General features: G+C 37.2%; 63 protein-coding genes (1 of these 63 running past the window's edge). 25 read left to right on the plus strand and 38 right to left on the minus strand.

Going from position 1 to position 57,671, the window contains the following annotated elements; all coding sequences use genetic code 11:
* Together AC6HVZ_RS04930 and trpS are read left to right on the plus strand one after the other, a co-directional pair.
* On the plus strand, nt 1-833 hold an 833-nt coding region (locus AC6HVZ_RS04930; RefSeq protein WP_497557033.1), incomplete at its 5' end, for a hypothetical protein.
* 58 nt (nt 834-891) lie between these two features.
* Nucleotides 892-1,887 (plus strand): tryptophan--tRNA ligase, encoded by a 996-nt coding sequence (trpS, locus tag AC6HVZ_RS04935; protein ID WP_497557034.1) that lies wholly within the window; start codon nt 892-894, stop codon nt 1,885-1,887.
* Between the two features lie 202 nt (nt 1,888-2,089).
* On the opposite strand, the gene AC6HVZ_RS04940 is transcribed toward trpS, so the two are convergent.
* The 6 genes from AC6HVZ_RS04940 to AC6HVZ_RS04965 form a co-directional block, all read right to left on the minus strand.
* Nucleotides 2,090-2,845: a YjbA family protein gene (locus tag AC6HVZ_RS04940; RefSeq protein WP_497557035.1), complete on the minus strand. Its 756-nt coding sequence runs from the start codon at nt 2,843-2,845 to the stop codon at nt 2,090-2,092.
* A 79-nt stretch (nt 2,846-2,924) separates the two neighbouring features.
* The gene (locus tag AC6HVZ_RS04945) at nt 2,925-3,131 is read right to left on the minus strand and encodes a YuzI family membrane protein (RefSeq protein WP_497557036.1); all 207 of its coding nucleotides are present in this window, start codon (nt 3,129-3,131) and stop codon (nt 2,925-2,927) included.
* A 313-nt stretch (nt 3,132-3,444) separates the two neighbouring features.
* The gene (gene fabF / locus AC6HVZ_RS04950) at nt 3,445-4,686 is read right to left on the minus strand and encodes a beta-ketoacyl-ACP synthase II (RefSeq protein WP_497557037.1); all 1,242 of its coding nucleotides are present in this window, start codon (nt 4,684-4,686) and stop codon (nt 3,445-3,447) included.
* A 43-nt stretch (nt 4,687-4,729) separates the two neighbouring features.
* Nucleotides 4,730-5,668, minus strand: coding sequence for a beta-ketoacyl-ACP synthase III (locus AC6HVZ_RS04955; protein WP_497557038.1), 939 nt, complete (start codon nt 5,666-5,668; stop codon nt 4,730-4,732).
* A gap of 118 nt (nt 5,669-5,786) precedes the next feature.
* A complete protein-coding gene (locus AC6HVZ_RS04960) occupies nt 5,787-6,755 on the minus strand; it encodes a BMP family ABC transporter substrate-binding protein (protein WP_497557205.1) in 969 nt (322 codons plus the stop codon).
* A gap of 79 nt (nt 6,756-6,834) precedes the next feature.
* Nucleotides 6,835-7,446 carry a hypothetical protein gene (locus tag AC6HVZ_RS04965; RefSeq protein ID WP_497557039.1) on the minus strand — a complete coding sequence of 204 codons (612 nt, stop codon included), beginning with the start codon at nt 7,444-7,446 and terminating at the stop codon, nt 6,835-6,837.
* A 145-nt stretch (nt 7,447-7,591) separates the two neighbouring features.
* Between AC6HVZ_RS04965 and AC6HVZ_RS04970 the strand changes: the two genes are divergently transcribed.
* A complete protein-coding gene (locus AC6HVZ_RS04970) occupies nt 7,592-7,774 on the plus strand; it encodes a DUF2929 family protein (protein WP_497557040.1) in 183 nt (60 codons plus the stop codon).
* Between the two features lie 178 nt (nt 7,775-7,952).
* Here AC6HVZ_RS04970 and AC6HVZ_RS04975 read toward each other — a convergent pair whose 3' ends face one another.
* The gene (locus AC6HVZ_RS04975) at nt 7,953-8,288 is read right to left on the minus strand and encodes a hypothetical protein (protein WP_497557041.1); all 336 of its coding nucleotides are present in this window, start codon (nt 8,286-8,288) and stop codon (nt 7,953-7,955) included.
* 98 nt (nt 8,289-8,386) lie between these two features.
* Here AC6HVZ_RS04975 and AC6HVZ_RS04980 point away from each other — a divergent pair, with 98 nt between their 5' ends.
* Nucleotides 8,387-9,208 carry an undecaprenyl-diphosphate phosphatase gene (locus tag AC6HVZ_RS04980; RefSeq protein WP_497557042.1) on the plus strand — a complete coding sequence of 274 codons (822 nt, stop codon included), beginning with the start codon at nt 8,387-8,389 and terminating at the stop codon, nt 9,206-9,208.
* A gap of 50 nt (nt 9,209-9,258) precedes the next feature.
* On the opposite strand, the gene AC6HVZ_RS04985 is transcribed toward AC6HVZ_RS04980, so the two are convergent.
* Together AC6HVZ_RS04985 and AC6HVZ_RS04990 are read right to left on the minus strand one after the other, a co-directional pair.
* On the minus strand, nt 9,259-10,401 hold the full coding sequence (locus tag AC6HVZ_RS04985) for a TIGR04053 family radical SAM/SPASM domain-containing protein (RefSeq protein ID WP_497557043.1): 1,143 nt from the start codon (nt 10,399-10,401) through the stop codon (nt 9,259-9,261).
* 181 nt (nt 10,402-10,582) lie between these two features.
* Complete coding sequence (locus AC6HVZ_RS04990; RefSeq protein ID WP_497557044.1) at nt 10,583-10,822, minus strand: DUF2249 domain-containing protein; 240 nt, start codon at nt 10,820-10,822, stop codon at nt 10,583-10,585.
* Between the two features lie 220 nt (nt 10,823-11,042).
* On the opposite strand from AC6HVZ_RS04990, the gene AC6HVZ_RS04995 reads away from it, so the two are divergent.
* A complete protein-coding gene (locus AC6HVZ_RS04995) occupies nt 11,043-11,735 on the plus strand; it encodes a Crp/Fnr family transcriptional regulator (protein WP_497557045.1) in 693 nt (230 codons plus the stop codon).
* Nucleotides 11,736-12,045: 310 nt separating this feature from the next.
* Here the strand turns inward: AC6HVZ_RS04995 and moaD are convergent, their stop codons facing one another.
* The 5 genes from moaD to yjfP form a co-directional block, all read right to left on the minus strand.
* On the minus strand, nt 12,046-12,279 hold the full coding sequence (gene moaD, locus AC6HVZ_RS05000) for a molybdopterin converting factor subunit 1 (RefSeq protein WP_497557046.1): 234 nt from the start codon (nt 12,277-12,279) through the stop codon (nt 12,046-12,048).
* Nucleotides 12,272-12,745, minus strand: coding sequence for a molybdenum cofactor biosynthesis protein MoaE (locus tag AC6HVZ_RS05005; protein WP_497557047.1), 474 nt, complete (start codon nt 12,743-12,745; stop codon nt 12,272-12,274). Before AC6HVZ_RS05005 ends, moaD begins: the two co-directional genes overlap by 8 nt.
* Before the next feature lie 59 nt (nt 12,746-12,804).
* Nucleotides 12,805-13,338 carry a molybdopterin-guanine dinucleotide biosynthesis protein B gene (gene mobB / locus AC6HVZ_RS05010; RefSeq protein ID WP_497557048.1) on the minus strand — a complete coding sequence of 178 codons (534 nt, stop codon included), beginning with the start codon at nt 13,336-13,338 and terminating at the stop codon, nt 12,805-12,807.
* An 81-nt stretch (nt 13,339-13,419) separates the two neighbouring features.
* Nucleotides 13,420-13,731 (minus strand): metal-sulfur cluster assembly factor, encoded by a 312-nt coding sequence (locus tag AC6HVZ_RS05015; RefSeq protein WP_497557049.1) that lies wholly within the window; start codon nt 13,729-13,731, stop codon nt 13,420-13,422.
* Nucleotides 13,732-13,912: 181 nt separating this feature from the next.
* Nucleotides 13,913-14,674: an esterase gene (gene yjfP / locus AC6HVZ_RS05020; RefSeq protein ID WP_497557050.1), complete on the minus strand. Its 762-nt coding sequence runs from the start codon at nt 14,672-14,674 to the stop codon at nt 13,913-13,915.
* A gap of 371 nt (nt 14,675-15,045) precedes the next feature.
* Between yjfP and AC6HVZ_RS05025 the strand changes: the two genes are divergently transcribed.
* From AC6HVZ_RS05025 to AC6HVZ_RS05040, 4 genes are all read left to right on the plus strand, one after another.
* Nucleotides 15,046-15,879 (plus strand): Cof-type HAD-IIB family hydrolase, encoded by an 834-nt coding sequence (locus tag AC6HVZ_RS05025; RefSeq protein ID WP_497557051.1) that lies wholly within the window; start codon nt 15,046-15,048, stop codon nt 15,877-15,879.
* A 121-nt stretch (nt 15,880-16,000) separates the two neighbouring features.
* On the plus strand, nt 16,001-16,150 hold the full coding sequence (locus tag AC6HVZ_RS05030; protein WP_497557052.1) for a hypothetical protein: 150 nt from the start codon (nt 16,001-16,003) through the stop codon (nt 16,148-16,150).
* On the plus strand, nt 16,151-16,357 hold the full coding sequence (locus tag AC6HVZ_RS05035; RefSeq protein WP_497557053.1) for a DUF3813 family protein: 207 nt from the start codon (nt 16,151-16,153) through the stop codon (nt 16,355-16,357).
* A 351-nt stretch (nt 16,358-16,708) separates the two neighbouring features.
* Entirely contained in the window at nt 16,709-16,972 is a 264-nt protein-coding gene (locus AC6HVZ_RS05040) for a NifU N-terminal domain-containing protein (RefSeq protein WP_497557054.1), read from the plus strand.
* A gap of 49 nt (nt 16,973-17,021) precedes the next feature.
* Here AC6HVZ_RS05040 and AC6HVZ_RS05045 read toward each other — a convergent pair whose 3' ends face one another.
* Both AC6HVZ_RS05045 and AC6HVZ_RS05050 read right to left on the minus strand, forming a co-directional pair.
* On the minus strand, nt 17,022-17,417 hold the full coding sequence (locus AC6HVZ_RS05045; protein WP_497557055.1) for a hypothetical protein: 396 nt from the start codon (nt 17,415-17,417) through the stop codon (nt 17,022-17,024).
* Between the two features lie 24 nt (nt 17,418-17,441).
* Nucleotides 17,442-18,284, minus strand: coding sequence for a YitT family protein (locus AC6HVZ_RS05050; RefSeq protein ID WP_497557056.1), 843 nt, complete (start codon nt 18,282-18,284; stop codon nt 17,442-17,444).
* A 127-nt stretch (nt 18,285-18,411) separates the two neighbouring features.
* On the opposite strand from AC6HVZ_RS05050, the gene AC6HVZ_RS05055 reads away from it, so the two are divergent.
* The 5 genes from AC6HVZ_RS05055 (at nt 18,412) to AC6HVZ_RS05075 (ending at nt 25,022) form a co-directional block, all read left to right on the plus strand.
* On the plus strand, nt 18,412-19,287 hold the full coding sequence (locus AC6HVZ_RS05055) for a DegV family protein (RefSeq protein WP_497557206.1): 876 nt from the start codon (nt 18,412-18,414) through the stop codon (nt 19,285-19,287).
* A 448-nt stretch (nt 19,288-19,735) separates the two neighbouring features.
* Entirely contained in the window at nt 19,736-21,976 is a 2,241-nt protein-coding gene (locus AC6HVZ_RS05060) for a beta-propeller domain-containing protein (protein ID WP_497557057.1), read from the plus strand.
* 496 nt (nt 21,977-22,472) lie between these two features.
* Nucleotides 22,473-23,696, plus strand: coding sequence for a hypothetical protein (locus AC6HVZ_RS05065; RefSeq protein WP_497557058.1), 1,224 nt, complete (start codon nt 22,473-22,475; stop codon nt 23,694-23,696).
* A gap of 61 nt (nt 23,697-23,757) precedes the next feature.
* Nucleotides 23,758-23,943 (plus strand): YppF family protein, encoded by a 186-nt coding sequence (gene yppF / locus AC6HVZ_RS05070; protein WP_497557059.1) that lies wholly within the window; start codon nt 23,758-23,760, stop codon nt 23,941-23,943.
* A gap of 206 nt (nt 23,944-24,149) precedes the next feature.
* Nucleotides 24,150-25,022 (plus strand): SDR family oxidoreductase, encoded by an 873-nt coding sequence (locus tag AC6HVZ_RS05075; RefSeq protein ID WP_497557060.1) that lies wholly within the window; start codon nt 24,150-24,152, stop codon nt 25,020-25,022.
* Nucleotides 25,023-25,033: 11 nt separating this feature from the next.
* Here AC6HVZ_RS05075 and AC6HVZ_RS05080 read toward each other — a convergent pair whose 3' ends face one another.
* Nucleotides 25,034-26,533, minus strand: a complete 1,500-nt coding sequence (locus AC6HVZ_RS05080) for an alpha-amylase family glycosyl hydrolase (protein ID WP_497557061.1) — start codon at nt 26,531-26,533, stop codon at nt 25,034-25,036.
* Between the two features lie 221 nt (nt 26,534-26,754).
* The gene (locus AC6HVZ_RS05085) at nt 26,755-27,108 is read right to left on the minus strand and encodes a YisL family protein (RefSeq protein ID WP_497557062.1); all 354 of its coding nucleotides are present in this window, start codon (nt 27,106-27,108) and stop codon (nt 26,755-26,757) included.
* A gap of 273 nt (nt 27,109-27,381) precedes the next feature.
* Between AC6HVZ_RS05085 and AC6HVZ_RS05090 the strand changes: the two genes are divergently transcribed.
* Nucleotides 27,382-28,578 (plus strand): ornithine--oxo-acid transaminase, encoded by a 1,197-nt coding sequence (locus tag AC6HVZ_RS05090; protein ID WP_497557063.1) that lies wholly within the window; start codon nt 27,382-27,384, stop codon nt 28,576-28,578.
* A gap of 22 nt (nt 28,579-28,600) precedes the next feature.
* Here the strand turns inward: AC6HVZ_RS05090 and AC6HVZ_RS05095 are convergent, their stop codons facing one another.
* From AC6HVZ_RS05095 to AC6HVZ_RS05105, 3 genes are all read right to left on the minus strand, one after another.
* The gene (locus AC6HVZ_RS05095) at nt 28,601-28,831 is read right to left on the minus strand and encodes a hypothetical protein (protein ID WP_497557064.1); all 231 of its coding nucleotides are present in this window, start codon (nt 28,829-28,831) and stop codon (nt 28,601-28,603) included.
* Nucleotides 28,773-29,000 carry a hypothetical protein gene (locus AC6HVZ_RS05100; RefSeq protein WP_497557065.1) on the minus strand — a complete coding sequence of 76 codons (228 nt, stop codon included), beginning with the start codon at nt 28,998-29,000 and terminating at the stop codon, nt 28,773-28,775. Before AC6HVZ_RS05100 ends, AC6HVZ_RS05095 begins: the two co-directional genes overlap by 59 nt.
* Nucleotides 29,001-29,067: 67 nt before the next feature.
* Nucleotides 29,068-30,246, minus strand: a complete 1,179-nt coding sequence (locus tag AC6HVZ_RS05105; protein WP_497557066.1) for a DUF418 domain-containing protein — start codon at nt 30,244-30,246, stop codon at nt 29,068-29,070.
* 134 nt (nt 30,247-30,380) lie between these two features.
* Between AC6HVZ_RS05105 and AC6HVZ_RS05110 the strand changes: the two genes are divergently transcribed.
* The 6 genes from AC6HVZ_RS05110 to AC6HVZ_RS05135 all read left to right on the plus strand — a co-directional run bounded on the left by AC6HVZ_RS05110 (nt 30,381) and on the right by AC6HVZ_RS05135 (nt 32,313).
* A complete protein-coding gene (locus AC6HVZ_RS05110) occupies nt 30,381-30,593 on the plus strand; it encodes a spore germination protein (RefSeq protein WP_497557067.1) in 213 nt (70 codons plus the stop codon).
* Between the two features lie 17 nt (nt 30,594-30,610).
* Complete coding sequence (locus AC6HVZ_RS05115) at nt 30,611-30,820, plus strand: spore germination protein GerPB (RefSeq protein WP_497557068.1); 210 nt, start codon at nt 30,611-30,613, stop codon at nt 30,818-30,820.
* A 70-nt stretch (nt 30,821-30,890) separates the two neighbouring features.
* Nucleotides 30,891-31,472 carry a spore germination protein GerPC gene (gene gerPC, locus AC6HVZ_RS05120; protein ID WP_497557069.1) on the plus strand — a complete coding sequence of 194 codons (582 nt, stop codon included), beginning with the start codon at nt 30,891-30,893 and terminating at the stop codon, nt 31,470-31,472.
* Nucleotides 31,472-31,645 (plus strand): spore germination protein GerPD, encoded by a 174-nt coding sequence (locus AC6HVZ_RS05125; protein WP_497557070.1) that lies wholly within the window; start codon nt 31,472-31,474, stop codon nt 31,643-31,645. The genes gerPC and AC6HVZ_RS05125 overlap by 1 nt, the downstream gene beginning before the upstream one ends.
* 16 nt (nt 31,646-31,661) lie before the next feature.
* Nucleotides 31,662-32,030, plus strand: a complete 369-nt coding sequence (locus AC6HVZ_RS05130; protein ID WP_497557071.1) for a spore germination protein GerPE — start codon at nt 31,662-31,664, stop codon at nt 32,028-32,030.
* 64 nt (nt 32,031-32,094) lie between these two features.
* Nucleotides 32,095-32,313 carry a spore germination protein gene (locus AC6HVZ_RS05135; protein WP_497557072.1) on the plus strand — a complete coding sequence of 73 codons (219 nt, stop codon included), beginning with the start codon at nt 32,095-32,097 and terminating at the stop codon, nt 32,311-32,313.
* A 309-nt stretch (nt 32,314-32,622) separates the two neighbouring features.
* Here the strand turns inward: AC6HVZ_RS05135 and AC6HVZ_RS05140 are convergent, their stop codons facing one another.
* The 9 genes from AC6HVZ_RS05140 to AC6HVZ_RS05180 form a co-directional block, all read right to left on the minus strand.
* Entirely contained in the window at nt 32,623-33,180 is a 558-nt protein-coding gene (locus AC6HVZ_RS05140; protein ID WP_497557073.1) for a hypothetical protein, read from the minus strand.
* Nucleotides 33,181-33,183: 3 nt separating this feature from the next.
* A complete protein-coding gene (locus tag AC6HVZ_RS05145; protein WP_497557074.1) occupies nt 33,184-33,816 on the minus strand; it encodes an SCO family protein in 633 nt (210 codons plus the stop codon).
* A 150-nt stretch (nt 33,817-33,966) separates the two neighbouring features.
* Nucleotides 33,967-35,649 (minus strand): cbb3-type cytochrome c oxidase subunit I, encoded by a 1,683-nt coding sequence (locus tag AC6HVZ_RS05150; RefSeq protein ID WP_497557075.1) that lies wholly within the window; start codon nt 35,647-35,649, stop codon nt 33,967-33,969.
* Between the two features lie 17 nt (nt 35,650-35,666).
* Complete coding sequence (locus tag AC6HVZ_RS05155; RefSeq protein WP_497557076.1) at nt 35,667-36,134, minus strand: cytochrome c oxidase subunit II; 468 nt, start codon at nt 36,132-36,134, stop codon at nt 35,667-35,669.
* 18 nt (nt 36,135-36,152) lie between these two features.
* Nucleotides 36,153-36,299: a hypothetical protein gene (locus AC6HVZ_RS05160; RefSeq protein WP_497557077.1), complete on the minus strand. Its 147-nt coding sequence runs from the start codon at nt 36,297-36,299 to the stop codon at nt 36,153-36,155.
* A 380-nt stretch (nt 36,300-36,679) separates the two neighbouring features.
* Nucleotides 36,680-40,408, minus strand: a complete 3,729-nt coding sequence (addA, locus tag AC6HVZ_RS05165; protein ID WP_497557078.1) for a helicase-exonuclease AddAB subunit AddA — start codon at nt 40,406-40,408, stop codon at nt 36,680-36,682.
* Nucleotides 40,401-43,895, minus strand: a complete 3,495-nt coding sequence (gene addB, locus AC6HVZ_RS05170; protein WP_497557079.1) for a helicase-exonuclease AddAB subunit AddB — start codon at nt 43,893-43,895, stop codon at nt 40,401-40,403. Before addB ends, addA begins: the two co-directional genes overlap by 8 nt.
* 244 nt (nt 43,896-44,139) lie before the next feature.
* Nucleotides 44,140-44,691 carry a signal peptidase I gene (lepB, locus tag AC6HVZ_RS05175; RefSeq protein ID WP_497557080.1) on the minus strand — a complete coding sequence of 184 codons (552 nt, stop codon included), beginning with the start codon at nt 44,689-44,691 and terminating at the stop codon, nt 44,140-44,142.
* A 57-nt stretch (nt 44,692-44,748) separates the two neighbouring features.
* Nucleotides 44,749-45,396 carry a TVP38/TMEM64 family protein gene (locus AC6HVZ_RS05180; protein WP_497557081.1) on the minus strand — a complete coding sequence of 216 codons (648 nt, stop codon included), beginning with the start codon at nt 45,394-45,396 and terminating at the stop codon, nt 44,749-44,751.
* 216 nt (nt 45,397-45,612) lie between these two features.
* Here AC6HVZ_RS05180 and AC6HVZ_RS05185 point away from each other — a divergent pair, with 216 nt between their 5' ends.
* Nucleotides 45,613-46,002 (plus strand): YhjD family protein, encoded by a 390-nt coding sequence (locus tag AC6HVZ_RS05185; RefSeq protein ID WP_497557082.1) that lies wholly within the window; start codon nt 45,613-45,615, stop codon nt 46,000-46,002.
* Here the strand turns inward: AC6HVZ_RS05185 and AC6HVZ_RS05190 are convergent.
* The 4 genes from AC6HVZ_RS05190 to AC6HVZ_RS05205 form a co-directional block, all read right to left on the minus strand.
* Nucleotides 45,905-46,471 (minus strand): competence protein ComK, encoded by a 567-nt coding sequence (locus AC6HVZ_RS05190; RefSeq protein ID WP_497557083.1) that lies wholly within the window; start codon nt 46,469-46,471, stop codon nt 45,905-45,907. The two genes, AC6HVZ_RS05185 and AC6HVZ_RS05190, sit on opposite strands and share 98 nt — an antisense overlap.
* 111 nt (nt 46,472-46,582) lie before the next feature.
* Nucleotides 46,583-46,726, minus strand: a complete 144-nt coding sequence (locus tag AC6HVZ_RS05195) for a hypothetical protein (protein WP_497557084.1) — start codon at nt 46,724-46,726, stop codon at nt 46,583-46,585.
* 255 nt (nt 46,727-46,981) lie between these two features.
* On the minus strand, nt 46,982-48,535 hold the full coding sequence (locus AC6HVZ_RS05200) for a fatty acid--CoA ligase family protein (RefSeq protein ID WP_497557085.1): 1,554 nt from the start codon (nt 48,533-48,535) through the stop codon (nt 46,982-46,984).
* A gap of 270 nt (nt 48,536-48,805) precedes the next feature.
* Nucleotides 48,806-49,681, minus strand: a complete 876-nt coding sequence (locus AC6HVZ_RS05205; RefSeq protein WP_497557086.1) for a LysR family transcriptional regulator — start codon at nt 49,679-49,681, stop codon at nt 48,806-48,808.
* 338 nt (nt 49,682-50,019) lie between these two features.
* On the opposite strand from AC6HVZ_RS05205, the gene AC6HVZ_RS05210 reads away from it, so the two are divergent.
* Complete coding sequence (locus AC6HVZ_RS05210) at nt 50,020-51,066, plus strand: YeiH family protein (RefSeq protein WP_497557087.1); 1,047 nt, start codon at nt 50,020-50,022, stop codon at nt 51,064-51,066.
* Nucleotides 51,067-51,122: 56 nt separating this feature from the next.
* Here the strand turns inward: AC6HVZ_RS05210 and lplA are convergent, their stop codons facing one another.
* Together lplA and AC6HVZ_RS05220 are read right to left on the minus strand one after the other, a co-directional pair.
* Nucleotides 51,123-52,118, minus strand: a complete 996-nt coding sequence (gene lplA / locus AC6HVZ_RS05215) for a lipoate--protein ligase (RefSeq protein WP_497557088.1) — start codon at nt 52,116-52,118, stop codon at nt 51,123-51,125.
* 75 nt (nt 52,119-52,193) lie between these two features.
* On the minus strand, nt 52,194-52,928 hold the full coding sequence (locus tag AC6HVZ_RS05220; RefSeq protein WP_497557089.1) for an MBL fold metallo-hydrolase: 735 nt from the start codon (nt 52,926-52,928) through the stop codon (nt 52,194-52,196).
* A 99-nt stretch (nt 52,929-53,027) separates the two neighbouring features.
* On the opposite strand from AC6HVZ_RS05220, the gene yhfH reads away from it, so the two are divergent.
* Nucleotides 53,028-53,156, plus strand: a complete 129-nt coding sequence (yhfH, locus tag AC6HVZ_RS05225; RefSeq protein ID WP_497557090.1) for a protein YhfH — start codon at nt 53,028-53,030, stop codon at nt 53,154-53,156.
* Between the two features lie 206 nt (nt 53,157-53,362).
* The gene (gene pepF / locus AC6HVZ_RS05230) at nt 53,363-55,177 is read left to right on the plus strand and encodes an oligoendopeptidase F (protein WP_497557091.1); all 1,815 of its coding nucleotides are present in this window, start codon (nt 53,363-53,365) and stop codon (nt 55,175-55,177) included.
* Nucleotides 55,178-55,402: 225 nt separating this feature from the next.
* Here pepF and hemY read toward each other — a convergent pair whose 3' ends face one another.
* Both hemY and hemH read right to left on the minus strand, forming a co-directional pair.
* Nucleotides 55,403-56,806 carry a protoporphyrinogen oxidase gene (gene hemY / locus AC6HVZ_RS05235; RefSeq protein WP_497557092.1) on the minus strand — a complete coding sequence of 468 codons (1,404 nt, stop codon included), beginning with the start codon at nt 56,804-56,806 and terminating at the stop codon, nt 55,403-55,405.
* Nucleotides 56,803-57,671: the 3' portion of a ferrochelatase gene (hemH, locus tag AC6HVZ_RS05240; RefSeq protein ID WP_497557093.1), read on the minus strand. The gene runs 70 nt beyond the window's last position; only the last 869 of its 939 coding nucleotides appear in the window; the start codon falls outside the window, past its right edge — the gene reads right to left on this strand; it ends in the stop codon at nt 56,803-56,805. Before hemH ends, hemY begins: the two co-directional genes overlap by 4 nt.

Below are 57,671 nucleotides of genomic sequence, written 5' to 3' on the forward strand. Positions count from 1 at the left end.
TCAAAAAAAATAAAACCTTTATTTTTTTGCTCGTAAAACTAAAAAAGTGGCACATCGCAAAAAGCTCTGATAATATAGTTCTTGACATATTTGGTAATGCAACTGTATTGCTTAATGTACTGAAAACATTATATAGTTATCAAAAAGATGCGTTAGAAAATAATACTGCCTACCTTGAGAAGATAAATGGCCTAGATAACAAAATTAAAAAAGCAGAAGAGTCTAAGCAAGGAATTATCTCTAGCATTGGTCAAGTAACTGATCCGGAGTTTAAAATGGATTTAATAAAACAAGGTGAGGAATTAACTAAAGAGATTAGGACATTAAGAAAGCAAAAAAACCAATTAAATGAAGAACAAGAAGAACAAAGTATGAAAAAAGTTGAATTGCAGGAAGTTGTAGGATTATTACTTCAGCCTGAAACCTTTTATAAAAATCAAACAACTAAGCAAGTAAGAAATTATTTAAAACATGTGATAGAATCAATTGAGTATAAGCCAAATAAGGAAATGGTAATTAATTTAAAGTTTGCTAAAAAGGCAATGAGTATCACCACCGTACCTACCGAAAAATTTAATCATTTAAAAGAAGAACTCAAAACTGAAAAAGGCAGAGTAAGTAAAAAGAAAGTAAAAGAACAAAATCAAATAGTCCTATTTAGCCTATTATCTACCTTGTGGGATAAAGATCCTAATAAAATTGGGAAAGATGAGGCTAGCATAATAAAGTTTATAATTGAGGCTTTAGAGGAATTTAACGGGACGAATGAGGAATGGGCATACCCAAAGTTTAGTGGTACGGTGGCACACGGGGGTTCATTCGTCCCTGTTTAAGTGGATAAATGGGCTTTTTTTAATGCTTAAAATTATAAAATAGATGGAGTGAAGTTAGATGAAGACAATTTTTTCCGGAATACAGCCAAGTGGTACATTGACAATTGGAAACTATTTAGGAGCACTGAAGCAGTTTACCGAGCTGCAAGAGGAGTTTGACTGTTATTTTTGTATCGTAGATGAACATGCCATCACTGTTCCCCAAGACCGCTTAAAACTAAGAAATAACATTCGTTCACTTGCTGCACTGTATCTTGCATCTGGTATCAATCCTGATCGTTCCACGTTATTTGTACAATCAGAAGTACCTGCACATACACAGCTTGGCTGGATCCTGCAATCAATCAGTTATGTCGGTGAACTGGAGCGGATGACACAGTACAAGGATAAATCGGCAGGAAAAGAAGGTGTTTCTTCGGCGTTGTTAACATATCCTTCCCTAATGGCTGCAGATATATTACTTTATAACACGGATCTTGTTCCTGTTGGGGAAGATCAAAAGCAGCATTTGGAGCTGACAAGAAACTTGGCACAGCGCTTCAATAACAAATTCAATGATATTTTTACCGTTCCGGAAGTGCGGATACCGAAAGTTGGCGCACGTATTATGTCACTGCAGGAGCCAACAAAGAAAATGAGTAAGTCCGACGAAAATGAAAAAGGATTCATCTCCATGCTTGATGAACCAAAGAAAATTGAGAAGAAAATTAAGAGTGCAGTTACAGATTCTGAAGGTATAGTAAAATTTGACAAGGAAAATAAACCGGGGATATCCAACTTATTAACGATCTATTCCAGCTGCAGTGGTGAGTCCATTGAAGAACTGGAAGCAAAGTATAAAGGTAAAGGATACGGAGATTTCAAGCAAGGCGTGGCAAATGCTGTGATTGAAGTATTAAAACCAGTTCAGGATGAATATTATGCTTTACTCGAATCCGATCAATTGGATGAAATTTTGGATAATGGTGCTGAAAAGGCTTCTTTTACTGCGAATAAAACAGTAGCAAAAGCTAAGAAGGCGATGGGGCTTGGCAGAGTTAAGAAGAAAAGGTAAAATAAAGGGCGTCCCGAATATCGGAAGCGCCCTTTTGATTTGCAAATCATAAATTGTGAACTTTAGCCATTTTGCTGTGAACTTCTGACCATTCCACGGTGAACTTCTGACCAACTCATTGTGAACTTCTAACCATTTTATTGTGAACTTCCGCTTTAAAATTTTTTTCAATAAAAACAGACCCACACAATGTAATGAAATCCTATTTCGAAGCATTCTGCTCCTGACCATTTTCAATCTCCCACATTTTTTCAAGGAATGGCTGGCCTTTAATTAACTTCGTACATAGTTCTTCATGGGCCTTACTCCATCCCTGCTGCACTCCATTGTACAATGACTCCCATACCTGATCTTCATGCAGAACACGGTTAAATGGGTAGCTTTTTGGATCCCATTCTGTCAGCCAGTACCGTATTTCTTTCGGATTATTGGTGGTCTTAAGCTGATCCAGTCCCATCATGAGCAGTTGCTTCAACTGCCTTTCTCTTCGGGTTAAACCGAAAATCAATTCAGGTCGCATAGAAAGCATGTGATATTCCTTCTGATAATCTTTGCCATCATATTGGTATGACTGGGGTTTTGTATTTTGAATCATGTCATAAACGAGCTGTTCCTGCCTAGGGATTAATCTGCTTTTTCGAATCGGTATCTGATAACCAATTGTATCCATTGCTAATATATCGTTACCATCAGTAATCACACACGCATAATCCAATACAGATCTCTCCTGCCCTTTTCGCATATAGGCTCGTTTGTAAATTGTATCAAGCATAGCTCTCGGCAAATCATGCATGTCATTTTCAATGTAGTCGTATAGCTCTTGTGTTATGTACAATAATGGAACCTGATCTAATAATTCAATTGCGTCTTCTTTTCGCCATTCATGAAAATAACAGATACTATACCCATTTTCTTCCCCTTCAAACCAATTCACCCACACATCATGCAAATATAACATAAACAACCCTCACTTTTATAACTCAACTTAGAATACATTATGACCAATCAGTGGAAAAAATATTCGAGATTAGTTGAGATTAGAGATTGTTTGGATAACGAAAAATCACAAATGCCATTAATAAAATTCCAGCAGGCAGAAAATAACACTCCATTCTGCCTTTAATAAAAATAAAGTAATCCACCCACCCTAGTCCTGCAGGCAAGAAATTCATATACGCAATTATAGTTACCCCGCCAGCGACAGCAAGTCCGAATCCAATTAAAAATAAAAATATATATCCCATCTATTATCACCCAAGCCTGTCCCATAGTTTTTATTAATTTATGCTTGGATAAGTGAATAAATGAATATTAATTACCTAAGTTGTTTTGGAGTGTGGGAAGGTTTTGGTGAGAAATTTAAGAGATATGAGTGTAACGTTGAGAGATAATCTGCCAAACTTGAGAGATCACTAAAGAAAGTTGAGAGATAAGTAAGGATTTCTTCTTTTCTCTCAACTTTAAGCCTGTCTCTCTCATCTTAAAAGTAGAACCATCTACCCCACCATCGAAAAAGCTGACCAATACACATTATTGGTCAGCTAACATATAAACTTACTATTTATGATATTTTTTAAACACCAATGCTACATTATGACCGCCAAATCCAAGGGAATTACTTACAACTACATTAACGCTCTGTCTTCTGGCTTCATTTGGTACATAGTCAAGATCACAGTCATCATCAGGAGTTTCATAGTTTGTTGTTGCTGGTAATACGTTATCTTCAATTGCCTTCATCGAGATAACTGCTTCCACTCCACCAGCTGCACCAAGTAAATGACCTGTCATTGATTTCGTTGAGGATACTGCTAATTTGTATGCATGGTCTCCAAAAACAGTTTTTATCGCAGCTGTTTCAAACTTATCATTAAGTGCGGTACTCGTACCATGTGCATTAATATAATCTACTTCTTCAGCAGAAATCCCAGCATCATCCAGTGCATGCTGCATTGCTCTTGCTGCCCCTTCCCCATTTTTCGCAGGGGCTGTAATGTGATAGGCATCTCCTGTAGCACCATACCCAGCAATTTCTCCATAAATATGTGCTCCACGCTCGAGCGCTGATTCCAATGTTTCAAGTATTAAAATTCCTGCCCCTTCCCCCATTACAAAGCCATCACGATTTTTATCAAATGGACGGCTCGCTCTTTCAGGATCTTCATTCAGTGATAATGCTTTTGCGGAAGAAAAGCCTGCGAAAGCCATATTTGAAATAGGAGCTTCCGTTCCTCCGGCAATAATATAATCCACATCGCCGCGTTGAACCGCCTTGAATGCATCACCAATAGAATTTGCACCAGATGCACATGCAGTAACCGAACAGGAATTAATCCCTTTCGCACCTAATTGAATCGACACTTGTCCTGCCGCCATATCAGGAATCATCATTGGAACGAAAAACGGACTTACACGCTTCGCTCCTTTTTCCAAAAACTTCGTATGTTGATCCTCCCATGTATTCATTCCGCCAATACCCGAGCCTATCCAAACACCAACACGGTGTGCGTTACTGTCGTCAATGCTCAGCTTTGCATCTTCAACAGCCATCTTTGCTGCCGCTACAGCATATTGAGTAAAGGGATCCATTTTTCTTGCATCCTTTTTTTCCATATATTCCGTTGGATCAAAATCTGTCACTTCTGCAGCAACCTTAGCTGGAAAGTTCTCTTTATTGACTTTTGTCACAAAGTCAATTCCTGATTTCCCTTCCAAAATATTTGCCCACATTGTTTCAACACTGTTTCCTACAGGTGTAACTGCCCCAAGTCCTGTTATGACAACTCTTCTTTCTTCCATTAAGGTTTCCTCCTATAGAACGTTTACGAAATATTCTTATTGCTTATCTTCCCCAGCGCATGGCGACTGCGCCCCATGTCAATCCCCCACCAAATCCAACTAAAACGATTAAATCATCATCTTTAATTTTACCACCTTTTACAGATTCCGATAAGGCCATTGGAATGGAAGCTGAGGAATTATTTCCAAATTTCCTGATGGTTTTTGCCATTTTATCTTCAGAAATCCCCAGACGCTCACGTGCAGCATCCATGATTCTGATATTTGCCTGATGTGGTATCAAATAATCCACATCCTCTTTATTAAAACCGATTTTCTCAACAACGTTTACTGTTGATTGAGGCATTTGTCTTACAGCAAATTTAAAAACTTCACGACCATTCATAATCAAATGATCATTTTCATCCTGGTAAAGTTCCTTGCCTCCTGCCCCGTTTGCACCAAGCTCAAAGGATAAAATCCCCCTACCTTCTGAAACTTCACCAATGACTGCGGCACCCGCACCATCTCCCAGCAGCACACACGTACTACGATCTTCCCAGTTTGTAATTTTAGATAGTTTTTCAGATCCAACAACTAATATCTGCTTATAGACTCCAGTTTCAATAAACTGCTTTGCCGTTATCATTCCATACATAAATCCGGAGCATGCTGCACTAACATCCATTGCTGCTGCCTTTACTGCACCTAATCTATCTTGAATCATACATGCTACAGATGGAAAAGGTGTATCAGGTGTAACGGTTGCTACCAGAATTAAATCAATTTCCTCCACTGCTACATTTGCTTCTTCCAAAGCCTCCAGTGCAGCATAATATGCCATGTCAGATGTGTTCACGTCATCCTCCGCAAATCTTCTTTCTTCAATTCCAGTTCTAGTCCTAATCCATTCATCATTTGTATCCACTATTTTTTCCATATCATGATTTGTAACCACTCTTGTTGGAAGGTAATGTCCAGTGCCTAATACACCTGCATTCATTAATTCCATCTCCTTATATACTGAATGTTAATATCAATTATTATGACTTGGTACTAATTTTAATGTATATTTTTCTAACTTGCAAGAAAAAGTGATAACCTACCTACACCATGGCAACCTATTTTTCATTAGGCAGTAAGTCTGTCTTCATATATTCTTCAACAATATCTGCCATGTATGCCTGGAAACTTTCAGGAATACTTGGACTAAATTCACCTAATGAAATGACTTTATCCTGAAAATCGAAAGTCATAATACTTCCTTCTAGTTCTCCTGCATTAAATTGCTCAGCTGTTAATTCATACAGCTTGTCCACAGATTGAACAGTACTTGTTAATACAGTAGTTTCATTTATTTCAGATTGATCTTCAACATATCCAATTGCATAAATACCATCTGCATGTGAGTGCTTTATGATTTCCCTGCTGTAAACATCTCCAGTAGGATAAAAAACATCTACCCCGTTATTCCGCATCTTTTCATACAGTTCTACTGCGGTTTCATTGTCATTCCAATTATTAACGAACTCAATCGTTACATTCGCTTTTGGATTTTGAAATTTTACCCCTTCAAAAAATCCTTCTATTTCTGGCTGCCATTGATAGGCGGAAATCATTCCTACATGATTAGACTGTGTCATTTCTGCCGCTATCATACCAGCAAAGAAACCCATCGCATGTGCATTGAAGTTTAAACTTGTTACATTTTCATCATAGTAACCGCCATTAAAATAGACAAATTGAACATCTGGATAACTTTCGGCTAGATTAATGAAATAATTTCCATAAGTACTGCTATGACCGAAGATAAGATTTACTCCATTTTGGACAAATTCATCAACAGCACTTGCAATTTCTTGCTCTGTAACTATATTTTCCTTGTAAAACACATTGACATCATACTCTTCACCAATTTGTAATAAACCCTGATAGCCTTTTTCATTCCATGCTTGATTTTCAATAGTGCCATCAACCAGCATACCTACATTTTGAATATGATCTTGACTATTTAAACTGCTACAACCTGTAATGATTATTAAAGTAAACATGAATAGTAGGAAAATATGTATTTTTTTCAATGGAGGCACTCCTGTCTGCAACTCGTTGGCTTTCTTCATTGTATCTGTTTGACTATCATTCGTAAATAAATCACGTATCAAGCATCCACTAATCAGTATAATTTTTCATTTTTTTATAATGAGTTAATACTGCTTTTAGCTTTTCCCCTGTAGGTCTATTGTCCCGAAGATAGATGGTATTTTCAAGTTTTAAGCCCTTGTCTTCTTTATTTTTTGAGGACACTACATTTAGATACTGTGGCAGATCATCTACTTTCAACCATTGTATGAATGCATTCGTAAAATCCCTAATGTATATTGCTTCTTTCTGAAATCTTTTTGAATCAAACGGTATAAATTCATTATCTCTATACATCCCTTTTTCATTCATTGTCATCCATTCACCATAAAGTAAGGGGATTTTAATATGGACAGTATATTCGCTTTCCTCTGAACTTTCACCATTACCGCCAATTTTTACGGTTCGCTTTGATTTAATATTTACCAGTTCCCTATTTTCATCGATAATAATTGCTGTATCATAATCCTGTCTGTGATTGTTATTTACTAGTGTAAATAAACTGTTTCTCCCAAAAAACATCGGCAAATTCTCATCACCATCATCCCCGCAAATGCCATCAACCTCAAATCCTTCTTCTAAAAAAGTATTTGTCATATGAAAACCAATCCAATGATTACAGTTAACAACTAAAAATGACATACAAAATCCCCCTTGTATAGTATGTATATGAAAAAGAAATACTTTTATTTTTCACGTTCATTTGGTAAACTATAGATGAGTGCAAGAAACTATAAAAGATCATTGAAAATTATAGAAAATATTTTCTTAAGATGAGGTGTAACAAATGCGATACATCGTAACGATTGTTTGGGCAGTGCTAATAAGTGCTGTAATTTCTTATGTTCTATCAAGCATGGCTGGAAATGAATTCAATATGACTGGTACATTTATAGTAACAGGTCTTTTTGTCGTAGCAGTTGCTATTTTAGGTGACGGAGTACTGAAAGAGGAACAAAGCAACAACTAAATTTGGATATGTTGGAAGAACCCTTGCCTTCTAAGAAACCCAAAATGGCAAGGGTTCTACTATTTAAAGAAGTAAGAAAGTATAAACGAAATCGACTCTTTCGCCGATTTCTCCAAATCTGACTTCTGCTCTCTGACCTCTGGAAAGACGCTTTAGCGTTTTTCTCAAGGTACAATAACTAATACCAGGGTAATACACTTAATGCAGCAAGTGCAGCTAAAGGTAAAATAAGCCTTCTGAATCTTCTTGGAGGACGGCCATATCCTGGGTAACCATACCCATAGCCGTAACCTGGATAGCCATAGCCGAACTGACGGTCATGATCATATGAAGGATAATCATAATCCGGTGATGGATTTTGATTATGATCAATTGGCACAGCAAAATAGACATATTCATCATCCAATCCAGTTATTATCCCGTCAACCTTTGATCCATCAACCATTTCAGCAAGCACATAAGAATGCATATGTTCTTTACATAAATCGTATATATGATGATAATTGTTCTTCATTTTCTTAACCCTCCTCACCAAATAGACTATTCATATGCCTATATTTTGGTGACTTGTATATGAAATGAAAATGAAGCATTCCCGGGAGGAAATTTTTTATGGAAACAATCACAGAACTTTGGATATTAGTTAAATATTTAATATTAGGATTAATCCAGGGATTTACAGAGCCAATCCCGATATCTTCAAGTGGCCATTTAATTATTTTCCGTGAACTATTTAATATTGAAATTAAGGGTCTTTCTTTTGAAATATTAGTTAACTTTGGCTCACTGATAGCAGTTCTGCTCATTTACAGAAATGACATCATTCGTTTAATTAAAAATGGCTTCCGCTATATTATTAATAAAGATGATGATGCAAAAGGCGATTTTCAATTTATTGTTTTCCTTGTGATAGCAACAATCCCAACTGGAGTACTTGGTATATTATTTGAAGACTATATTGGTGAAAAACTGAGCGGTGTAGCTATAGTAGGTTATACACTCCTTTTAACTGGTGCCGCATTATGGATCATCCGTAATCTCAAAGGTAGAAAAAATGATGGGGATTTAACCGTAAAAGATGCCCTTATTGTCGGCTTTGCCCAAGCAGTTGCTTTAATTCCAGGAATCAGTCGTTCAGGCGCTACCATTGTTGCCGCAATGCTCGTAGGTATGAAACAAGAAACTGCACTAAGATTTTCATTCTTGTTATATATTCCAGTAAGTCTTGGTATTAGCATATTATCTGTAACTGATATTATTGGTGATCCAGATTTTGACACATTAATGATTCCTTATTTAATTGCATTTATAGCATCGATTATTGCCTCATTCTATGCCTTGAAATGGTTTATTAACGTCATGGCTAAAGGTAATCTAAAGTATTTCGCCTTTTATTGTTTCATCGTAGGTATACTTGTTATTTTGTTCTTATAATTATTAATGTAAAAAGATGAGACTCGATCCTTAAGTCTCATCTTTTTATATTATTTCGTTTTCGCTCTTTCTTGTTTCATTTTTTCACGCCATGCTTTAGGAATATAAACACAATATGGTTCGCTCTCCATATAATCACCTGTTACATTATAGGCTCTTGACCTAGAGCCACCACATACATGACGGAATTCACAGACTCCACATTTCCCTTTATATTTATCCGGATTTCTTAGATTTTGGAATACTTCTGATTCTCGGTAAATGGTTGCTAATGGTGTCTGACGAACATTCCCCGCTTTAATTGGCAGTAATCCACTTGGATAGACATCCCCAGTATGGGAAATAAAAACAAAACCATTGCCATCGTTTACTCCCTTAGGTGCACGACCTAAGCCGTCAATTTGACCTGTTTTTCCCTGATTGAGTGCATCCTCATAAAAGATATGCTCCTTATCGCTCATCCCCTTATGTTCACGTATTTTGTTTTGAATAACGACACGACGATAATGCTGAGCTGCAGTTGTTTTAATATCAAATGGAACATGTTTCGAAAGATTATATAACCAGCGTAGTACCTTCTCATGTTCTGCTGGTGAAATCATATCTGACTCCTTCCCTCGTCCAGTTGGAACAAGGAAAAATACACTCCATAGGACTACACCCATTTTTTCGATCATTTCAGCCATTTCATCAAGGTATTGATAATTGTATTTTGATATAACGGTGTTAATTTGTAATGGCATTTCCAATTCATGTAAATACTGTATTGCATTCATCGTTAAATCAAACGAACCATCTGTTCCACGGAAATGATCATGCACTCGAGCACAATGTCCATCAACACTGAATGCCCATCTTGCTAGTCCCACATCCTTTGCTTTTTGCATCGCTTCTTTTGTTACATTCGGTGTTGCCGATGGTGTCATTGAAACACGAACACCTTTATTAACGGCATATTCTGCAATATCGAAAACATCCGGACGCTCTAAAGGATCTCCACCAGTAAATACCAACATCGGATTATCCATTTCATATATATCATCAATCAGTTCTTTACCTTCTTCAAACGTTAATTCCAAAGGGTTGCGATGATACTGTGCTTCTGCACGGCAATGCAGGCATTTTAATTGGCAGGCACGTGTCAATTCCCAAATTACAATAAACGGATTTTCATTATAATCTCTTGTAAACATGGTAATCCTCCTATTCGTAAACTTGGTTTATCACCAAGCAGTTTTAAACCATTGAAAAGTTCTATCTAAATTGTAAATTACCTTTTAAACAAACGATGTGATGTTTTTCACTTATATATATCAGTTCATCTTATCGACACAAATAGATCCTTGAAACTAATTTCAAGGATCTATGCTTACATTATATTTTTCCAATAGCTACACGCCAAAGTGTTGGACCTTCTTCTAAGTACTCCCAGGAGAATGTCCCTTCTCTTTCCATCATAAATTGATAATGTAATGGTTTTGGATTATGATCATTTGAAAGCTCCATGAATTCACCTGATTGTAGTTCATCGAAAACTTCAAAAATACGTGGATGTCTATATTTAGGTTCAATGTCTGGAGCGTGCAACTTTGTTGTATATTTTATATTATTCATTTAAGAAACCTCCCAGCTCATTTTCTGATATTAATTAAACAATTATAGAATAAGCCGAACAGATGGAAATGTATGTGAGTAAAAACACCATTAACATATGATTTTTATCACAGTAACATTAAATATTCACATTTTAATTAATATCACAGTATGTTACATGATACTATGGTAAAAGAGGGAGATAAAGTAGTTACAAGTTAGCTAGAAGGGGGATGTCACAATGAATTCAGAATCAGTTCGGGAACTGTTACAAAGATTTACTATATTTAAAGATCTGACAGCGTTTGAAATGGAGCCTATTGTTGATTTAGCCAAAAACCGGTTGTATCGTCATGGTGCACATATATTTATGCAGGGCGACCCGTTAACAAATGTTTATTTCATACACCAAGGGAAAATCAAAATTTACAAAACCGATATCCACGGTAAAGAGCAAATTGTAAATGTATTGCAGCCGGGAGATATGTTTCCACATCAGGGATTCTTTCGACAGGATAACTATCCAGCACATGCAGAAGTACTAGAAGATGCTGTATTAATATATATTCCGATAAATTTATTTGAAAATTTCCTGATTACACATCCGGAGATTTGCGTGAAATTATTCCGTGTCTTAGGAGATATTATTGTAGATCTGCAGGTGCGTTTAGAAGAAAAAATCCTTCACAATACATACGAACAAATTATCATGCTACTCTTGCGCCTATCCAAAAGTTACGGAAAAGAAACTACGGACAATCAAATTCGGATAACGACACAGTTTACGAATAGGGAGCTGGCTAATATGATCGGATCAAGTCGTGAAACAGTCAGCCGCACACTAACCCAGCTGAAAAAGAAAAACTTAATCACGACAGATAAGACCGGATTTATTGTAATAGACTCCGATGGATTAGAAGATGAATTATTTTAATGAAAAAACGGGACTGATACAGATCATCCCGTTTTTTCATTGTCTATTCTAATTTTTTCATTCTAACTGCCTTCTCCAGTAGGTGCTACGCTGTACTTCTTTTAAAACCTTCCGTTCTAATGTTCAGCTAAGGGTTTGGATGGATACTAGTAAAAAGTGGAGAGGGGATCTGGTGAATATGAGAAATAGCAAAAGAAAGTTGAGAGATAGGCAAGCTATTCTTCATTTTCTCTCCACTTCGGGGCGGTGTCTCTCCATTTTTGTTATTTTCTCTTAACTTCGATGAAGGCGCTATCTCCCATAATACATCCTATCCCCCACTCACCGGCGGAATAAATGCAACAACATCTCCACTTGCTAAAACAGTGTCTTCCTGAGCATATTCTTCATTTACTGCTACCATTGCAGCATCTAAGTTATCTAATTCATATTCTGCGAGCCATTTTGTTTTTAGATCCCTCACCGTAATCCCTTCTATCTGCAGCGAGATTTTTTCCTGTCCTACTGCCTCCTGCAGCTCAGCAAAAAACAATACATCAATCATTGTTAATCCCCTCCCCGATTGGCAAAATTTCTTTATAAGACTTCGATTCCTTTTGATCCCCAATCCAAAGTGTTCCATCTTCCCAGTTCTCTTTTTTCCAGATAGGGACAATTTCCTTCATTCGTTCTATCGCATAACGGCTTGCCTCAAAAGCATCCTTGCGATGTGGTGTTGAAACTGCAATAACAACGGCAATGTCAGAAATATCCAGACGACCGACTCGGTGAGCAATAGCCGTCCGCGTATCCCCCCACTTCCCGTCAATTTCCTGGCCGATTTCCTCAAGCTTTTTTTCAGCCATGGCAGCATAAGCCTGGTATTCAAGATATAAAGTTCTTTTTCCTTTTGTAAATTCACGTACAGTTCCGATAAATGTATTGATAGCACCAGCTTCCGGACGCACAACTTTAGCTACAACATCGTTTATTTCAATTGGGTCTTTTGTAATCCAAAAATTCTTATCCATTGTTAGATCCCCTTTTATCCCACATGTAACTGGCGGTAATTAATCCGCAGAATGAGATATTACTTTATACCACCTAATGTTACTGTAATATAGTCCACCAGCTTGGGCAAGAAATCATGAGATTCCTCCACGTGAAAAGTATAATTATTACATTTTTTTATAAGAGCATCGTCCCTGGATCCGACTGCAATTATATCGGACAGCTCATTTAGCAGCTGTAAATCGTGCTCATTTCTAATTAATACGATTTTAGGATAGGATGCTTGTTTATACCCTTCAATTAGTAAGATATCAAGCGGAAGAAATGTATAATATTTAATAAGCTCATCCAGTTCGATAGATGCGTTATTTATTGTTATTTGGAATTGATGCTCTCCTTTTACTGCACTTACTCTTGCTCCAGCTTCCAAATGCTTATAACTATCTGTCTCCTTTACTAGCTGAGGTTCTCCACCATGACCATGATGCTTTAATGTACCAACCTGCTTGTCATGTGTAGCGAAATAACGAATTAATTTTTCCATCAGCGTTGTTTTTCCTGAATTTTTATAACCAACTATTTGGCAAACAGGGAAATTCCATTCATTTTGCATCATTCACCTCATTCATTTTCTCTAAAAAAATAAAATAAAAGGCCGACCCATATAAAATGAATCAACCTTAGTGAGGATGGATCAATCTGGAATACCTAGAGCGATTTTTGCATAACGGGACATTCTTTCTTTACCCCAGGGTGGATTCCAAACAATATCAACTTTAATTTCTTTAATTTCCGGAATATCTGAGAGTGCTCGTCTTACGTCAGCTTCAATATGTGCTGAAAGTGGGCAACCCATTGCTGTAAGAGTCATTGTAACAGTACATAGACCTTCTTCATCTAAATCAACATCATATATTAAACCAAGGTTAACAATATCAATTCCCAACTCCGGGTCAATTACGTTCTCCAAAGCACCCATCATATTTTCTTTTAAAGCTTCATCCATGAATTTACCTCCTCGTATTGTTCATACCTATATTTAAACATATTTTATTTATTATTTAAATGATATAGCTCACTTTGCGAACCTCTTTTGTTTATATTTATAGGATAGAACAAGGCCGCAAAAACCCCTCAAGCCAAAGCCGTTCTTCTACGGACTAAGGACACGTGTATTCTATGCACACTTATAAATGCTCTTCAAACCATTTAACGGTTTCTAAAATAGCATATCTACTTACTTTATGATCACGGTTAGATTCCTTTAGAAAATGAATGTTATCCGTATTCCGATACGTTTTTGCTACATCTTCATAAAATGTAAACGAATGGTCGAATGGAACAACTGCATCATTTTCCCCGTGCCAAAATAAAAGCGGACGTTCATTCAGCTTTTCTACCTGTTTGGACAGATCATAATTTTCAAGTTGTTCATAGAGATGATCGATCATGTCCTCGGTTACAGGGAGATTCCCCATTTTTTTAAAACTATTTACTAATGTTTTGGCATAGGTGGTTATTTTAGGAGAGCCCATTAATACCGCTGCTACTTTAATCCATGGATATTGAGTTAGCGCTGCAGATGTTGTTATACCTCCCATACTCGTTCCTGCTATACCAAAACGTTCATCTAAAACCAATCCTTCTTCATCAAAGTGATCCTTAATATGTTTTAGTTCATTGACATTTTGCATGACAATATCCCAAAAGGAAATTTGTTTCTTCAAGGAAGACACTGCCCTCTCCCGTTGGCCATGGTACTCACTATCTGGAAGCACAACCCGAAATCCCTTTTCTGCCAATAAATAAGCTAAAGGCAAATTATGTTCCTTCGCACTGGTAAATCCATGAAAATAAGTTACGACAGGCAAGGCTTCTTTCTCCCTGTCAGCATCAACCACCACAAGGCTGGGAATTGTTTTAATGTTTTTTTCGTAAATCCCTATCATGTTTTTGTCCCCTTATGAATGTTAATTACTTATAAAGTTCAAAAAGGACCGAGGTCGGCTAATGTTGCAGACGTCCAATCTGCAAGTCCGCAACTAGCATGTCCTGTGCGTCAAAGCCGAAGCGACGTAGCTTTGAGGACAAGGAAAGCTTCCGTAAATTCACATCTTCGTGAGAATAAGTTTTTTCAAGGGACGTGTCGGCACTCAGTCGTAGTTCCCCTATCCCATTGTGTCATTTTTACCGGACTTTTTGAACATTCTCTTATATAGTAATATTAACGTTGACATATTTGCAAGCAATGTAAAAGAAGAAAAATAACTTTACATATCTTGCTACCACTTATAAACTATTGTCAGATGAGGTGAAATTAATGGAAAACAAAAGACATTTAATCGCTTTAGACTTAGATGGCACATTGTTAACAGATAATAAAGAAATTAGTTCCCGTACGAAACAAACTATACTAACAGCAATGGATGAAGGTCATGTTGTTGTTATTGCAACAGGAAGACCACATCGTGCGAGCATCGACTATTACCACAACCTTGGGTTAGATACTCCTATGGTTAATTTTAATGGAGCACTTATCCATCATCCAAGGGATAATAAATGGGATGCGCTTCATAATCCGATGCCGATCCAAACCGCCCATAAAATTATTGATGCTTGCTATGATTTGGATGTTAATAATATTTTAGCAGAAGTAATGGACGATGTTTACCTTGATCAATATGATGAGAAGATAATTGAAATTTTTCACTCAACACAAGGAGATCCCCCATTTACTATTGGAAATTTAAAAAACGAATTGACGGAAGATCCTACATCTGTTCTTATCCACCCAAAAGAGGATCATATTTATCAACTCAGGAGCCACTTGGATGATTATCATGCAGAACTGATTGAGCATCGTAAATGGGGTGCGCCATGGAATATCATTGAAATTGTAAAAAAAGGGATGAATAAAGCAGTAGGCTTACAAAAAGTTGCTCATTATTTTAATATCCCAAAAGAAAGAATCATCGCTTTTGGTGATGAAGATAATGATTTAGAAATGATTGATTATGCAGGAGTTGGTGTAGCTATGGGTAATGCAATCAATGAACTAAAATCTGTTGCTAAACATATTACAGATACAAATGAACAGGATGGAATAGGTATATTTCTCGAAGAATACTTGCAGTTAAAAGTTAAATCTGTGTAATTTTTCCGTATATTTCCTACAATATATTTTTAGGGATTCATCCATACTACTAATGAGCGTATAAAAGCGTTCATTTTTGTTTCATTGTTGCATTTCCAGCAAACTGAAGGAGTGAGTTATCGTGGGAAAAGGAAGTAAATCAAAGCGCTTTGTTCAAAACGGCGTTGATTCTGTTAAAAAACACGACGAACGATTTCCTTACAGATCCAGGTTTTCAGATGTAAAACGAAAACATGGGGAAGCAGATAATCATACCGTAGGAGGGTTTTAGTTGGAAAATAATAATAACTTATTTCAACAAGCTAAAAATGCTGTTACTAACTTTATGAATGCACAAGGAAATAACAATGCCAGTCCAACCGATCAACAGGCAGCGCAAAATGCCATTCAGGAAGCTTATAATCAAGCAACCCCCGAAGAAAAGCAGCAACTGCAGCAGCTGGAACAACAACTGAAACAGCGTAATCAGCTAAGCTAACCTCTGCAATCTTGCATACAGTAATATCCAATTCATTATCTGGATGAAAAGGATTTACTACAGCAAACATCTGCCCTCACATAAAAGTGGGGGCATTTATCACGCATTAACGGGCTGTAATACCCCCACCTCCAAGCGTGAGAAATCCCAAACATGAAGGTGGGAAATAAACAACCCGTAAATTTTCTGATTCTGTTCAAGGGCCTTTTGTTCATACCATGAGGCACTAACATTCAGTGGGGGAGGAAGGGGAATCCCCACTGAATGAAGTTTCACTTTATTATATAAATTCTTTTTAAATTGGAGAATTTCTGCTAATATAAAGATAAGTATAATTAGGAGGGAAAACTTATGGGAGTACGTGTAGAAGCTACACCAAATCCAAACGCACTAAAATTCACCACAGATAAACTTATTTTTGAAGGAACCAACAGTATTTCTGTTATGCCTGGTGACACAAGTGAGCATGAAATTTTAAATGAATTGATGCAACTTAAAGGTGTGGCAAACGTTTTTGGCTATCAAAATTTTATTACGGTAAATAAAGACTTTGATGTTGAATGGGATGAATTGACAGCTAAAGTAACTGAGGTAGTTGAAAAATACGGATACTGATCATACATACGAGGTAATTAGAGGTAAGCTGCTTTAGCTTACCCTTTTTTTAATCAGTAGTAACGTCAATTGGTATATAATTTGGGTTGACTGCTTTTCCTTCTTTATTTTTCCCATATAGGGTAAGAATAGGTGGTTCTGCTGTAGGTTCTTCAGGTAAATCGATCTTTAACTCAAAATCACTCCATCCATCGTTCTCTTCTTCAAGTGGAACACTCATTTCTTCAACTAGCATTTGTTCTCCCTGTCCAACGGTATAATAAAATTTATCTTCACTGGTTTTTGCCTCACCAGTTAAATAAATTTGTTTTTCTTCCGTTCGTATGTCAATATTCCTAAAATTAACGGATGCGCTCACTTCCTCTTTCGTTTCTATGCTTGGATCTTCTTGTTCGGCACATCCACTCAACATCATTGCCACGAATAACATGATGAAATATTTCATTTCATTATTCCTCATTTCGTTTCATCAATCTTTTCTAAAGAATCCAAATATACCAGTTGTCTGCACAATATTTGTAAAGGCATTCGGATCAACTTCATTAATTATTCTTTCTAAATCATACAGTTCATATCTTGTGATAACGAGATACATCATATTTTTATCCTGCTTCGTATACGCACCCTTCGCAGGTATAATCGTAATTCCCCGTACCATTTGATTATGGATTGCTGCCTGCAGTTCATCTGCTTTAAGTGTAATAATCATTGCAGTAACTTTTTCATGACGTGTATGTAGCGCATCAATTACACGTGTTGTGACATAAAGTGTTAATAATGTATATAACGCATTTTCGGGTTCGTATAGAATACCCGCCATTGCTATAATTACAGCATTTAATGATAAAAAGTATGTTCCAATTGGCTTATCTTTCATACGTGATAATACCATCGCAACAATATCCATCCCACCGGTTGAGGCACCTAATTTCAATGTTAGACCAACACCAGTACCACCAATAAGTCCACCAAAAACAGCATTTAAAATAATATCATCCGATAGGGAGAAAACAGGCAGTACTTCCAAGAAAAGCGTTGCGGCTATAACGGAAATAATACTGTATACTGTAAACCCTCTTCCGACTTTAAACCAACCTAAAATAATTACAGGAATATTAAATAAAAAGAGTAAAATACCTGTACTAATACTAATTCCAATAAAATCATTAAACACACTGGAAACCAGCTGTGCAGCTCCTGTAAAGCCACTTGCATAAACGTTTGCTTCAATTAAGAAGAAATTTAGCGAAATAGCATTCAATAAAGCTCCGAATATAACAACAATAATACGTTTTGCTTCAACTATAAACATGGCAACCTCCCTACCTTATTTTATATCATTATTACATTTTTTAAAATATTAATTAAATATACTTTGACTATCTTTCATACTAGCATTAAACTAGATACATGTACTTATTATGAATGAAGGTGATAATATGACGATTAAAATTCTTGCTGATTCTGCGAGTGATTTGTCAAAGAAACATTATAACGAATTTAACATTGAAATGGTACCATTAACTGTTCATTTAGATGAAAAAGAATTTAAAGACGGTATAGAAATTGATCCAAAAACCGTATATGATGCGATGCGAGAAGGAAGAATGGCAAAAACCTCTCAAGTATCTCCACAAACATTTAAAACATTTTTCACATCCTATGCCAAAGACAATCAGCCATTGTTATATTTTGCTTTTTCATCGGAATTATCCGGTACCTACCAAACGGCAAAAATGATGGAGCAGGAAGTTAAAGAAGAATACCCGGATGCCACCTTACATGTCATCGATACAAAATGTGCTTCAATTGGCTATGGGCTTGTTGTCCTTCATGCCGCAAAGCTAGCAAAAGAAGGTGCTTCAGCTGAAGAAATTATCGAGTCAACTACTTATCAGGCGGAACATATGGAACACATTTTTACAGTTGATAATCTTGAGTATCTTTATCGTGGCGGACGTGTCAGCAAGACAGCCGCCTTTGTCGGTACATTATTAAAAATAAAGCCGCTTCTTCATGTGGAACAGGGAAAGTTAATTCCACTTGAAAAAATCAGAGGCTCCAAAAAGGTTTTGCAGCGCATGCTCGATGTCATGGAAGCCCGCGGTTCTGACTTTAAAAATCAGACCATCGGAATCAGTCATGGTGATGATTTAAAAAGGGCTGAGCAGCTTGCTGCCATGATTAAAGAAAAATTTGGCGCTGAAACTATTCTCATCGAAATGGTCGGCGCGGTGATTGGAGCCCATGCTGGTCCAGGAACCATCGCACTCTTTTTCTCAAATAAACCAAATAAATCTTTCGAAAAAGCTTGACCTGTAGGGTTCAGGCTTTTTTCAACAAACATATTCTATAACGCTCTTTCGCATTTCCCTTCCTTTTAATCGTCAACTCTGCTTCTTTCATTTACATGTTTTTCTTTAGAATGGGAGCCCGTAAAGGTTAAGAGAGATTAGGTTGAAGTTAAGAGAGGATGTTCCAGAGTTAAGAGAGAATAAGTAGAAGTTGAGAGGTATTCCATGATGGCATGGTTGTTTCTCAACTTTCCTGTACTATCTCTCATCTTTTCAAGCTTATCTCTCAAACTTTCTGTACTGTTTCTCAACTTTTCAAGCTTATCTCTCTACTTCAAGCCACTTTCTCCAATTTTTTACACCAACATCCTTATCCCCTAAAAAATAAAATACAAAACCTGTAACCTAATCCATTTACATACGTCTAACTATTTAAAGGAAAAATTTTCATATATTAAGGGGTGTCATAGTGAAAAATAAAATTGTCTGGATTATTGCTGCCGGTATTATTAGCTTAATAGCATTAGCATTTATGTTAATTCCTGCAAATGGACTTAAAGCAGAAATCCGTTCCGCTTCAAGTCATGTACAGGCATTTAAGGATTGGACGGTTCATTTTTCTAAGCAAATGAATCCGGATACATTCACGGATAAAACCGTAACAGTCATGGATAGTAAAAACAAACAAATCCCAATTATCTTGGAATGGAACGAATCAAACACAATGTTAACATTAAAACCTCCAGAAAATGGCTACACCAGTAATGAAGATTACCATATCACCATTTCAGATCAAGTACAAACAGCTGCTGGCAAAGAATTAGCTGACTCACTAACCCATGCCTTTACTGTTGTAGATGAATTACCTAATATTGAAAGCAAAGAACAGTTGGTAACCCTTTTAAAAGAAAGGATAATACCACAGGAAGCTAGACTATTCACTGAAGAAAGCGAATCTGCAGTAATGAGCAATGAATCTGCGGATACAGCAGCTACCGGGGAAAGTCAACCGGCAACTGTTTCAGAAACGAATGTTCAAATTGCTGGAATTGATGAGGGCGACAGGATAAAAAATGATGGCGAATTCATCTACTTTGCCCGGGATACAGATGTTATTATCGCCCCGATAAAAGAGACGGTCGAAAATGAAGAGATCAGTGTAATTGAAGAGGAAAATTTTAATCCTAGCGAACTTTATTTGCATCAAAATTATTTAATTAGTATTGGTTTCAGTCATGAACCGATGCGAAAAGAAGATATTAAAACGTCAGGTGACACAACCGAAAATCAAGAAATTGCAATATATCCGTCTCCTCGCAACCAGACAACCGTTAACATCTATGAAGTTTCCGATAGAAGCAATCCTGAGAAGGTCAGAGAAGTAACTATTGAGGGCAATTTAACCGCATCAAGAAAAATGGATGAGCATCTGTACCTTATTGCTAATCAATATCCATCATACCGAATTCTCGATAGTCCTAAGGAAGAAATAAGGCCTCATATCATGGATAGTGCCACCGGAAATGAAGCGAAGGCTATTTCATTTGAAGACATGTATTTTTTTCCTGACAGTGAGGAAAGCCACTTTATGATCATGACATCGATCAACCTAAATGAACTGAAAAAAGAAGCAAATGTACAAAGCTTCCTGGGAGCATCCAATCAAATGTACATGTCGAAAAATCATATCTATATTGCGGTCAATCGATATGAGAATGACAAAGAAACAACAAACGATAATGATTCTACAGATCTCATGATGGCAAGACCTGTCGCCAACACAAACATCATGCAATTTAACATTAGTGAAGGAGATATCAATTATCAGGCCCAAACTACTGTAAATGGAACTTTGATTAATCAATTTGCGATGGATGAACGAAATGATACATTCCGTATTGCAACAACTAAAGGAGATATGTGGGATAATGATCAGCCATCTGTAAACAATTTATACACCTTTGATAAAAATCTAAACCCTTTAGGAGCTGTTGAAGGACTTGCTGAAGGGGAACGGATTTACAGTGTTCGCTTCATGGAAGATATTGCCTATATGGTAACGTTTAAGCAGGTTGATCCCTTATTTGTTATTGACTTAGAGGATCCGGCAAATCCAGCCGTATTAGGTGAGTTGAAGATACCAGGATTCAGTGATTATCTCCATCCACTTGATGAAAATCATTTAATCGGATTCGGACAAAATACCAAATTAGTTGAAAATGAACACGGATCCGATCCACTCGTACAGATGGATGGACTAAAAATATCCCTGTTTGATGTGAGCGATCCTACCAATCCGAAAGAAAAATTCAGCGAGGTCATCGGCAAGGGGCATTCCTACTCTGAATTGAATCACAATCATAAAGCAATGTATATGCATCCAACTAAAAGTTTATTTGGCTTCCCTGCTGTTTTATTTGAATCAAAAACAGTTAAAAAAGGAGATATTACCTATGAGGATCAGCAGTATTTGTTTGAAGGTGCTCTCCTGTATAACATTACCCCTGAGAACGGAATTAGGTTAAAAGATACCATTACCCATCAGGAAACTAATCTAGAATATGCACAATGGGAATCAGAAATAAAACGAATTATTTCAGTGGATAATATGATATATACCTTGTCCTATGATCAAATAAAAGTGTATGATTTAGAGGATGAAAATATAATAAAAACTATTTCCTTACCAACTCAGTCACTCCAATACTAACTATGGGAACAGCAGGAATCCCCCTGCTGTTTCTTTTCGTTTTTTACACAAAAATGGAATTTTTTATATATTGTGGTGTCTGTTAGGACATCGGAGTTTTGAATAAAAGCTCGTTCCCCTAATAGAAACAGGTCATTTGTATGATATATCTGAGAGGAACAATGATTTTATCTTCTGATGTGCCTAATCCTCTATGCTCAATTTGACGATAATCAGGTGTAACAAATCCAATTTTTTTGCCCCATTTTGTATAGATTTTTATACGGGACAAATTTGCCCCAGCTCACCATAGTAACAGCCGAATATTTAGCAATAGAACAAATTTATCATCTGAAGCCAGTAATATTCTCTATACCCCCTTTCTCATTTCAAAACAACTTTGTGCTTTTTTCGACATAGTTTTATTGTGTTTTTTTGACTTTTTATTTTTTCATATTGCCTGACTAGTCCATTTATATTTATGATGATATAAATGGACTTTTAGGAGGATTTAACAATGCCTAAACTATTTATACATTTTACATTCTTTTTCTTTATACTTACAGCGGTAACCGGTGTTTGGATGAGAGCGTTCCCTTTTTATCCTGATTCTGCTCTAGAGTATTCAAATATATTACATGCACATTCCCATATAGCTATTTTAGGTTGGGCATTTTTAGGTGTTTTTATTGTTTTTTTATTTATCTTTTGGAAAACAATACAACGAAAGAAAGAAGCAATTTTTCTTACTTATGCAATTTTTATTATTTCTTTCTTCATGTTTTTAGCATTTATTTATCAAGGCTATGCCGTATATTCAATTGTATTGTCAACATTACATATTTTCGCTGAGTATTGGGCAGCCGTTTTCATATATCGTCATATACGAACAAATAAATTCATACCAAATTCTGCTGCGCTATTTATAAAAGGATCATTGATTGCCCTTATTATTTCCTCTATTGGTCCATATGCACTTGCATTTATTTCTGCGAATGGACTTAAGGAATCTTCTATTTTCGATATGGTGATTTACTTTTATTTACATTTTCAATATAATGGTTGGCTTTCTTTATTTTTAATAGGACTGTTTATCATTCTGCTATATTCTAAACAAGTCCATATTTATACTTCTCTTCTTTATAAAGGGTTTTGGATATATTTTATAGCATTGTTTCCTGGCTTCTTCTTATCAGTTCTTTGGGCTAATTTAGGAGAATTCACAGAAGTACTTGCGGTAATTGGCGGTGTTGGGCAATGGCTTGGTGTCCTATTTTTTCTCTTGGCATGTAAAAAAAGCTGGAAACAGATCGGTAAATCTTTTTCAAAACTGACTACTACCTGCTTGTTAATAGCATTGGTTCTGTTGTTTGGCAAAAGTACAATGGAACTTGGCTTAATATTCCCTTCATTAGCACAGCTTGTATATGATACAAGAAGTGTAATTATCGGTTATTTGCATTTCACCTTATTAGGATTTGTGAGTATTTTCATTCTAACACAATATCAAATGACGGGCATTTTGCCTTGCAGTCGACATACGAGAAATGGATTTATTATCTTTTTCATCGGACTTGCTCTAAATGAATTATTGCTTTTCACTCAGGCTATATTAGAGTGGTTCACTCATAAATCTATTCCCTTTTATGCACAAGGACTTCTTTCTGCGAGCTTATTATTACTAATTGCTGTGATCATCTTATGGATTTCCTATCAAACAAAAAATTATCGAATGATCTAGGTGATTCCTTCATATATTTTTTAGTACAACCTTATTAGGAATATAAGAAGGAGGTATTTTCGTGCTTATTCATGATTTAACGAATGTTTTTGAAATCGAACGAAAGGAATCACCAGCATCAGTAAATGACTTATTGGATTACTTTCAAAAAAAATATATTGCCGAAGAAATTGACATAAAAGATTACCGGAAAATATATGCTCATCTACATAAACAAGGTGCCATATCTGCACATGAATACATTTAACTCAAAGTCCTAAGAGGGCTTTTTCTTTTTAATGAAGTAAGAAAGTATAAATGAAATCGGCTTTTGCGCCAAATTCTTCACATCTTACTTCTGGTCTCTGACCTCCGAAAAGACGCTTTAGCGTTTTTCTCATGCATAAATAATGATTGAAGATGTGGATTAGGGGGAACGTTAATTACAGAAAAGACTTCAAGGAGGGGATAGAAATGGGGATGAAATACTCCAATGGCAAACAGACACCACCTGCTCAGCATCAGGATAGACAACCTGGATTTGAATCGAAAATGCATCCCGAACCTGAATATATTCGCAGCAATTATCAAGGCAGTAACAAACTAAAAAGTAAAGTTGCTGTAATAACTGGTGGGGATAGTGGGATTGGAAGAGCTGTTAGTGTTCATTTTGCCAAGGAGGGCGCAGATCTTGCAATTGTCTACCTGGACGAACATGAGGATGCCAATGAAACAAAACGATTGGTTGAACAAGAGGGTCAAAAATGTTTATTAATCAATGGTGATATTGGAAATCAATCATTTTGTGAAGCGGCAGTTACAGAAACATTGGAAAAGTTTAAAAAAATAGATATCCTAATAAATAATGCTGCAGAACAACATCCACAAGAAAGTTTTTTAGAAGTTTCTAGTGATCAAATTGAACAAACATTCCGCACAAATGTATTTGGTATGTTTCATATGACGAAAGCCGCATTACCAAGCTTAAAAAATGGCAGTTCCATTATTAATACATCCTCCATTACTGCATATCAGGGAAGCAAGGATTTAATTGACTATGCCGCTACAAAAGGAGCAATAACATCTTTCACAAGATCATTGGCCGGTGCTTTAGTTGATCAAGGAATCCGGGTGAACGGAGTAGCTCCAGGACCGATTTGGACACCATTAATTCCGGCATCATTCAGTGAAGAAAAGGTCGATTCATTTGGTGGTAATACTCCAATGAAAAGGCCTGGTCAGCCTCAAGAGCTGGCGCCCGCCTATGTCTATTTAGCAAGTGAGGATTCGAGCTATGTTTCTGGTCAAATGATCCATGTGAATGGCGGAACCATAGTATCAGGGTAAACAGAGAGTAGCTACTCGCTAGCCTCTCTCTTTTTTTGCTTACGGCTTAAATAGATAACAGTGACTATAAACAATAGAAAAACTCCTAACACAAAACCAATAAACCCCCAGTTAAAACCTTGATCAGGCTCCATTGAAAATACCTCTGCCGTTTCTCGTGGGATACCTATTTTGAATTTTCCATTGTCATTTTCACGCACAATATTATCTCCAAGATATCCCCTCAGCTGCATCCCCGAATCAATTCCGCTAACAGAAACAGCTTGGGACTCATCACTATTATTAATAGCTATGTACATCGTTTCATCCTCAAACGTTCTTTTAAAAACACTCATTGCTCCACTTGATTCAACAAGTTCGAAATCACCATGAACTAAGGCTGGAAATTGTGAACGCAATGATGAAATCCGATTATGAAATTCCGTTAATTCAGCATCACCACTATTAAATTGCACAAGTTTCTGTGTTTCAGCAGCATCCCCATACATTGGTAACTCGGATCCCTGAAATAATGAAGGTACACCTGGGGTAGTATACATATAAGTTAACGCCAATGTCCAAGCAGTTAAAGAATTACGGCCATTTTCTGAAAAGGTTTGGGTGAATCTGTCTGTGTACTTGTTATCAATATAAAGAAGATCCTCTTCACTTCCATTTTCTTCCCATACATCATATAAATCTGAGACAGGGTTTCCTAGCATGGAAAAGGTATCTACCATTGATTGTTGAAGTATTGGATTATCTATAATATCAATAGCAGTATTTTCTTTAATCTGTTTTATATTCTCCTCTGTATTTAATATATCTCCTATTAGATAAAAATCAGGATTAATATTTTTTATATGTTTCGTAAAAGTTTCCAAAAAATCCGCCGATGCCTGGTCCACTGCATGCAGCTTAAATCCATCAATATCGGTTTCATTCATCCAAAATTCAGCAGCTTCAAGCAAAAATGCCTGTACTTCCGGATTGTCTTGATTCAATACAGCGACATCGTTCGCCCAATTTGTTGACAAACTCGTGCTAGTGTTTTCAAGTAACCAATCGGCTCTATCAGGATCAAAAACGATCGGATGACTTGTTGAAATATAATTCGATACAAATTCCAAAATAATTTTTATATCTCTTTTATGTGCTTCCTCAACTAATACATGTAAATCTTCCATCGTCCCAAACTGTTTCTCTATACTATAGAAATCTTCTATCCAATATCCGTGATAGCCGCCTGGCGCATTTTCCATTATTGGTGATAATGAGAGGGTTGTCACTCCTAATTCCTGCATGGAATCCAGTTTTGTAATGATCCCTTGGATGTCTCCACCATGATAGGCATTAGGATCTTCTATATTTACTTGCTCATCCCTGGTAAAATCGCCATTGTTATAACGATCTACTACTATATTATAAATAATTTCATCCTGAATTTGACTTTCTTGTGCTGATATATAACTTGAATTAGCAGTAAAGGCAATAAAAAATAGTGCTATAAACAATAATGCTGTCTTTTTCATAAGATTTGTTCCTCCAACGATTAATAATATCTCTTGTTCTATTATTCACCCTAGATTTTAATAGTCAATAACTTCATGATTATTGTTGAAAATACTTCACAGATAAAGCAAAACTTCCAGCTAGCTTACCACATAATAATTCTAATCCAAGGATTTTTTCAACCAAAAGTAAAGCTGCCTCATTAGAGACAGCTTTACTTTTTATACGTATAATCCAATCATTACATTGGTAAACGCCAGAAACCTAAGATTAATGTGATTAAAAATGCAATAATCAATTGAATCCAGAAGCTTTTTGCAGATTTTCCTTTATTAGTTTTCACAAGAATCATTTCGAGTGCAGCAATTACCCAAATACCAGCAAGTCCTTTCACTATTGCTTCTGGTAAAAACGAGCTCCCACCAAAATAATTGGCAAGCAAATCTCCGCCACTATAAAGAATAAATAAATAATCAAGACGCAAAATCATGTGTACAATTTTTGCAGGTTTTCCTTTTCCCTGATGGTACATAATGAGGGCAACAATAAATAAAATCAATGCCAATGCCCATCCGGTAATATGCATATGTGTCATGATATGTCCTCCAATATTAAATGTTTTCTTAACCGTATCATATCATGGACGGGACAAAAATTCATTTATTACATTCTTGGACTGCAAATAAAAGTAAAAGCTGGTTAAAACTGTTATACTAAAATTAGATTCTATTTTTTGGTTCAATCACATTTTGCGGGGAACATTGGATCAGTTGGTTTATTCGGAATCGGTAATTTGTATTTAAATAAACAAACCTATTATTTTCCCCGTACTTTGTGAAAGATCCTATTTTTTTAATGGAGGGATAGTATGGTACAAACGAGTCAGGAAATCATTGATCAGACACAGGAATACGGAGCAAAGAATTATCATCCGCTTCCGGTTGTGATAGCAAAAGCCGAGGGAGTTTGGGTAGAAGATCCAGAAGGCAATCGTTATATGGACATGTTAAGTGCATATTCTGCGGTAAACCAAGGCCACCGTCATCCAAAAATTATTGATGCATTGAAGAAACAAGCAGATGCAGTAACTTTAACTTCACGAGCTTTCCATAACGACCAATTGGGGCCATGGTATGAAAAAATATGCAAGCTCACCAATAAAGAAATGGCTTTACCAATGAACACTGGTGCTGAAGCAGTTGAAACTGCTATTAAAACAGCAAGACGCTGGGCATATGATGTAAAAGGGGTTGCAGAAGACCAGGCTGAAATCATTGCTTGTGTTGGTAACTTTCATGGTCGAACAATGACAGCGGTTTCCCTGTCATCCGAAGCAGAATATAAACGCGGATTCGGTCCAATGCTCCCTGGCATAAAACTCATTCCTTATGGAGATATTGAAGCATTAAAAGCAGCAATCAACGATAATACTGCAGGTTTCTTATTTGAGCCAATTCAGGGAGAAGCAGGTATCGTTATCCCCCCTGAAGGATTCTTAAAAGAAGCATATGATGTATGTAAAGAAAATAAAGTTTTATATATTGCTGACGAAATTCAGGCGGGACTTGGCCGCAGTGGTAAGATGTTCGCCTGTGATTGGGAAGATGTTACACCAGATATCCTCATTCTTGGTAAAGCATTAGGTGGAGGTGTATTCCCGATTTCCTGTGTGGTTGCAAACAAAGATATCCTAGGTGTATTCAACCCTGGATCCCATGGCTCCACATTTGGAGGAAACCCACTGGCATGTGCTGTTTCAGTAGCTTCACTTGAAGTACTAGAAGAAGAAAAATTAGCAGATCGTTCACTGGAATTAGGTAATTATATGATGGATGAACTGAGGAAAATTGATAACCCAATTATTAAAGAAGTTCGAGGTAAAGGTTTGTTCGTTGGTGTTGTGCTAACAAAATCAGCTCGACCATATTGCGAACAGTTGAAAGAGAAAGGTTTATTATGTAAAGAAACACACGAAAACGTAATTCGATTCGCTCCACCTCTAATTATCGAAAAAGATGACCTAGACTGGGCGCTCGATCAAATTAAAGAAGTGTTAAAAGGTTAAGGATACTAAAGAAATCGGCTGACTAGCCGATTTCTTTAGTTAATTCTATTGTACTCCGGGCGATATCCGCGTGCTCCGGGTGATATCCCTCGCTCTCCGGGTGATATCCTCGCTCTCCGGGTGATATCCTCGCTCTCCGGGTGATACCCGCGCTCTCCGGGTGATATCCTCGTGCTACGGGTGATATCCTCGTGCTACGGGTGATATCCTCGTACTCCGGGCGATATCCGCGTGCTCCAGGCGATATCCGCACGCTCTAGGCGATATCCGCATGCTCCGGGCAATATCCCTCGCGCTCCGGGTGATATCCGCGTGCTCCGGGCGATATCCCTCTCGCTCCGGGTGATATCCGCGTGCTCCGGGCGATATCCCACGTGCTCCAGGCGATATCCGCGTGCTACGGGCGATATCCGCACTCCCATATGATATTCCAGCTCCAAGTGTTATCAGCTTTCCACTGGTACAACCGAGTCTTGCCACTAATCTCGTTTACCCCATCTCTTTGCGAAGCAATTGTTTTTTATTATAGGTTAAACTTCTCCATATCCACTCCAGTGGACCAAATAAGTAGTGGGAAAACCACCATCTGCTAAACAGAGCCTGCAAGCTGAACACAACAATCACAATGATTACTCCAATGAGTGGTGTAATTGAACCGTACAAACCAAGCCCAACTCCATAAAACAATAAAAAACTAATAACAGATTGCATGATATAATTCGTTAAAGCCATTCGCCCTACAAAAATAAATGGTGTTATTAACTTGTTTCCTATATCCGTTTGAGCGAGTAATGTAATCGAGAGAATATAAAACAATGCGGAAGCAGTTCCGCCAATATTATCTTGAATGTATGAAAACCATAATGGATTTCCCAAAAAGTAAGGACCTGCTTTTAAAATAATAAAAAACAATAGTAAAATAAACCACCATGTAATCAGCAAAGATTTATTTTTCATCGGCTCGTGAAGCAAGCGTTTTTTGGCTAGATACATACCAAACAAAAATAATGGCAATAAGGTTGTTCCCAATAATAATAAGCTGATTCCGCCATTCCCATACACCCAGTCATGATAATTTTGTCGCCAGATATTCATTAGATTACTGCTTTGATAATTATTGAAAGCCTGCTCGATTGCGAATGCATCATATAGATGTAAATATTCCCGAACCTTATATAACATGAAAGATAATAAACCTACACTGCCACCCAATAAAATAATTCCCCAGATCAGGAGAGTTCTCCCCTTTACATGCAAAAATAGTAATAGCAATAAACCAATTAGACCGTATGACAATAGAATATCCCCATGCCAGATGAAAAATGCATGAAGTAGACCAAAGCAAATTAATATCAGAAGTCTTCTGCTTAAAAAGCCATAGACTTTCACGCCACGCTCAATCAGCCGCTCCTTCATGATTTGAAATCCAAAACCGAATAATAACGAAAATAGCGTATAAAAACTGGCTTGAAAAAAGATGTCAATAAAACCTTGCATGAATATATCCACATTGGAAGTCCAGGTTTCATCTGCACCACCGTACATAAAATAAGGTGCTGAAAATGCTCCAATGTTAACAATAAAAATTCCAAATACAGCAAATCCTCGAGCTGCATCAATCCATATCAGTCTGTTTACTTCATTTGTTGGGGAAACAGTTTTTTTCATTTTAAAGTCCTTTCCTCCATTCTCTTCATTTCAAACTTCGCTAACCTAGTATTCTAGAAAAATAATGCACATCCTGCAAAACTTTTCAACAATTATTTCTATTTACATAAACTAATACGAAGGAGGATTTTCCCATGCCGGCAAAAGTGGGTGCTGTTAAAGTAATCAATATATCTGCATCAAGTATTTTCAATATTGGAGACGTATATTCGATGTGCCCTGAAAGCAACGCAAAAACATATGCCGGTGGCGGCTCATTCAATACAGGAGAAGGCATCCATATTAACCTTACCAATTCAAATACAAATGTTTATGATTCTGATAAAATAGATCAGCCTATTAGTTAGTATCGGAGTGAAGCACATTGAATTTAACTATCCATCAATCAATCAGTATTTACATGATAAAAGTTGGCTCTATTACCAATTCATCTGTTCTGCAGATCGGCAGCACCGGAAGTATCCAGGCACAATCTGACATTTTCAACACTGGGGAATATACAGGACCTGCTGCCCCTGCTGAGCCAATTGCAAGTGTTACCCCCATCATACCATTATCCCCTCCCGTGCAATAGCACATCTGAAAATCTTTAGCATAATCTGATTATAGGCATTCGTCTATAATCAGGAAGGGGGGATTATTTTATGAATGGTAATGACTGGTTTAATTACATTTACGAATTGAATCAATACATGGAAAAACAGAAAAAAATGATTGAAGCACTGGAAAAAAGATTGCATAGCCTGGAGAAAGCCTTTCAGGAAAAAAGTACAAATAAAATAGAAAAAATTGAATACAACTTTGACCAACTGAAAATAGAGCGCCTTGATGGCACCCTTCAAATCGGTTTATCCCCCAATGATTTAGCCAATATTGAAGACTTTGGTGTTCATCAAAATCAAGTACCACAAAATCCGCCTCCACTAAAGCAGGCGTTACATTCTGAATTAAGCAGTTATCTGCATGATAATGGACCTTCTCTAATTCGTGAACTATCCAAATCATATAATTATACGATTGATGAAGATTTTCAGTCTGTCATGATTCAGGATATTGAAAAACAGCTGCCAAGCCGCATTGCCTTTTATGAACAGGAAGCAAAGCGTAATAATAATTTAACCAATGAACAGGATTTCAAGCTTTATATAAGTGATCAAATTAAAAAAGAAATTTACCAGTCCTTATTAAATTATATCCAAGTAAATGAAAGAAAAGGAGAAGAATAATGAATATAGAGGTACACAACTGGGGATTAAGCGTTGCAAATATTCAAATCGACAATGTTTCTGCTTCATCAGTTTTCCTGATCGGTGATAATGAAGAAATGAATCTTTCTTCTTTTTTTGACACCCCACCTGAAGCATTCACGATTGGTAATATCGTACCATTAGCACCTTAACTGGAGGATTGTCAGTATGCAGATACGAACCGCAGAAGTAAATAATATACGCACGACTTCCATAACCAACAGTTCTATCTTTACGATCGGTGATACAGTTTCAACGATGCAGAAATCCAGAGGTATTGCCGTACAGCAAGAAGGCGCAACCTTTACCAAGCAGGATAATCTATATTTCCACGACTATCCCATTTTTAAGAAAGAAGCAAATTGGCTTAATCAAAAACACAATGTTAATATACACACAACACAGCACTCTGAATCCATTCATATACAAAATACTTCTATAATTGGTGTAAGTAGTTCATCTGTATTTCAAGTCGGAAGTATAAAAAAAATTGCTGCAGATTCAAGAATTAAGCATTTTAGAAAGCTTCAGTCATGATTATACACATCTATTGTTTTTTTTCATATCCTAATCTATACAATTATTTCTCAGAGGTGTTATGATGCCTTCTATCGTCGGACCAATTAAAATAAACAGTGTTGGTGGCGGGGTAGTAAATTTTGGTGATGCCTTTTATCTTTCACCAAAAAGCTCCTCCAAAACGAACGCTGGCTCTGGAGCTTTAAATACTGGGGATTTTATTTGTACAAATAATGGAGTAAGCTCCACTAACCCATTTGATCCAGATGTTAATGATCAGAATGTAACCGCCAATGCCTAAGTAAAAGAGATAGTCTATATGATTTAGGCTATCTCTTCTTCAGTGGATAGGGAAATAGAGAATTTTTGGCTTTATTAAGCTAACGACAAGATACGCCACGTTCAGCTTCAACCCCCACCGAATAGTGGACTTCCCTCATTTTCGTACGATAAACAAGACTTGCCAATTGAGAACCAGTGGCTTAGTCGCACTTATACCCTTGTGGTGAAAGTCAACATCGGTTCGCCTTGCTCATCATGTTTCCTTTACCTCCTGCCCACCGTCCAGTCAATACATCGCAAAAAGGCGCTCTGCACTTTTGTTTTCATTTCACTCATTTTCAAATCGGTCAACAAAAAATTGTTGGACAAAATAGATGAGAATACTTAATGCTAGGAATAAGAATGCCCATCCAAGTGTTATTTGTTCTACAATCAGATAATTATTACATAACTGCTCCGGTGAAAAAATATATAGGCCTGCCATTAACCCACAAATAACCGTTAGACTAATAAAAATAATATTTTTACTGAAATGTCCAAGTTTCTTCCAGCTGTCACGTAAAGGGACGCCAGCTAAAAATGGCAAACTAATAAATTTAAATACTTCTATTGCATGGATAGTCAATGCTTCATCCATCGTACGTGGAATCATCCAATAAATGATAATGAACATAAATAGTATAATACCTGGTATACCATTACTGTTCCACTTTGCAAAAAAAACTGGAAATTTTTGTTTTAAAAATGGAGTCATAAGCATACCAGCAATTACAAATAATGGCATCTGCATGTGCATATGAATCGTCATTACTGACTCCGCTAAATTGGCAACAGGTGGAAGCATTAGGAAAACATACAGCACTAAACCATAAATTGCTTGTTTCATAATCTATTCCCCCGCTTCAGTTTCGAGAATTGATGTAACTTTTTCAGCTGCTTCATCAATTTTATTATAATCCATCACATCGACTAAATCGCCTTTTCTATTGACCAAATAAAATGCAGAGTTATGAACAAAGTGTCCTTCTCCGTCCGGAATAACAATAACTCCGAATTCATCCAGCAATGTATCCAATTCCTGCTGATCAGATATTCTTGCCATTCGCCATGTTTCTCCATCACTTTCAAAGTAGCTTCTATATTTATCCAATACTTCCGGTGTATCTCTGGTTGGGTCAAAGCTAACACTTAAAAAGACAATGTCCTCCCCAATATATTCTCCTGGAATCTGATCATACACCTCAGCTAAGTTCACTTCTAATTGAAGACATACATCTGTACAGGATGTATAAATAAATGTAATCATAACATATTTTCCTTCGAATTCAGAAAAAGGATATATCCGTTCCTGACTATCTTCCAATGTTACTTTAGGGAAGGAAGGTTTTTCCTCAATTAGTTTATTTGTTCTTGCACTTTCAGCAGTGTATGCCTGAAAACCATCTGTGCCAATATAAAATAAAGCAACACCAAATACTAAAACAATAATCATTGCAACCGTATTATGCTTGTTTTTGATCATAATGATCACTTCCTACATAAAATTTATAATCCTTATCTAAGTTTAAAGGAATAGCTCTCATTAATTGAGCTATTCCTTTATCTTACATTTATAACCACGTCCAGGCTCAGATTGCTATTTGCTGCTCTATAAGCCTTTTCATTTTTCTACTTACCACGTTTTAAATGGTGGTGATCCTGGAGGTGCATTTACGATCATGTCAACAAGTGGTATGACGTATCCCATTGAAATGATTGCGAATGCTAATACAATCCATAGACCCCAACGTTCTGTCCACTTCGGTGTCGGTGACGCATCTTCTTCTTCTTCCGCTACAGGAAACTCCGTATGTCCTTTAGGTGCTTTAAACATCAGATGGAACGCAATATAAACCATCAGCACAACACCTGCGAAGAGAAGTGTTCCTCCTACCGCCAGAAACATCAGGTATGGATCCCAGCTTAATGCAGTAGCATTATCACCATAAGTTGAAAAGGAAGTTCTTCGTGGTGAACCAAGAAGCCCAACCCAGTGCATCGCACCTGACATGAACAGCATTCCAATTGCCCAAATCCAGGTTTGAATAAGTCCTAATTTATTCAGTCTTGGTGTCATTTCCCGTTTGCTTAAGTATGGAATTAACCAGTATGTGATACCAAAGAATGTTAAGGCAACCGTTACTCCAACAGTTAAATGGAAGTGACCAACTACCCATAGTGAGTTATGAACTGTCTGGTTTAATTGGTTATTTGTTTGTGCAATCCCACCTGCTCCAGCAGGAATAAATGCAATCATTGCAATCATTGGTGCAAGGAAACGTACATCTTTCCAAGGCAATTTTTTAAACCAGCCAAGAAGCCCCGTCGCACCTTTTTTCCTTCCAGCTCTCTCAAATATTGCAAACATTGCAAATGCAGTTAGAAGTGAAGGTAGTGCGATGGATAAACTCATGAATACATGCATGAATTTAACACTTTGTGTGATTCCTGGGTCAATAATTTGATGGTGGAATCCACCAGGTACGTTTAAGATTACAGATAAAATAACTACCAAACGTGCCAAGACGTCACTAAATGTTTTCCCGCCAATAATTTTTGGTATTGCAACATACCATGCAGATACGGCTACCAAATACCAAACATTAACCGCTGTATGCCCGAAGGCCCAGAAGAGTGTTCGGCTAAGCATGACGTTGACTGTTTCTGTCCAGCCAAAAGCCCAAGGGATGAGCATTAATACTTCCGCAGTAATTCCAAGACTACCCAAGATTAATAGAAGGTAACCTCCAACAGCGAAAAAAGAAAACAATGGCAGTTTCTGACCGCGGTTTGCTTTTTTCCAGCTGGCTGCGTTTACGAATACGCCTGTTCCAGCGAGCCATATTCCTAAAGCAAGAAATACCAAACCAATGTAGAACCATGGTGACGCCTGCATTGGAGGGTAAAATGTGTACATTACTGATGCATCACCCATCACTACTGTAGTCATGATCATTACAGTTCCAACCAGCAATGAAGCGAGTGCACTCCAGACAAATTTTCTTGCCTTTGAAGTCAATCCTCCAAGTGTATGGGATACTCCTGCGTAGAAATAGCCAGTCATAAACAGCGTAGTAAATGCAACAACAAGTAAAATTCCGTGTGCTGTCAATACCTGATAATAGTTCAGCCATACTGGCAATTCAAGCAGTCCCGCGCGGTTAAGCCCCTGCAGCAATCCTAATGTTCCGCCTACAAGCAAAAGAATAAATGCTAAAGATAAATAGGTTAATGAAATACGTGCATCTTCAGGTCTAGCACCTAATTTTTGATTTGTTTTATCGATAAATGATTCCTTTAAAACCGCTGTTTCCATTTTCATTTCCTCCTTTCCTATTTAACCGTAATTGTGGTAGCCATCGCTTGGTGTCCAGCACCACAGTACTCATTACATAAAATTAAATACTCGCCTGGTTCATCGAAGGTTTCCGTTATTTTTTGAATATGGCCAGGCATTACCATTGCGTTCACATTCGTACCGGCAATTTGGAATCCATGAACAACGTCTTTTGATGTCATAGTGAATGTAACTTCAGCTCCTGCAGGTATTTCGATATCACCTGGTGTGAATGAAAATATTTGCAATGTCATTACAACCTCATATTGATTGTCTCCTACTTCATAAACACCTGGTTCTTTAAATACTTCATGTTCGTCTACCTTCTGCGGATCTATTGTTTCCATATTACTAGGTGGTCCCATTTCAAGTGCAAATGTCTGATAGCCAGTAACTACCATAGAAAGAACCAATACACTAACACTGATAATCAGCCAAATCTCTTCAGCTCGATGCATTTTCATGCTATTTCCCTCCTCGTCTTAAACTCTTGTCATATAAACGATAAACAGTAATAATATAAATGCGACAATTCCACCGCCAACAAATACTAATGTGGAAAACAGGGTACCCTTTAATGATTGCTCTTCTTCTGTGCTAGTGACTGTGCTAGTGATTTTCTCTTCCATCTGAAATCCCCTCCCTATTTTTTTCTTACTTCTATCTTATTTTGGAAATGGTTTTTTCTAAGTGATTCAAATCACATGGCTGTGTGATTTCCATCACGAATTAAACGCATTCATGACAAAACAATGAACTTCACCTAAATGTAGCAGTATAAAGAGACAATTATGGTGCTAAGCCAAGTTTGGGCAACGTTTTTATATAGAAGCATGGGTAGACTAAACATCAGCTCGAGAACGGAAACATCTGCTCGAGAGCGGAAACATCAGCCCGTGAGCTGAAACACGGACAGTTACGCATCCTTCACTTCCCGCTAAAGCTTGGGCTGAACAGTTAACCACAAAAAAAGATCAACCCTGCATTATAAAAGGTTGATCTCATGTCGTTATTCACTTGGTACTTCTACAATGAGCTGCTTGGAAAAGAAATATAAATACGTTTCTTTAACAGGTTGCTTCCAAATAGTTTCTATTGCATATCGATAAAGCTCCATTTGTATTTTATATCTCTCTACCAGCTTCTCTCTAACATCTTCTGTAACTTCTTCATTAATGGCATCTGTTTTATAATCCAAGATAATCCAGCCATCATCCTTTGGAACAATACAGTCGATCACACCTTGAATCAGGACATTTTCATCTGTATCATCTGTCCAACTTGCATACACTTCACTTGCCGGTAAAGAAAGACTGAACGGTACTTCACGGTTTAGTGATTGAACCTCCATCATATATGCTGCAATTTCTGTCCTAAAAAATTGTTCAATAGAATTCACATCTATTATTTCTGCTTCTTCTCTGGTTAATATCTCTTTATCTACCATTGCTGCTACATATTCATAAATTTCAACATTGTTTAATCGTCTATCTATTGGCAAATGCTGCATTACTGTATGCATTGCAGTCCCTTTATCAGCAGCAGTAATTGTTTTCTCTTTTTGCATAAAATTTGGTCGTTTTACAATAGGTGTCCATTGTGATTGGATAAGCTGATCTCCACTATATTCATCCTTTATTTCCCACTGTCGCTTAATTTCTGTAACTGTCTGTTTGGCACGTAACCTTGCTGCTTGAGCAAAAGGATATTGATAGGACAGGCGATCATCTACTTCTTTTTCCAACATATCATCCTGAACTTCTACTGGGGTCCAGTTCACTATATTCCTTTTTAGTGCCAAATTGGCTTCCGCTGTTGTTTCTTCCAAATTTGTAAGCTCGCTGCCATGGATAACAGAAACGCTCCATTTGGAAGGATCAATCCGGATTTCATTTATTACAGCATCTGTTAATTCCTGAGTTCTTAATAAACTATTTTCCTGATGTCGTATTAAAGCAGGACCCACCCAATCCAGATATGTCTTGGATTCCATCCGGAAATGCGCAGGTAATACCCACTGGGAATGATCGATCATTTTTTGCCATTTTTGCTGTTTCTTTTCAAATGAAGCAACATTGCCAACCATTATGAGTTTTTCCTTTGCCCGGGTAAGCGCAACATACAATACCCGCATTTCTTCTGCGAGAAGCTCGCGTAATTTTTCCTGTCCTACCGCATGGTAAAACAATGTTGGATACGTAATTCGTTTTACCGGATTAACGTATTTGCTGGCAAAACCTAAATCTTTATGCAATAAATACTTTTGTTTTAAGTCCTGTAAATTAAACTGTTTATCCATTGCACCTAAAATCACAACAGGAAACTCCAGTCCCTTACTTTTATGAATTGTCATAATTCGGACAACATCTTCCTGTTCACTTAATGCTCTCGCTGAACCAAGGTCATCACCACGCTCTTCCATCCGTTCAATAAACCTGAGAAAGCGGAATAAGCCGCGGAATGATGTTGTTTCATAGCCTCTGGCACGATCATATAGTGCACGCAAGTTTGCTTGACGTTGCCTACCACCTGGCATACCACCGACAAAATCGTAGTAGCCTGTTTCCCGATAAATATCCCAGATTAATGCCGATAAGGCGCCTTGTCTGGAGTCCAGGCGAAATTGTTCCAGTTTTTCAAGAAAGCTGATTATTTTCGTGGCTGCGACATTTGTATTTTGTTTTTCAAACAGCTTTAATGCATCGTAAAATGATTGATTTTTACCTGCAAGGCGAACAGAGGCTAAATCATCTTCATTTAACCCGACAATCGGTGAACGTAATATGGAAGCGAGCGGAATATCCTGCCGCGGATTATCAATGATTTTCAAAAGACTGATCATGATTTTCACTTCGATTGCTTCAAAATATCCGGTTGAAAGCTCTGCATAGACTGGGATTCCCTGCTTTTTTAATTCATCTACAATTGTAGGCGCCCATGTCATCGATCGCATTAAAATTACGATATCACGATATTGCAAATCCCTTTGCGTCTGTGTCACCTTATCAACAACTTGAAGTGGAGGTCCTCCTTTCTGGCCGATCCAGGCTTTTATTTTTTCTGCATATGCCCTTGCTTCCAGCTGTGCCTTTTCTAAATCCTGATAATCTTCTTCCTCTTTAGAGACATCCTCTTTTTCTTCTGGTGCTTCCCTATCAACTATAAGCAGCTCGGGATGTGGCTCGTTATAAGGCAAGTCATCATACATTTTATTTCCATAGATTAATTCTGCTTTTGCATCATAATTTATTTCGCCTAATTCCTCATCAAAAATCTGTCTAAAAATATAGTTTGCACCTATTAAAACTTCCTCTCTGCTTCGGAAGTTACTTGCCAGATCGATTCGCTTTGCCTTATTTTCATCTCTGGCAAAGCGTTTATATTTTTGAATAAACAAAGATGGTTCTGCATGACGAAAGCGATATATACTTTGTTTCACATCCCCGACCATGAACATATTCCCGGACCCTGTTTCGTCACTGATTAAAGTTAAAATGGTTTCCTGAACGAGGTTGGTATCCTGATATTCATCAATTAACAATTCACTGAACTGTTTCTTGAACTGATTGGCAACCTTTGAAGGTATGGGCTGATCCATTGTTGAAGTTTCATCAACTAAAAGCTTTAGACAATAATGCTCCAGGTCAGAGAAATCAACAATTGCTTTCTCTCGCTTTTGTTCTGTAAACCGAGCTTTAAACTGTTTTACCAATTCTATTAACTGCTTAATAACAGGTGCCAGCTCACGCATATCATCAACATGACTGGTTAAATTACGGCTGAACCAATCTTTCTTCATACCTTCCCAGCGTTTTTTATAGCTCTCACGCAATGTTTTTACTCTATCTTTTTTTATCTCATCACAATCTGCTTTCTTGCTTGAAAGTCTTCCAAATACACTTCCGGCCAGATACGTTTGTAAATCATTCCAGGAATGAAGATGTGCAAGAGCTTCCTTCAGCATTAAAAAATCCGTATCAATGGTATCCGCATATTGATAAGGTCCATCCCTTTCCTTTGTTAACTCCAGCGCAAGAGTCATTTCCTGTTCGATCGCTTCAAATTGACTCTTTACTTCTCTTTTTATAATAGAAAGCCAATCCAGCTGCGATTCCTGCCAATCTTCAGGCACATTGTATGTCTCAGCCAGCTGATCAAGCCAGTGATCCGGCCATGGATTTTGCACAGCGAATGTATAAAGTTTAAGCACAAGATCCTCAACTTCCACATCACTTCGATCACTGGAAAATCGATCGACAACTGCGAAGAATCTTTCCTGAACTTCTCCCTCCTTTCCATACCATTCCTCAAATAAATCATCAATTACCTCTTGCTTGATCAGATCTGCTTCCATATCATTGGCAATTCGAAAAGCAGGATCGATATCCAGCAAATAGGCATATTGTTTTACCACATCAAGACAAAAGGAATGCAGTGTCGATATCGAGGCTCTCTGCAGTAATGATAGCTGTTTTTTCAAGTGCATGGAACCTGGATCTTCAGCCAATGCTTGTTCAAGTGCCAATCCTACCCGGTTCCGCATTTCTTGAGCTGCTGCGTTCGTAAATGTAACGACAAGCAATGAATCAATATCAATAGGATTCTCCTTGTTCAGCAGCTTTTGAATAATCCGCTCCACAAGTACAGCAGTTTTTCCTGAACCAGCTGCTGCAGCAACAAGCACATCACTGCCATCGGTATAAATTGCTTCTTCTTGTTCCCTCGTCCAATTAACCATTATGTTCCTCCTCTTTTCGGAGTCTCTCTAAAATATCATCATCTTTTAAATCGGTAAGCTTCCGGTAATTATTTTCTTCCAATATCGGATCAAATTGACATACAGAACGAAATGAACAGAATGTACAAGCAACATTTTGCTTATGCTGAAATGGGTTGAGATGCACCCCACCTGATGTCATATCAATTCCTGCCTGCATCATCAGCTGATGAATATGCTGCTGTAGACTTGTAAATGTTTCATTATCAGCGATTTTTGAATAACTGTAAAATCCACCGTTCTTTTTAACACCTGCAGGTACGATCTGGCTTGAACCTGATGCGAGTGATGTATCCATAAGCTTAACGATCTCTTCATCTGATAAAAGCAGCCCTTGCATTTTATACTTTTTAAAAATTTCCTGCTCGATAGCTTCATCCGTCATTTTTGTTTTTCCAGATATCATTGGATTATGCACATGGAAATAAAGGACGCCGGCTGGTGTTGCTTGCTTACCAAGCCAACGCTCAGAATGTGATATAACCACATCCAAATATGCGAGCATTTGCAGTGCCAATCCATAATAAACTTCGATCAAATTCAGCCCCTTAGCGCTTGACTTATAATCTATAATTCTCAAAAATAATGAATCTTCATTCAATGCTTTATCAACACGGTCAATTCGTCCACCCAACATCAATTCAAATCCATTTGGAAGCGGCATTGTTAAAGGTGGTAATGTTTGATTTATTCCAAAGCCTAGCTCCAGACCAACAGGTGAAAAACTGCTTTGTCTTGCCTGTTCACTTAATACAAACGCTGCTCGGGCAATGACTTCCTGAAGCTTCTTCTGAATATATTTATAACGATTTGAGCTATGCAATATTTGATGCTGTAGGATGGGAGCTAAATGAACAACAGCCTTCTCTGCATAGGCATCTGTGTCCTTTTTATTTAATTGTGCAAAATCTTTACCATCCACCTGAATCCACTCTGTAATTGTTTTTAGAGCTTCATGAAAGAGTTGTCCAATATCAGGTGCATCTAATTTAAAGGTTTTTCGTTCATCAAGCTCTAAGCTATATTTGGCAAAATGCTGATAGGTGCATCGATAATATGATTCTAGCCTGGAGACACTTGCTTTCACCTGTTTTGGATACAATTTTTCAACCGTTGCAGGTGACAGATCGGTCGGATTATTTTGATAATACAAGCTTTGCAGAATCGTATAGGTTGTACTATATTTTGGTTGATGTTTCATATACCAATTTAACACATGCCACCAGATAGGATTAATTGGATATCCTTTCCGGTTTCTTGCCAGCTGTGCCGTTAAAGCAGATCTTGTTTTCACAGGCGTCGTAATAAACCGATCTACCTCCACTAGTTCATCAGGATCCTGCAATAATAGATGATCGCTACAAACTGAAAACAAATCTTCTATTCTTTTTATTAGCTGGGATGGCATTTTCGCCTTTCCCTCTTCATCACTTAATGGATAACTTATCCAAAGACGATCTTTTGCCGCAGTAAAGGCGATATACATATAAAACCAATCATCCAGCAATTGTCGCCTGCTGCTTTCTGCTAACCTAAGACCATGTTCTGTAAGTATTTCTCTTTCCCGCTCATTAATCATACCTTCTGCAGGTGGCTTCATCGGCCAGACACCATCATTTACACCTAGTAAAAAAGAGCTCTTAATTCCGCTGATTCTTGACCGATCAATGGTACCAACAATAACGTGATCAATACTCGGAGGAACATGGGCAAATTTTAATGTTTCAAATCCAGCATCTAGGGTGGAACGAAATGTAGTTAATGTCATGCTCTCATCCCCAGCCATTTCCACTATTTCATCAAATAACTGGATTATCGCATTCCATACCTGTTCCTGCTCGCGGGCTTTTTCTATTTCTCCCAGCTTGTCAAACTGTTCTCGAGTTTGCTCCAGGCTTTTTGGTACACCTAAATTTTCCAGCAGCATATACGTGACTTCACATAATTCCTGAACTGTAGAAGCATTTCTCATTTGTTCATCAAAAGGCTGTAAAGCTCGTACAACCTGGTTTTTATACCTATTTATTCGCTTTTGTATTTCTCTCTCTGAATCCGTTTGAGTTTTCTTGTCAAAACCACGGAATCGCTGAAATTCCCATTCATATTCAGAAGTCCAACGCTCTCTTGAACGAACCCCATATTCAAGTACATAATTTTCCAATTCATCAATTGCATCATTGGTTAAGGGGAATTCACGATCAGACTCAGGAATAAACCCTGTTTTTAACACACGAAAAATAGCGTCATAACGCCAGTTCCCCTCTACAATATCTAAAACAGAACGAATAAACTCAATCAGTGAATGGTTAAGCATAGTTCTTTTTTCATCTATAAATACGGGGATTTCATAGTCACTAAAAATGGTATCAATGAGATCATGATAGGTTTCTGTTTCTCTTATAAAAACTGCAATATTATGAAATCGGTAATTTTCCTCCCGAACGAGCCGAATAATTTCCTGTGCTGCACCTTCTACTTCAGCGCGTGGATGGACAGCCTCTGCAATACTTATCGGTACCTCTCGTTCATAATTAGGAGCTGGCCTGACATCGAAGTTTTGTTCCAAATGTGTAAAATAAGATCTATCTTTAAATCTTCCATTTGCGGGATCTAAAACTACTGTTTCATCAATGGTGATTTGGTTTTCATGAGCGATTTGCTGCAGTATATGATAGGTCTCGCTTGTTTGATAGAAAAGATCCAGTTCAGAAACATCCCTATCCGGTTTATCTAGCGTTAAAGTAATTGTTACACATTTGCATTTTTTCATTAATGCCTCCACTACAATGAGCTCCTGTGGGGTGAACCGGTGGAATCCATCAAAGTAAATTTCAGCATCATTCAGTAAAGTGGATTGATGTATTTTAGCTGCAAGCAGCTGTAATTGATCTTCACTATCAATATATTTATCCTTTAATGCAAGCGTGAGTTTTTCATAAACATAAACCAAGTCGTCTAATTTTGCAGCCAAGGCTTCTTCTCCAGGTTCTTTATGTACATATTGGTTTATTTGATCTATTTGTAGTTGCAGGACTTCCGGTGTAATCTGATAGCGTTTAAACTCCGTAATCATCTTCTCCAGTTGATTTAAGAATCCCTGCTTCTCCATTGCTTTTTGAAAAACACGCCACTCCCCGTGTTTTTCTTCAATAATTTTTCGAAGCATCATTTGAACACCAACTGAACTGATGAATTGTCTTGTACTTCCACCTGTCTCTTGCAGTACACGCCACGCCAGACGCGAAAAACTAACTACCTGCGTGCGAATGCTTCCCCTTATATCTTTATCATTAAATAATGCGTATTCCTGTTGAAACGTCATTTGATCTGGAACAATGTAAAATATCGGTGAGCCTTGTGGACTATCTACTAGTTTTTCCTTTATTTCATCCAAAGATCTACCACTTTTCCCTGTTCCTGCTCTTCCCAATAAAAATCGGAGTCCCATTTTCAAACCTCCACTCCTGTTAGTATTGATGCAATTACTTCGAAATATTACTTTTTCCAGATTAGGAAACGTTTTGCCACTTATCTACTGAGAAAAATGCTAAAATGTCTTTCCAGAGGTCAGAGACCAGTAGTCAGATTTGAAGAAATCGGCGAAAAAGCCGATTTTCGTTGATAATTTCTTACTTCTTAAAAAATAAAGCTTTTATCCCTCTATTTTACCAGAGATAAAAGCTCTAATATAGTTATTTGCCAAGCATTACACTCGCCTTGGATAATGGCCAATATTTCATTCCTACTTTTCCTACTAGCTGATTCGTTGATATAAAACCAAAGGATCTGCTGTCAAGGCTGTCTGAGCGGTTATCGCCCATCACAAACAGCTTAGAGTCAGGCACGGTCTCCTTACCTGTTACTTCTGATAATGTGAAATTGTTTGTGTATGGTTCCATATTACTTGCTTGAATATATGGTTCAAGAAATTCTTCTTCTACATATTCTCCATTTATATATAGGTTATCATCTTTATATTCGATATCATCACCAGGTAGACCAATGACTCGCTTCACATAATCATCTTCCTCATTTGCATGGAATACGATAACATCAAAGCGATCCACATCCTCCAAATTATAAATAACTTTGTTTACCATCAACAAATTGCCATCGTATAATGTCGGCTGCATCGATTCACCATCCACTACATAACTTGCAAATAAAACGGAGCGAAAAATCAATGCCAAGGCTATCGCAAAAAAGATCACTGGAACAATTCTACGATAATTTATTTTCCTCATACTGAACCTTCCTTCAGAGTACTGTTCTACCTACAGCATACCCTGATTGGAGGTAATTTAATCCTCTTTGGCATCCTTTAGCTGTGATCGCTTCTCGATTCTTTTCTCCAAATATTTACCTACCATCCAAAATAACACAATACAAATACCTACCACAATAGTCTTTGTTGGATTTTTTGCGAATTCCAATATACTTGTTCCAATATACGCTATTGAAAATATCATAACTGATTTCCCTAAAAATACAGCAAGGATAAACTGCTGTTTACTAATTTTCGATAACCCTGCAACTACATTTATAACTGCAGATGGGGAAAACGGGAAACACATTAAGAGGAACAAGGGACCAAACCCATGCCTCTCCAGCCATGATGTTACTTTCTTCACTTGTTTATTATTGCGTATTGCTTTAAATATTCGTTTATTTCCCAGTCTACGAATAATAAGAAAAACAAGAATAGCTCCTAGGCTTGATCCCATCCAAGACAATAAAAACCCTTCTAATAATCCATATGCGGCTGCATTTGCAAAAACAAAGACAAACAATGGTAAAAAAGGTAGAAATGCTTCAATAAATGGTAACAGAATTCCTGGTAGGGGCCCTAAGCTTTCATAATCACTTAATAGCTGCATAATATATTCGTCTAGTCTGTCGTTTTCAAGCATGATTCTCCAATCAGATAACTTGATGCTAAATACATACATTTAATTAAAATCTCCTCATTCACAAATAGATCTTTATTAATAGTATCTCTATATTTATTTTAATGTAAACTATGAAATCTGCATAGTATTATTAACATTTTGCCACTTTCTTTTCATTTTCCAAGTTTATTTTAATTTTTTATGTTATTTTTTTTACTTTTATCATATAATATAATTATAGGGAACAAACGTTCTTTTTGTAAAGGAGGATTACACATGCGTTATCTTAGTGACGAAGAATTACAGATTGCTTCACGTTTTCTCTTTCTCTCCATGGCAATCATCGTGATAAATCAGGATATTCAATCCATCAAAACAGGGGCATTTAAAATTAAAGATCCATATATTAAGCTATTAGAAAAAATGACGGCTGAGGCTGTAAAGGAACGTAGAAACCTGCGAAATACAATGGAGAATAAGAAAATAAGCGTTGTTACATTAAATAAAAATGATTCTTTTTCATCCTATCTTTTCCTGTGCCAGGGGCGAGAAGAAAAGCGAAATTACTTCAATCCTGCCATTCGGAAAAAGGTTGAGACAATTCTGCAGGAACTTTTGAGAAAGGCTCTGCCACCACTTCAATCTTATTCTGCTGCAAAAATTTAATCCGATTATCAAGCAAGTAGCGGAATTGTGCTGTTCGTTGGATCTGATTCAGCACAGAGCCATAAGAAACATCAAGGATAACATTTTTGCCATTTTTGAAAACTACTTGTGTACAATGATTTGCGGCCCTATTCACTTTATCAATATGGGAATGAGCAATCCATGAGCATTTTGAATTCGTCGGTGAGGTGGTAGGAAAGAAATACATTCCACTGGTAGGATCGATGGAAATCGGGGCTTTATGTGTAATTCCACAAATATCCCTGGTTCCGTCCTGTCTGCCTTTTAGACTTGCACCAAAAAATTTACAGGCATAATCTATGATCTTACTCGGAGAACGATCGACAACGTATTCCTCCTCTTCTTCAAATATAAACGTAGTAAGCGTGCCTAATCTGTCTTGTTTGGCTACAACGGCCAATGTCATTGGGGTAATTTCATACGATGGGATATAATATTCACTTAACATTTTTTCATCTTCCTTTCAATGTTAAATGAAAAGAAAGTGGCTTATATTATAATCTATCAAATTTTCAGTAAAAAAGATAGATAAAAACAAAATTTTTCAAAAAAACTTTTTTTATTCTACATTTTCTGCGGTTTTATCCACTTTTTCAGCATTTGTGCGATTAATTTCCTCTGGATAGTGTTCTTCCATGATATGAAAATCTGGGTTTAATAAAGTAAATGTAGCCAGCTCTGGAATTTCATTATTATTTTTCATCACACGACAATCCTTTTTTTATTTAGATTGCCCCTAAGTGATGAAATTTATACGTTGCATGCAAAAAACACCTTGGAGCAAAATAGCTTCAAGGTGTTTTTTTAATCCAGGCTACTGCTTGTCCCAAGCGCTTTTCTACGCCCAACGGAGCCAAATCAAACAACTCAGCAGTTACGTCGTCTTTTACATCGAATTGAAACAAAACTTACGAAAAGAGGTTGTGCGAAAAGCACCTTTCATTCAATACCACAATTATTACAATAAGTGTGCTTCATTCACAATTTTTTCACGAAGACTTCTTCTAAGAATTTTTCCAGTTGTATTTTTTGGAAGTTCGTTTAAAAATTCAATTTTAGAAGGGATTTTATATTTTACTAATTGCTCTTTGCAATACTCTATCAAATCTTCTTCTGTTACCGTTACATCATCGACAACAACAAAGCTCATTACTGCTTCACCTGATTTAAAATCAGGAACTCCAACTACAGCTACTTCAGTTACGTTGGGATGTGAATATAAGACCTCTTCCACTTCTCTTGGATAAACATTATATCCACCGACGAGAATCAGATCCTTCTTACGGTCTACAATGTAAAAATACCCTTCATCATCCATCCTAGCCATATCACCCGTATAAAGCCATCCGTCCTTTAAGGCTACTGCTGTCTCTTCAGGCATTTTATAGTAACCCTGCATCACATTTGGTCCCTGAACAATCAATTCACCAACTTCACCTGTCTCAACTTCTATCCCAAACTCATCAACTACTTTATTTTCAACATTTATGATATTCCTCCCTATCGAACCCGGTTTTCTAGGGCGATCTAATGGATTAAAGCATGTCACAGGTGATGCTTCTGATAAACCATAGCCTTCTGAAATTTGTACTTCGAATGCTTTTTCAAATTCCTTTAATAAAGCAACAGGCATTGAAGCCCCACCAGAAATACATAAACGAATTCCGGCAAAGTCTTCCTTATTTTCTTGTGCGCTTTTCAATAAATAATTATACATTGTTGGCACACCAGCAAATACTGTACTATTATATTTCTTCGTAATTCGAAATACTTCCTGTGGGGAAAACTTCGGCATAATTAAAATCGTTCCCCCATTCATTAATGGTGCATTTAAAGCTACTGTTAAGCAAAACACGTGAAACATTGGCAATGCCGCTATTACACGGTCTTGCCCATTTATTGTTAAATAATCAGCAACATCCTTTGCGTTAGAGAATAAGTTTTTATGTGTTAACATGGCCCCCTTTGGTTTTCCAGTAGTTCCGGAAGTATATAAAATAATTGCTAGATCTTCATCCGTAAGCTCTGGAGCACTATAGTCCGTATTTCCTTCCTGAATTAAATGTGTAAACGATTTCAATTTAGCAGAAAGTAAATTTTGATCGAACTCTAGGTCAGCTCCTGACTCACAGATTATGTAATGATTAACTTCTGGCAGTTTATCCGCAATATCAGCAAACTTTTCAAGCAATACATCCATTGTAATTACAGCTTTAACATCTCCATCCTTTAAAATATATGTCATCTCATGTGTTGTATACAATGGATTAATCGGGATAACGACAAGTCCCAACCTTAGAGCACCATACAAGCCGATTATATAATATGGGCTATTTCCAACTACTAAAGCAATATGATCGCCTTTTTTATAGCCTAGCTTTTCCAATCTTGAAGCAAACCTTCTTACCGCTCCATCTAATTCCATATAACTCGTTTCTTTATCTTGAAAAATATAAGCAGTTTTTGTTGGATGTTTTTTAGCAGTAATTGATAATTGATCACTTAAATTCATAAACAGTCCCCCTTTAATTATGAATGAACAATCATTCATAATTATTGTAAAATTTATATTAATTATAGAATACAGATCATTAAAATTCAAGTCGAAGCGCTAACATTTTTTTTACGTGAGAACCTATAATACTTGTTGGTATCGGGGAACAAAACAACTATCACCCTCATCTAGCAGCTAATGAGACTTCTCTCACTTCCGTATTGTTTCAAATGAGCGCTAACGCTTTTATTATCAACCATAAAAATATTTTTCCAGAGGGGAGGCTTATTACTTCTCATGCAGCAATTCAATAAATACTTCTAATGCCTTCGTTTGAAATGGAGAATTCGTTATAAACGAAAATTGACGAGTGAACGGAAGGCCATTTATTTTAATTACTTTTAAATCACCATTCTTTAATTCCTTTTGGATTGTCCATTGCGATAATAAACTTATTCCAAGTCCAGCTTCCACCGCTTCTTTAATCAATTGTGTACTGCCAAAATTCATTCTTCGTTCAGGTTGAATACCAATGCGCTCAAACATCTTTTCAGTGGCCTCCCGAGTTCCCGACCCTTGCTCACGTACAATCCACATTTCCTGCTCAAGCGTACTTATTCTTATAAACCCAGCCTGACCTGATAATTTATAGGAAGGTGAGGCCACAATTACCATATAATCCTCTGCAAAAGCTTCCATTAATAATTGCTTATTTTTAAAATTACCTTCCACTATACCGATATCCAATTGGTGACTTGCAACCAAACTCGCAATTTTTTCGGTATTTCCGATGGTTATCGCTGGTTGAATGTTTGGGTAGATTTTCTGTAAACGAGCAATAATATGCGGCAATACATATTCGCCAAAAGTATAACTGGCACCTATATGCAGAGGCCCACTAGCTTTATTTGACAGGTCATCCACTAAATTCTGCATCTTTGTATACAGCCCGATAATTTCCTTTGCATGATGATAAACGATTTCCCCAGCTCTATTTAAGCGAACATACTTATTCGTTCGATCCAATAACTTTGTGCCAATATTTTCTTCAAATACACGAATATACTGGCTGACTGCAGGCTGTGTCATATGTAATTCCTCTGCTGCTCGTGAAAAATTTTGTCTTTCTGCTACGGTTATAAATACCAGTAAATGTTGATCCATTTCTTAACCCTACCAATCTTTAATTATAGTGCGTGTTCAAAAAGGAGGATAAAAAGGAACGAGAAGTTCGAGGCGCCGTAGCTTTGAGTAGCGGAACGTATGCAGTTAATACGTGAGCAACGGGCTTGCACAGGATGTGCTGACTTCTACGTTGCCCACAGGACGTGGGCGGTCTTAGTAGAAGATCCACTATCGCCAACGAAGAAATTCGAAGTGTCATTTTTACCGGACTTTTTGAACATCCTTTTATATCAATTTACTTATTATAAGTATTATAATTATTTATTTTAATTATAGCAAAGGTTCGATTACGCTAGATAGAGGGAGGTAAAACTTTTATGACTATTGAAAAACAAAAAAATCAAGCAAGACCACAGCAAAAAAATCCCTACTTAAACACAAAATGGGCTTGGATCGGCGGGATTGTATTTACTTTTTTAATTGCACTAGCAGGTTACTTATTAGCCCTAATACCTGGATTTGCCTATGTTGGTCAATTAGCCTGTGCTATTATTATCGCAGTTATTTATCGTCAGTTTTTTGGGTATCCGGAATTAATAAGGAGCGGCATTACATTTTCAGCAAAAAAATTACTTCGACTAGCAATCATATTATATGGTCTGAGATTAAATATTAATATAGTGCTTAGTGATGGGCTGGGATTACTTATTCGTGATGCGGGTGTTATCATTTTTACCATCTTTTTAATGGTTTGGCTTGCAAAAGTATTAAAAGCTGATACAACGATTTCTTTATTATTAGGTGTGGGTACTGGAGTATGCGGAGCTGCGGCTATAGCGGCTGTTGCTCCAATCATTAAATCAAAGGATGAAGACACAGCAATTAGTGTTGGCATAATTGCTTTGATGGGAACGATATTTTCAATAATTTATACGATAATCCGTCCCATTCTTCCGATATCAGATATAGATTATGGGATATGGTCAGGTATTAGTCTGCATGAGCTCGCCCATGTTGCACTTGCAGCTGCACCTGCTGGAGAAGATGCCCTGGCAATGGCCCTGCTTGCTAAACTGGGACGTGTATTCCTACTCATTCCATTATGCTTTATTCTAATTTATGTGATTAAACTTAAAAACAATGGATCAAGTAAACCTGGTACTAAGATTGCATTTCCCTGGTTTCTAATTGGGTTTATTATATTTAGTATTTTAGGTACATACGTTTTCGGAAATATAATCCCTGTGTCTGATGAGGTTATGAATGGGGTTTATACATTATCTACCTGGTTACTAACTGCTGCAATGGTAGGTCTAGGACTTAGTGTTAGCCTGAAGGATTTACGCACCAAAGCAATGAAACCGTTAATTGCCATGGTAATTACATCCATCGTCCTCTCTATTTTAGCTTATTTTATTGTATAACATATAAGAAGAGGCTCCCTCTTTAGAGTTAGCCTCTTCCATCCATTTATTAAATCTTAATAAATCAAATTAATAAAGTCCTCTTTGGAGATCTTTCCTAAGTAGTGAGGAACATCTATATCTGCAAGAGCTTCTTCAATAGCTTTACGCTCATGGCGAACTCCTGTTAACTTATTCTCAATAACCTGAACACTACCGATCCCAAAGAAATCACCGTAAATTTTACAGTTTTCAATGATCCCTTTTTTAACATCCAACCGAACATCCACGAGACCATATGGGAATTTATGGGACTCCTGAATATTGAATGCTGGTGATTTTCCATAGTTCCAATCCCATTGCTGATAACGCTCTTCAGAAATTTTATGGATTTCCTCCCAGTCTTGATCGGTTAATTCATAGCGCGGGACATCCTTCACATCTTCTACATCAAAGACATGACGTAAAATAAGTTCCTTAAATTCATCCATTGTAATTTTCTCTTCCAAAAATTCGGATATGTTGGCAACACGACTGCGAATGGATTTTATTCCTTTAGATTCGATTTTTTCCTTTCTAACCTTTAAGGCGGATACAACATTTTCTATTTCGGAATCCAGCATTAATGTTCCATGGCTGAACATACGGCCTTTTGTTGAAAACATCGCATTACCGGATATTTTCCGTCCTTTTACAGCAAGGTCATTTCTCCCCTGCATCTCTGCCGGTACCCCTAACTTATTTAATGCTTGTACCATTGGTTCAGTAAATTTAGCAAAGTTTTGGAAGCTATTTCCATCATCTTTTGTAATGAAGCTGAAATTTAAATTCTGTTCATCATGATAAACTGCTCCACCACCTGACAGGCGACGAACGACCTTTATTCCATTTTCATCAACGTATTCTGTATTTATTTCTTCAATCGTATTTTGATTTCTGCCAATAATAATCGATGGTTTATTGACATAAAATAATAAATATGTATCTTTTTCACCGAAATTTTCTAAAATATATTCCTCTATAGCTAGGTTAATACGCGGATCTGTAATTCCTTGATTATCGATAAATTTCATCAAAAAACTCCTCTCTCTTAAAATCCTATAATATATAGTTTACTTTAAAAATCCTAAGCAATCAAAAAATATACTCTATTTCCCTTCCCAAATTAGTCCCTCTTTTGCCAGTTGAACTGTCCCATTATAATATTGCTTTACCTCTTTAACTAGTTGTGTAATTTCCCCATATTGTGGCAGATGACTTAATATTAATTCTTTCACTTTCGCTCTTTGGGCAATTGTTGCACCTTCTTTGCTCGTCATATGCCCTGCTGCGGATCCATCCTGGTTCGCATAAAAATTGCAATCCGTTATTAATAAATCAGCCTGTTTAGCGAAATCTATCCATGCTTCCTGATAGCTTGTATCCGCAGTATATACCAGTACATTTTCACCATCCGTAATCCGCATGCCAAAGCACGGAACCGGATGCTTTGTCTTTAGAAACGTAATCGAAAAAGGACCAATTTCCAAGCTTTTAGTTGGATCATAGGCGATTCCTGTTGTGAATTTATGTGTTAATGATTTGAATCCGAATAGATCCTCACGATTCCCATAAATTGGCAAATTTTTATCTATACCATTGACATAATATTGAACAAGTTTGGCATATTGCAGTACCCCGATATCCGCTACATGGTCATGGTGATAATGAGATAAAATTACCGCATCAAGTTCAGAAACAAATTTATAATTTTGCAATTTAGATAATGCGCCACTTCCCACATCCATTAATAAAGAAAAGTCGTCTTTTTCAATTAAATAAGCAGATGTCGCACTATTAGGGGCAGGATACCCTCCCCAACAACCAATGACTGTTATTTTCAAAAAAATCACCCTTTTTTTAAATTTGTTGTAACACACCATTGACAAACATCATACTGTTATACTACAATGTATTTAAATCATTTACAAGGAGGAATCACCTTGATTAACGTCATTGAGTTTTTTAGAAATCTACCAAAGAAAAAATGCAGTCAATGTGGCCATGATATGTATGAGAAAGCTGATTGCTACGGTAATTTATGTGACGAATGTGATCATCCAGCAAGATAACGTCAGAAGCACCAGAAATACCGGGTCGAATTTTCCTAGCTATTTCTACTGTACTACAACACTATACTACAATCTACTCACAGCTATTATATGTAGCTGTGTTTTTTTGTATATTCAAATGGAAATCTGAAAAATCGTATCATTCTATTTGTGTTTATATTATAATTAATCAGAGTATCGAAATAGTTTTGAAGGGAGCTTTAATAATGACAACTACTGCATCAAAAAGGTGGAATCGTTCTGATGTACCTATGGAACAAACATGGGATTTAAGTGCTTTATTTACATCTCAAGCTGCTTTTGAGAAAGAATTAGCTGCAATTCAAACAGATGTAAATGAGGTAACAACGTATAAAGGTACTTTAGGTACAAGTGCTGAAAATCTATTAAATTGTTTTTCAACATTGGAAAACTATAAACAAAGAGTTATCTGTGTAGCTACTTATGCTAATTTACGTTCAAGTGCTGACGGTATCGATCCTAACAATCAACGGGACTCGGCAAAGATATCCTCGGCATTAGCTGGAATCGGTGCAAAGCTATCTTTTATCGAATCAGAGTTATTAACACTTTCCGAAGAGACAATCGGCCAATTTTTAAAAGCAGAACCAAAGTTAAAAAACTATCAAAAAATGCTTGAAGATACACTGGAGAAAAAACCTTATACATTAGCACCAGAGATAGAGGAAACGCTAACCGCACTTAGTGAGGTACATGAGGCACCATATATGATTTATCAACGCAGCAAGTCTGCAGATATGGAATTTGATTCAATCTTGGATGAAGATGGCACTGAACTACCTATGTCAGCAGCATTATATGAAGATCGATATGAGCTTTCCTCAGATACCAAAACTCGTCGTAATGCCTATGATTCTTTTATTAAAACATTGAATCAGTATAAAAATACGTACGCTGCAACCTATGCAACAGAAGTCACAAAACAGGTGACAATGGCGAACTTGCGCTCCTATGACTCTGTTACAGATATGCTGCTTAAGTCCCAACAAGTAACTAAAGAGATGTATCACAATCAGTTAGATGTGATTCAGGAAGAATTAGCACCACATATGCAACGATATGCAAAGCTTAAGAAAGAAAAACTAGGTCTTGATCAGCTTCATTACAGTGATTTAAAAGCGCCACTTGACCCTGAATTTAATCCGAGCACAACCTATGAAGAAGCAAAGTCTACTATTCTAGAAGCATTGGAAGTGATGGGTCCGGAATATAGTGAAATCATGAAAAAAGGCTTGAATAATCGTTGGGTGGATTTTGCAGACAATACAGGGAAAGCTACCGGAGCCTTCTGTTCAAGTCCATATGGCGTTCATCCTTACATCTTAGTAACCTGGACGGATACCATGCGAGGAGCATTTGTATTGGCACATGAATTAGGTCATGCAGGACATTTTTATCTTGCCGGGAAGAATCAATCCCTTGTAAATACTCGTCCTTCCACCTATTTCATTGAAGCACCATCAACCATAAATGAACTGCTGTTAGCAAATCATTTGCTTGAAAAAACGGATGACAAACGGATGAAACGCTGGGTTATTACACAGCTACTTGGAACCTACTATCATAACTTTGTAACACATTTATTGGAAGGAGAGTTCCAACGTCGTGTCTATGCACTTGCGGAAGAAGGAACACCACTGACAGCGAATGTATTATCAGCACAAAAAAGAGAAGCATTGGAGAATTTCTGGGGCAGTGCAGTAGCATTTGATGAAGGTGCAGGTTTAACATGGATGCGTCAGCCGCATTATTATATGGGCCTATATCCATATACGTATTCCGCTGGCTTAACTGTATCCACCGCCGTTGCACAAAAAATTCAAACGGAAGGAAAACCCGCTGTTGAGCGTTGGCTTGATGTACTTAGAGCCGGTGGCAGTAAGAAACCACTTGATCTCATCAAACAAGCCGGTGTGGATATGTCAAAGACAGATGCCATTAAAGAAGCAGTAGCATATGCAGGATCACTTGTTGATGAATTGGAGAAGAGTTACGAATAGATGGAGAAATTAAGATGACCGCTCCCTGAGCCGGTCATCTTTTTCTCTATTACATATGTGAACTTCAGCCATTTAGTTGTGAACTTCTGACCACTTCACTGTGAACTTCTAATCATTCCATTGTGAACTTCTGCCTTCTCACTGTGAACTTCAGCCTCTCCCCGAAAACACCGCACAAAAAAACCGGTCCCAAGCAAACAATCCAGCCTAGAACCAGCATTTAATCTAACCTCTTAAAAACCCCAACACATCACCAACAGCTTTCTCCCCTTGCTCAATACAATCCGGCACGCCAATACCTTCATAAGAGCTTCCTGTTAAAAACACACCAGGTAATTGTTCACTTGCCTCATGACGAACTTTTGCAATCCGTTCTTTATGTCCAACCGTATATTGCGGCATTGCATTTTTCCAGCGGGTAATCACACTGAACTCGGGCTCTGCAGTGATATTCATTGTCTTGTTTAAATCCTTTAATACAATCTCCTTAATTTCTTCATCACTAAGATCAACGACGGATTGATCGCTTGGTCTGCCAACATAACAGCGAATAAGTGCTTTTCCATCCGGTGTAGTTGTTGGCCATTTCTTATGTGTCCAGGTACATGCTGTTATTCGGTAATCACTGTTTCGGGACACAACAAACCCTGTTCCATCTATATCTTTTTTGATTGAGGATTTTTCAAAAGCCATCGCAACATTTGCTACAGATGTTGCCGGTATATCATTGAACGTTTTAAAGAAATCATATTGACTAAATATTTTCGGTAAACTGTAATGTGGGGCAGTCATGATAATCGCATCAGCTTTAGCTACTTCTCCATTACTTAACAGAAGATGATAGCCATAATCCTTTTTCTCTACATGATCAACAGCGGCATTTAATTCAACTGTCCCTTCATCAAGCTCCTGCTCAATTTTATCAACTAGGCTTCCCAAACCGTCTTTAAATGAAAAGAACATTCCAGGCTTTTTCTCAGTGGATTTTTTACGCTTGGGCATTGTCTTTTGCAGGCCATTTACCAGACTGCGGTGTTCTTGCTCGAGCTGATAAAAATTAGGGAATGTTGCCATCAGGCTCATATCATCAATATCTCCTGCATAAATTCCAGACAGTAGTGGCTCTATCAAATTTTCTACCAGTTCATTTCCGAAACGATGGCGGAAAAACCCTCCAAGCGATTGGTCACTTACTTCCTTTCCTTTTGGCAACACGAAATCAAATCCTGCACGCAGCTTTCCTCTCAGGGAAAAAATCCTTGAAAACAAAAATGGTCTTACTTGTGTCGGGATTCCCATGAAAGCACCACTAGGCATTTTATGTAATTTATTGTTAACTAAAATATAGGACTGACCTGTTCCATTTCGAACAAGCTCATCACTTAGACCTAGTTCTTCAGCAAGCTTAATTGCAGGTTGCTTTCGTGCTAAAAACGAATCCGGTCCCTGTTCAATGGTAAAACCATCCCGCTTTATTGTTTTGATTTTTCCACCTAAGCGATCACTAGCTTCCACTAATTTTACTTCATAGGATAAATGGTTCGCTTGGATTTCCTTTTGTAAATTGTAAGCAGCAGATAACCCAGTTATCCCGCCGCCAACAATAACAATTTTTTTACTCTCGCTCATTGCACTTCACGCTTTACTTTTTTTAAAACAACCTCAGCCAATGTATTAATAAATTGGGCATTAACATTAGGCATTTGGGGACGATAATAATTTGCTCCCAGCTCATCACAAACAACCTTACACTCATAATCATTGTCATATAGAACCTCTAAGTGATCCGCAATAAATCCAACAGGTGCATATACGAAAGACCGGTATCCCTTTTGTTCATATAAATCTCGTGTCAAATCCTGAACATCAGGTCCTAGCCATGGATCAGGGGTATTCCCTTCACTTTGCCAGCCAATTTCATAGTTTTTAATTCCTGCCTCTTCCGAAATCAGCTTAGCTGTTTCCTTCAATTGATCCGGATATGGGTCGCCATTTTGTAAAATCTTCTCTGGCAAACTGTGAGCTGATACAATCAATACCGCTTTTTCACGTTCTTCTGGTGTCATTTCAAAGAAAACAGCACCGATTTTGTCTGCCCAGTAAGTTATAAAACCTGGAGCATCATACCAGCTTTCAACAGAGTCAATTTTAATACCATACTTGTTAGCTTCATCATTTGCTCGCTCATTATAGGATTTCACACTGAATGTGGAATAATGTGGGGCCAGCACAAGAGACACAGCTTCTTCGATACCATCCTTAGCCATTTCTTCCACCGCATCTTCAATAAATGGCTCAATATGCTTCAAGCCAATATATGCTTTAAATTCAATTTCATCCTGCGCAGCATTTAAATTGGCTTCGATTGCATATGCCTGTTGCTCTGTAATCTTTGCTAATGGTGAAATACCACCAATCGCTTTATAACGATCTTTTAAATCCTGAAGAGCATCTTCCGCAGGCTTTCTCCCATGACGAATATGTGTGTAATAGC

It is taken from the genome of Oceanobacillus sp. NCCP-135 (assembly GCF_059698015.1).

Excerpts from the sequence above, each read along its gene's own strand:
- AC6HVZ_RS05200 (WP_497557085.1), bottom strand. The coding sequence starts at position 48,535 with ATGAATTTAAGTGATCAATTATCAATTACTGCTAAAAAACATCCAACA.
- AC6HVZ_RS05145 (WP_497557074.1), bottom strand. The coding sequence starts at position 33,816 with ATGATCAAAAACAAGCATAATACGGTTGCAATGATTATTGTTTTAGTA.
- AC6HVZ_RS05210 (WP_497557087.1), top strand. The coding sequence starts at position 50,020 with ATGACTATTGAAAAACAAAAAAATCAAGCAAGACCACAGCAAAAAAAT.
- fabF (WP_497557037.1), bottom strand. The coding sequence starts at position 4,686 with ATGGAAGAAAGAAGAGTTGTCATAACAGGACTTGGGGCAGTTACACCT.
- pepF (WP_497557091.1), top strand. The coding sequence starts at position 53,363 with ATGACAACTACTGCATCAAAAAGGTGGAATCGTTCTGATGTACCTATG.
- AC6HVZ_RS05125 (WP_497557070.1), top strand. The coding sequence starts at position 31,472 with ATGAATATAGAGGTACACAACTGGGGATTAAGCGTTGCAAATATTCAA.
- AC6HVZ_RS05155 (WP_497557076.1), bottom strand. The coding sequence starts at position 36,134 with ATGAAAATGCATCGAGCTGAAGAGATTTGGCTGATTATCAGTGTTAGT.
- addA (WP_497557078.1), bottom strand. The coding sequence starts at position 40,408 with ATGGTTAATTGGACGAGGGAACAAGAAGAAGCAATTTATACCGATGGC.
- AC6HVZ_RS04985 (WP_497557043.1), bottom strand. The coding sequence starts at position 10,401 with ATGTTTACAAGAGATTATAATGAAAATCCGTTTATTGTAATTTGGGAA.
- addB (WP_497557079.1), bottom strand. The coding sequence starts at position 43,895 with ATGGGACTCCGATTTTTATTGGGAAGAGCAGGAACAGGGAAAAGTGGT.
- AC6HVZ_RS04940 (WP_497557035.1), bottom strand. The coding sequence starts at position 2,845 with ATGTTATATTTGCATGATGTGTGGGTGAATTGGTTTGAAGGGGAAGAA.
- AC6HVZ_RS04945 (WP_497557036.1), bottom strand. The coding sequence starts at position 3,131 with ATGGGATATATATTTTTATTTTTAATTGGATTCGGACTTGCTGTCGCT.
- AC6HVZ_RS05110 (WP_497557067.1), top strand. The coding sequence starts at position 30,381 with ATGCCGGCAAAAGTGGGTGCTGTTAAAGTAATCAATATATCTGCATCA.
- AC6HVZ_RS05180 (WP_497557081.1), bottom strand. The coding sequence starts at position 45,396 with ATGTATGTATTTAGCATCAAGTTATCTGATTGGAGAATCATGCTTGAA.
- lepB (WP_497557080.1), bottom strand. The coding sequence starts at position 44,691 with ATGAGGAAAATAAATTATCGTAGAATTGTTCCAGTGATCTTTTTTGCG.
- AC6HVZ_RS05045 (WP_497557055.1), bottom strand. The coding sequence starts at position 17,417 with ATGAAATATTTCATCATGTTATTCGTGGCAATGATGTTGAGTGGATGT.
- moaD (WP_497557046.1), bottom strand. The coding sequence starts at position 12,279 with ATGATTGATGTATTGTTTTTTGCTGAGCTGCAGGAGGCAGTAGGACAG.
- AC6HVZ_RS05085 (WP_497557062.1), bottom strand. The coding sequence starts at position 27,108 with ATGACACATATGCATATTACCGGATGGGCATTGGCATTGATTTTATTT.
- AC6HVZ_RS04965 (WP_497557039.1), bottom strand. The coding sequence starts at position 7,446 with ATGTCATTTTTAGTTGTTAACTGTAATCATTGGATTGGTTTTCATATG.
- AC6HVZ_RS05080 (WP_497557061.1), bottom strand. The coding sequence starts at position 26,533 with ATGAAAAAGACAGCATTATTGTTTATAGCACTATTTTTTATTGCCTTT.
- AC6HVZ_RS05190 (WP_497557083.1), bottom strand. The coding sequence starts at position 46,471 with ATGTTAAGTGAATATTATATCCCATCGTATGAAATTACCCCAATGACA.
- AC6HVZ_RS05015 (WP_497557049.1), bottom strand. The coding sequence starts at position 13,731 with ATGGATGAAGCTTTAAAAGAAAATATGATGGGTGCTTTGGAGAACGTA.
- AC6HVZ_RS04970 (WP_497557040.1), top strand. The coding sequence starts at position 7,592 with ATGCGATACATCGTAACGATTGTTTGGGCAGTGCTAATAAGTGCTGTA.
- AC6HVZ_RS05135 (WP_497557072.1), top strand. The coding sequence starts at position 32,095 with ATGCCTTCTATCGTCGGACCAATTAAAATAAACAGTGTTGGTGGCGGG.
- AC6HVZ_RS05005 (WP_497557047.1), bottom strand. The coding sequence starts at position 12,745 with ATGGATAAGAATTTTTGGATTACAAAAGACCCAATTGAAATAAACGAT.
- yjfP (WP_497557050.1), bottom strand. The coding sequence starts at position 14,674 with ATGATAGGGATTTACGAAAAAAACATTAAAACAATTCCCAGCCTTGTG.
- AC6HVZ_RS05140 (WP_497557073.1), bottom strand. The coding sequence starts at position 33,180 with ATGAAACAAGCAATTTATGGTTTAGTGCTGTATGTTTTCCTAATGCTT.
- AC6HVZ_RS05025 (WP_497557051.1), top strand. The coding sequence starts at position 15,046 with ATGGAAAACAAAAGACATTTAATCGCTTTAGACTTAGATGGCACATTG.
- AC6HVZ_RS05205 (WP_497557086.1), bottom strand. The coding sequence starts at position 49,681 with ATGGATCAACATTTACTGGTATTTATAACCGTAGCAGAAAGACAAAAT.
- AC6HVZ_RS05160 (WP_497557077.1), bottom strand. The coding sequence starts at position 36,299 with ATGGAAGAGAAAATCACTAGCACAGTCACTAGCACAGAAGAAGAGCAA.
- hemY (WP_497557092.1), bottom strand. The coding sequence starts at position 56,806 with ATGAGCGAGAGTAAAAAAATTGTTATTGTTGGCGGCGGGATAACTGGG.
- AC6HVZ_RS04975 (WP_497557041.1), bottom strand. The coding sequence starts at position 8,288 with ATGAAGAACAATTATCATCATATATACGATTTATGTAAAGAACATATG.
- gerPC (WP_497557069.1), top strand. The coding sequence starts at position 30,891 with ATGAATGGTAATGACTGGTTTAATTACATTTACGAATTGAATCAATAC.
- mobB (WP_497557048.1), bottom strand. The coding sequence starts at position 13,338 with ATGCAAAATGAATGGAATTTCCCTGTTTGCCAAATAGTTGGTTATAAA.
- AC6HVZ_RS05075 (WP_497557060.1), top strand. The coding sequence starts at position 24,150 with ATGGGGATGAAATACTCCAATGGCAAACAGACACCACCTGCTCAGCAT.
- AC6HVZ_RS05100 (WP_497557065.1), bottom strand. The coding sequence starts at position 29,000 with ATGGGAGTGCGGATATCGCCCGTAGCACGCGGATATCGCCTGGAGCAC.
- AC6HVZ_RS04955 (WP_497557038.1), bottom strand. The coding sequence starts at position 5,668 with ATGAATGCAGGTGTATTAGGCACTGGACATTACCTTCCAACAAGAGTG.
- AC6HVZ_RS05105 (WP_497557066.1), bottom strand. The coding sequence starts at position 30,246 with ATGAAAAAAACTGTTTCCCCAACAAATGAAGTAAACAGACTGATATGG.
- AC6HVZ_RS05065 (WP_497557058.1), top strand. The coding sequence starts at position 22,473 with ATGCCTAAACTATTTATACATTTTACATTCTTTTTCTTTATACTTACA.
- AC6HVZ_RS05050 (WP_497557056.1), bottom strand. The coding sequence starts at position 18,284 with ATGTTTATAGTTGAAGCAAAACGTATTATTGTTGTTATATTCGGAGCT.
- trpS (WP_497557034.1), top strand. The coding sequence starts at position 892 with ATGAAGACAATTTTTTCCGGAATACAGCCAAGTGGTACATTGACAATT.
- lplA (WP_497557088.1), bottom strand. The coding sequence starts at position 52,118 with ATGAAATTTATCGATAATCAAGGAATTACAGATCCGCGTATTAACCTA.
- AC6HVZ_RS04990 (WP_497557044.1), bottom strand. The coding sequence starts at position 10,822 with ATGAATAATATAAAATATACAACAAAGTTGCACGCTCCAGACATTGAA.
- AC6HVZ_RS05090 (WP_497557063.1), top strand. The coding sequence starts at position 27,382 with ATGGTACAAACGAGTCAGGAAATCATTGATCAGACACAGGAATACGGA.
- AC6HVZ_RS05195 (WP_497557084.1), bottom strand. The coding sequence starts at position 46,726 with ATGAAAAATAATAATGAAATTCCAGAGCTGGCTACATTTACTTTATTA.
- AC6HVZ_RS05150 (WP_497557075.1), bottom strand. The coding sequence starts at position 35,649 with ATGGAAACAGCGGTTTTAAAGGAATCATTTATCGATAAAACAAATCAA.
- AC6HVZ_RS04980 (WP_497557042.1), top strand. The coding sequence starts at position 8,387 with ATGGAAACAATCACAGAACTTTGGATATTAGTTAAATATTTAATATTA.
- AC6HVZ_RS05055 (WP_497557206.1), top strand. The coding sequence starts at position 18,412 with ATGACGATTAAAATTCTTGCTGATTCTGCGAGTGATTTGTCAAAGAAA.
- AC6HVZ_RS05040 (WP_497557054.1), top strand. The coding sequence starts at position 16,709 with ATGGGAGTACGTGTAGAAGCTACACCAAATCCAAACGCACTAAAATTC.
- AC6HVZ_RS04995 (WP_497557045.1), top strand. The coding sequence starts at position 11,043 with ATGAATTCAGAATCAGTTCGGGAACTGTTACAAAGATTTACTATATTT.
- AC6HVZ_RS05130 (WP_497557071.1), top strand. The coding sequence starts at position 31,662 with ATGCAGATACGAACCGCAGAAGTAAATAATATACGCACGACTTCCATA.
- AC6HVZ_RS05185 (WP_497557082.1), top strand. The coding sequence starts at position 45,613 with ATGCGTTATCTTAGTGACGAAGAATTACAGATTGCTTCACGTTTTCTC.